Raw genomic sequence first — 57671 nt, forward strand, 5'->3', positions numbered from 1 at the left:
CACGGCCGTTGGTTCCGATCCGGGCCCCGGGGGGGGGGCCGCGCCGCGCGCGGGCGCCGCCCGCGGGGGCGGCCCCCGCGCCCCTGCGCCACGGCCCGTGCCGGCCGCGCGGGGGGGGGGGGTGGGCCACGCGCGGGCGGGGCCCCGCCCCCCCCGGCCGTCGGTCGTACGACGGGGTATCTGTATCGACTCAGGCACGACTCAGGGACCAAGTTGGCCGACAACGGCACACGTCCGTACGGGAGTTCGGGCGTGGCCAACGGCGCCGTTTCGCCGGAGCAGCGGGCGGCCTGGCAGACGAGCGGCAAGCGCTCCGTCGAGTTCGGCGCGGCCTGGCTCATCGGCGGGCTGCTCGTGACCGTCGTCACCCACGGGCAAGTCCACGGCATGGAGGCGTACTTCGTGACCTGGGTGCCGGTGCTCTACGGCATCCACCGGATCGTCGCCGGGCTCCAACTGCTCGCCAAGTGCCGGGATCCCGGACTTGCGGACAGAACCTGACCGCAAGTCCTCATACGGTCGTGCCATGACTCAGACGCAGAAGATTCTTGTCACCGGCGCGACCGGCACCGTCGGCCGCCAGGTCGTCGCCGAACTGCTCGCCCGCGGACACGCCGTCCGTGCCCTCACCCGGGATCCGAAGAAGGCCGCCTTCCCGGCCGGAGTCGAGGTCGTCCAGGGCGACCTGACCGAACCCGACAGCCTGGGCCCGGCCCTGGAGGGCGTCACCGGACTCCACCTGATCACCTTCGGCGGGCCCTACTTCGCCCCGCTGGAGACCGGACCCCGCATCCTGGAGCTGGCCCACGCGGCCGGCGTACGCCGGGTCACCGTGCTGCACGGTGGCGGGCCCAGCCTGCTGGAGGATGCCGTGCGCGCCGACAGCGGTGTGGAGTGGACCGTACTCATGCCGGTGGAGTTCATGGCCAACGCCCTGGAGTGGGGGGACGGAGTCGTGGCGGCGGACGAGGTCCGCGAGCCGTTCATCGCCCGGCTGAGCGCCATGGTGCACGAGGCCGACATCGGGGCCGTCGCCGCGGTGGCCCTCACCGAGGAAGGCCACGGACGGCAGGAGTACGTGATCACCGGCCCCGAGCTGCTGACCGTCGGCGACAAGGTCGCGACGATCGCCGCCGCCCGCGGCCGGAACATCGCCCTCGTCGAGCTGACCGAGGAGCAGGCCGTCGCGCAATGGCGGGCGGCGGGTCAGCCGGAGGACGTGATCGGCTTCCTGCTGGAGGCCTACGGGAACACCCCCGAGGTGGGCCGCACGGTCGTCGACACCGTCGAGAAGGTGACCGGCCGCCCGGCGCGCACCTTCGCCCAGTGGGCCGCGGAGCATGCGGACACCTTCAGGGCGGGGCCCTCCGGGAGTACACCGGATCGGCCGTAGCCCTCCGCGGGACGCCGGCCAGGCCGTAGCCCTCGCGCAGGACGCCGGCCAGGCCGTAGCCCTCGCGCAGGACGCCGGCCAGGCCGTAGCCCTCGCGCAGGTCGCAGGTCGCAGGTCGCAGGTCACACTCGCCGATCCGCGTTCACGCGTGTGGCGTAACCCCTGTGGCGGAGCCCCCGTCCCGACAGGAGTGTCGGAAGAGGACGGTCGGGAGGGGGGAAGCCGGGGGGAAGGTTCGGTGCGAGTCGTCGGCCCGGCCGTCGGGCGGCGCGAGGCCGGGAGGATCACCATGCGGCGCTATCCACCCATCGGGGATCACGGCCTGGTCGGAGACCTCCAGACGGCGGCGCTCGTCTCGTCCGAGGGCGTCGTCGACTGGTTCTGCGCCCCACGGTTCGACTCGCCCAGCCTCTTCGCCGCGCTGCTGGACCACGACCGGGGCGGTCACTTCGTCATCTCGGTCGAGGGGGAGGACGTCACCACACGTCAGCTGTACCTGGCCGACACCGCCGTCCTCATCACCCGCTTCCTCACCCCGGACGGAGTCGGCGAGGTGGTCGACTTCATGCCGGTGGAGCGGCCGGAGACCGCGACCGACCGGCATCGGCTGGTACGGATCATGCGGGTGACCCGGGGGCGGGTCCGGTTCGGCCTCGCCTGCCGTCCCCGCTTCGACTACGGCCGCGCCGGCCACCGCCTCGACCTGCTCCCGGACACCGCGCACTTCGCCGGGCCCGGCACCGACGCGTTCCTGCGGACCGTGGGACCGGTCACGTTGGAACGGGACGGTTCGGACGTCACGGCGGTCATCGAGCTCGGGCACGGTCAGCGGGCGGCCGCCGTGCTGACCGTGTGTGCGGCGGGAGCCGAGGCGCCCGCACCGCCGACACCGGAGAGCCTGCGGTCGGACTTCGACGGGACCCGTGGGTTCTGGTACCGGTGGCTCCGCCGCAGCCGCTACGGGGGCCGTTGGCAGGACGTCGTCAACCGTGCCGCGATCACCCTCAAACTCCTCACCTACGCCCCTACGGGCGCCCCGGTCGCCGCCGCGACGACGGCCCTGCCCGAACAGGTCGGCGGCGAACGCAACTGGGACTACCGCTACACCTGGGTGCGCGACGCCTCCCTGTCGATGCAGGCCCTGCTCGGCCTCGGCTTCGTCGACGAGGCGTACGCCTTCCGCCGGTGGCTCGGCGAACGGCTCAGGAACGGCGGCACGGTCACCGGCGAACCCCTGCAGATCATGTACCGGATCGACGGCGACCCCCATCTCGCCGAGGAGACCCTCGACCACCTGGAGGGCTACCGGGGCTCGGCCCCCGTCCGCATCGGCAACGGGGCCGCCGGCCAACTCCAGCTCGACATCTACGGTGAGGCGGTGCACGCCCTCACCAGCACCGACGACCTCGTCCAGATGGCCGGCCACGACGGCTGGCTGGACATCGCCGGCGTCCTCGACTGGCTGACCCGGCACTGGGACCGCCCCGACGAGGGCATCTGGGAGACCCGCGGCGGCAGACAGGACTTCACCTTCAGCCGCCTGATGTGCTGGGCGGCGTTCGAACGCGGCATCCGCCTCGCCCAGGACTACGCCCGCCCCGCGGACGTGGCGGGCTGGACCACCGCCCGCGACACCGTGCTGAACCAGGTGATGAGCCGCGGCTGGAGCGACCGGCGCAAGGCGTTCGTCCAGCACTACGGCGGCGAGGTCCTGGACGCCTCGCTGCTGCTGATGCCCGCGGTCGGCTTCGTCAGCCCGCGGGATCCGCGCTGGCTGTCCACCCTCGATGCCATGGAGGAGGAACTGGTCGCCGACAGCCTCGTGTACCGCTACGACCCCGCCGCCTCTCCCGATGGCCTGCGCGGCAGCGAGGGCACCTTCTCCCTGTGCAGCTTCCTGTACGTGGACGCCCTCGCCCGCTCCGGGCGCGTCGACCTGGCCCGCTACGCCTTCGACAAGATGCTCACCTACTCCAATCACGTGGGCCTCTTCGCCGAGGAGGTCGGCCCCACCGGCGATCAGCTCGGCAACTTCCCGCAGGCGTTCACCCATCTGGCCCTGATCGGGGCTGCCCTCGCCCTCGACGAGGAGCTGAACCGGGCGGAGCGCTAAGCTGTATACAGCGGTGTGTGCCGTGGGTGCCGCGTATGCGCTGGGTGGACAGGGAGATTCATGGCCCGGGTGACTGGCAAGAGCGAAGCCGTCTACGAGCGGTTGAAGGGTGACATCGAGTCGCTGCGGCTGCGCCCGGGGGCCAAGTTGAGCGAGGTCCAGCTGGGGGAGGAGCTGGGCGCTTCGCGGACGCCGGTGCGCGAGGCCATCCGGCGGCTGGCCCGGGAAGGTCTCGTCGACTTCGTGCCCGGCGAGATCGCCCGGGTGGCCGCGATCTCGCTGGGCGGTGTGCGGGCGCTGTTCGAGTTCCGGATGCTGCTGGAGCCGGAGGCCGCCGCGTCGGTCGCGCGGGCCGGGGCGGCCGACGAGCGGGTGGCGGTGCCGTTCGGTGAACTGCTGGAGCGGCTGGGGGAGTTCGACGCCTCCTTCCGTGCGCTGGACGCCGCCGCCCAGGCGCGGTCGTACCAGGACTTCTACGACATCGCCGAGGGCTTCGACCAGGCCGTCATCGCCGCCTGCGGCAATCCGTATCTCGCCCGTACGATCCGCGACCTGCGCAGCCAGACCGTACGGCTGCGGCACCTCTCGCACAGCGGTCCGCGCCGCATGCTCACCTCGCTGGAGGAGCACCGCGCGATGCTCAGGGCGGTCACCCGGGGGGACGCCCAGGCGGCCGAGGCGGCCTGTCGGCACCATCTGGCACAGACCCTTCAGGCACTCATCGACAGCCTGACCGGCCAGGATCTCGTGGCCGGGGCGGCCGGCCCGGACATTCAGGTGGACATCGTCGTCTGAGATCCCGTTCCCCCGGGCCGTGGCCACTTCACAGCCCGTGCTGTATACAGGTCTGGATACAGATGGTGGGCACATCCAAGTGGATCCATCTCGACGCTTCCGATGTGAGGAGACCCATGCCGCACACCGTCGGCGCCGCCGATCTGCTCGGGTTCGCCGCGGCCACGACCGAGGCGCACGGTGTGCCCGCCGAGGACGCGCGGCTGCTGGCGGACACGCTGGTCACCGCCGAGCTGTGGGGGCACCCGTCGCACGGGATGCTGCGTCTGCCCTGGTACCTCGACCGGCTGGCGAGCGGTGCGACGGCCGCCGTCGCCGCCCCGCGCACCGTCAGCGACAACGGCGCCGTCCTCGTCGTGGACGGCCAGGACGGCCTCGGCCAGGTCCTCACCGCGCCCGCGGTGGCCCAGGGTGTCGAGCGCGCGCACCGGCACGGGATCAGTGCGGTCGCCGTCCGCAACTCGGGCCACTTCGGGACCGCCGCGTACTTCACCCGCGGAGCCGCCGAGCAGGGCTGTGTGGCGCTGCTGGCCACCAACGCCAGTCCGGCGATGGCTCCTTGGGGCGGCCGGGAGAAGCGGATCGGCACCAACCCGTGGTCGATCGCCGCGCCGGGCGGCCGCTACGGCACGGTCGTGCTGGACATCGCCAACACCGCCGTCGCGCGCGGCAAGATTCATCACGCCAAGGAGCGGGGCGAGCCGATCCCCGAGGGCTGGGCGGCCGACGCGGACGGTGTGCCGACCACCGACCCGGCCCGTGCGATCGAGGGCCTGATCCTGCCGATGGCCGGCCACAAGGGCTACGCCATGTCCTTCATGTTCGACGTGCTGGCGGGCGTGCTGACCGGCAGCGCCTTCGGCTCGTCCGTCGTGGGCCCGTACCGGCCCACGGGGCGCAGTGGCGTCGGGCATCTGCTGATCTGCGTCGACATCGCGGCGATGGCCGACCCGGCCGAGTTCGAGGCGCGGATGGAGGCCCTGATCGAGGAGACCAAGTCCACGCCGAGCGCCCCCGGCACGGCGGAGGTCTTCGTCCCCGGCGAGCCCGAGGCCCGTACGGCACAACGCCTGCGCACCGAGGGCATCACGCTCGCCGACGACACCTGGGCCGCCCTCACCCACATCGCCGACGCCACCGCCGTACCCCTGCCCCGTCCCGTCAATTCCCAGGAGCTGCCCGCATGATCGCCCTGACCGTGTCCCTCCAGGTCGTCCCCGGCCGCCGCGACGACTTCCTCGCCGCCATCGAGGAGAACGCCGAGCGCTCCTTCACCGACGAGCCCGGCTGCCGCTCCTTCGACGTCGTGTGCGACCTGGCCGACGACCATCACTTCGTCTTCCACGAGATCTACGACGACGAGGCCGCCGTCGAGGCCCATCGCGCCGCAACCCACTTCAGGGTCTGGCGTGCGGCGGCGGAGAAGTACGTCGTCCCCGGCAGCCAGGTCAACACGCTCTCCCGCCGCCTGTTCCACCACTCCTGAACTCCCGCACCCCTGAACGGAGCCGCCGCCATGTGCTCTCAGCGCCCCGCCGAGCCCAGTCTGCTGATCCACCCCGACGAGGTCGAACGCTTCGACCGCGGCGGGGGAGTGGCGACCATCCCCTACGTCGGCAGGTGGAACTCCGAGAAGGCCGTCATCACCACCGGCCAGACCGTGTTCCAGCCCGGCACCGGACTGCCCCTGCACAGCCACAACGTCGAGGAGTCCGTGCTCGTCCTCGAAGGCGAGGCGACCGCGGAGATCGACGGCGAGTTCTTCGACCTGGAGGCCGGCCAGGCCACCTGGGTCCCGGCCGGCCTCCCGCACCGGTTCCTCAACCGGGGCGAGGGCGTCATGCGGATCTACTGGGTCTACGGCGGCCGGGACGTCACCCGCACCATCACCGCGACCGGCGAGACGTTCGAGCACCTCTCGCCTAGCGACAAGGGAGGCGCGCCCACCTCGTGAGCGCCCCCGCCCTGAGGGCCGCCCCCGCGGCTTCAGCCGTCCGAGGCGGCGAGGCTCCTGACCGTGCCGCGGATGGTCGGGTGGCGGTACAGCTCCCGCAGTCGTGGCGAGGGCAGGCCGCGTGCGCGCAGGGCGGCGCCGATGCGGACGGCGAACAGGGAGTTGCCGCCCAGCTCGAAGAAGTCGTCGTCCAGGCCGACCGGCGTACCGAGGACCTCGCTCCAGATCTCCCGCAGTTGTCCGGTGAGGTCGTCGTCGGCCGGGACGGGCTCGGTGTTCCGGGAGGGTGCGGTGGGTGCCGTGGGGGCGGGGAGCCGGGCCGCGTCGAGCTTGCCGTTGGGCGTCAGCGGGAGTGCGTCCAGGGCGGTGACGGAAGCGGGGAGCATGTAGTCCGGCAGGATGCCGGCGGCCCGTTGGCGCACCGTCGCGGTGTCGCCGCCGGAGAGGACCACATAGGCGTCGATCCTGGCGGTGGCGGCGTCGTCCGGGGCGTCGCGCCGTACCACCACGGCCGCCGCCCGCACCTCCGGGTCCTCCAGCAGCACTGAGCGGATCTCGTCCAGTTCGATCCGGAAGCCGCGGATCTTCACCTGGCTGTCGATGCGCCCGAGGTGTTCGAGACGGCCGTCCGGGCGCAGGCGCCCCAGGTCGCCGCTGCGGTACATGGTGCCGCCGGTGCACGGGTCGGGTACGAAGCGCCGGGCGGTCAGTTCCGCCTGGCCGAGGTAGCCGAGCGCGACGCCGGCACCGCCGACGCAGATCTCGCCCGCCACTCCGGGCGGCAGCAGCCGGCCGGCCGGGTCCGTCACATACAGGTGCCAGCCGGGCAGCGCCCGTCCGACGGAGCGGGTCGCGGCGAGCGCCAGTCGACGGGTCAGGGTCTGCTCGGTGACATGGACCGTCGTCTCGGTGATGCCGAACATGTTCACCATCCGGCAGACCGACTCGGGGTGCCGGTCGAACCAGGGCAGCAGCATGCGCGCGTCGAGCGGTTCGCCGCCGAAGACGACCGTCCGCACCCCGACCTCGGTGTGGTCCACGTCCAGCAGCTGTGCGAAGGCCGACGGGGTCTGGCTGAGCACGGTGACCTTCTCGGACACCAGCAGGTCGCGGAAGCGGTCGGGTTCGCGCGAGACGAAGTACGGCACCACGACCAGCCGCCCGCCGGTCAGCAGGCAGCCCCAGATCTCCCACACCGAGAAGTCGAAGGCGCTGGAGTGGAACCAGGTCCACACGTCGTCGCCGCCGAACCCGTACTCCTCGCGGGTCGCGTCGATCAGGGCGACCACGTTCCGGTGCGGCACCTCGACGCCTTTGGGGCGGCCGGTGGAGCCGGAGGTATAGATGACGTAGGCGGGGGTGTCGGGTGTGGTGTCCGGCGTCGGCGGGACCACGGAGTCGGCCGACTCGGCGGCAGCCTCCAGTAGTTGGTCCGGTGTCATCGGCACGCAGCCGGCCACCTCCGGGAACTCGGACAGACGGGTGACCACCACGCCCAGTCCCGCGTCCCGTGCCGTGTGGGCGATGCGGTCCGCCGGGTAGGCCGGGTCGATGGGCACATAGGTCGCGCCGGCCTTGAGTACGGCGAGCAGGGTGACGACGAGTTCGGCGGTGCGCTCCAGGCAGACGCCCACCCGGTCGCCGGCCGTGACGCCGCGCTCGCGCAGACCGTGGGCCAACAGGGCGGCCCGCTCGTCCAGTTCACGGTAGGTCAGTCCGGCGACGCCGTCGCTCACGGCGATACGGTCCGGCGCCGCCGCCGCGATGCGCGCGAACGCCTCGGACACGGTCACCGGCGTGGTGGCCAGGGGGCGGGGCGGGCGGCCGAGTGCCGCCACGCGGGCGCGTTCGGTCTCGTCGAGCAGGTCGACGTCGTCGACCGCGGTTCCGGGCGAGCTCAGGACCAGCCGGTGCACCCGCACCAGGTGCCGGGCGAACTGGGCGGCGATCGCGGTGGAGACGTGCCCGCCGAGGTGGTCACAGCGCAGCCGCCAGCCGTCGGCGTCCCTGAAGACCGACAGGGTGAGCGGGAAGGGCGGTGCGAGACAGGGCACGTATGCGCCGGGAAGTTCCGTCGCGTCGAAGAGCAGGCCGACGAGGGCGGGGCCGTCGGCGGGGGAGGGCTTCAGCTCACCGAGCGTGGGGGCTTCGGGCACCGTGAAGGAGCCGTCGGGCGTGCCGATGACCGGCGGGGTCTCGGGGTCGTAGCGGCGCAGGGTGACGGCGAGGGCCGCGAGCCAGCTCGCCTCGTCGCCGCCCTCGTCCAGGGAGAAGAGGTGCGGGACGGCGGCGCCCTCGTCCCCCAGGCCCCAGGCAGGGGCCGACGCGATGGCCGGTGCCTCGGGGGCGGGGTGGCCGGTCCCCGGTTCGACGGGCTCGACGGACTCGGCGGCCGCCAGCCGTCCGAGCGCCGCGCGGTCCCACTGGTCCCGGGGTGCCACCAGGATCAGATCGCAGGGGCCGTCGGCGTAGCGCAGCAGGACCCTGCGCAGTCCGTCGGCCGGGCGGGCGAGTTCGGCGGCGCGGCGGCGCTCGGCGAGCGGGTCGGCCGCGGGCACGGGCACGTCCTCGATCCACAGTCCCGGAGGGGCCGTCGGATACGGCGAGCGGTCCGAGCGGATGCGCACCGCGTGGCAGCGGGCCGCGGGGTGGAGGGGGCCTGACACGGTCGTACTCCTTGTCGATCAGGGCAGTTGTTCGGGGGAGGGCGGATGCGGAGCGCGAGCTCAGCGGATGCTGAATCCGCCGTCCACGGTCAGGACCGAGCCGGTGATCTGGCGGGATTCGTCCGAGGCGAGGAAGACCACCGCGGCCGCGACGTCCTCGGGCTCGATCAGCGCGTTCATCGGCTGCGCCTCGACGAAGGTCTTCTCGTGCTCGTGCACCGGCACATCGAGCGCCCTGGCGATCTCGGCGAGCATCCGGCCCTCGGCCTGCGCGTCGTCGCGCACCGACCCGGGGCAGACCGCGTTGACCCGTACCTTCGTCGGCGCGTAGTCGAGGGCCGCGGCCTTGGTCAGTCCGACGACGGCGTGCTTGGCGGCGACGTACCCGGCGAAGTGCCGGTAGCCGACGAGCCCCGCGGTGGACGCCACGTTGACGATGCTGCCGGCCCGCCGGGCGCTCATCGCCTTGCCCACCTCGCGGATCACCCGCCAGGCACCGGAAAGGTCCACGTCGATCATCAGGGACCACTCCTCCTCGCCGATCTCGTGCACCGGCTTGCCCGAAGGCGCCGCGATGCCCGCGTTGTTCACGGCGACGTCGATGCGGCCGAACCGGTCCTCGGCCCGGGTCACCGCCTCCCGTACGGCCCCCAGGTCACGGATGTCGGCCTCGGCGGTGAGGACGGCCGCGCCCGCCTCCCGGCACAGCGCGGCCGTGTGCTCCAACTGCCCCGGGGTGCCCAGCGGGTAGGGCACACCGGGCAGGTCGGCGCAGATGTCCAGCAGGGTGAGATCGGCGCCCTCGGCGGCACAGGCGAGCGCGGTGGCCCTGCCGAGTCCGCGGGCGGCGCCGGTGACGAGGACCGACTTGCCGTGCAGACGCATCGGGAACTCCTTGATGATCGAGGGTGATCGAGTGGGGTGGGGTGTCTACAGGACGGTCGAGACGATCAACCGGACCAGCGCGGGCGCGGCGTCGGTCAGGTACATATGGCCGCCGGGCACCTCCACGTGCTCGAAGTCGCGGCCGGCCACCTTGCTCCAGGACTCGGCGTCGTCGTAACCGACGAGGTCGTCGTCCTCGCCCCGGACGACCGTGAGGGGGGCGTCCAGCGGGAGGTCGGTGGAGGGCGTGTAGCCCTCGTGCATCTCGACGTCCGCGCGCAGGGCGGGCAGGATCATCTCGCGCATCTCCGGGTCGTCCAGCGCGGGATGGTGGTAGCCGGCGAACTCGCCGACCCGCGCGAGGAAGTCGTCGTCGGACAGGCCGGTGGCCCGCTGCTCGCGCCCCCGGGCCGGTTCCGGCGATCCGCTGACGAACAGGTGCACCAGCTCGATGCCGGGCTCGGCGACCAGCCGGTGGGCCAGCTCGTAGGCGAGCACCGCGCCGAGGCTGTGCCCGAACAGAGCCACCCTGCCCCCGTCCTCGCCGAGCCGCTCCCGCAGTTCGGCCACCAGAGCGTCCACGGCCTGGTGCGCGTCCCGGTACGGCTCCTCGTCGATGAGCCGCTCGCGGCCCGGCAGTTGCAGGGGCACGATCTCCAGCGCGTCCCCGGCCAGCGCCGTCCAGGGCCGGTAGAAGGAGGCGCCCGCCCCGGCGTACGGCAGGCAGATCAGCTTGGTCGTGTCATGCGTGGTCATGGGTGAGGGTGTCTCCTTGTGAGTGGGGCGCTTCGTGCGCGCCTTGTGGGCGAGAACCGTCGGCGAGGGCACCGGACCCGAGCAGCCCGGCGAGTTCCGCCGCCTCGATGGCCGTACGCAGCGCCTCGGCTGCCCGGCCCGGGCCGGGCAGACCGGGGCCGACCGGCATGACGTTGAGCGTGGTGGCCCCGGCCTCGGCGAACGCCGTCATCCGCTCGGCGATCCGCTCCCGCGGTCCGAGCAGCGAGGTGGCGTCGAGGAATTCGAGCGGCACGGCGGCCATGGCGCCCGGGTAGTCACCGGCGAGGAACCTCTCCTGGACGGCCCGGGCCTCGGCGCCGAAGCCCATGCGCTCGGCCAGCTGGGTGTAGTGGTTGTCCGCCCGTCCGCCCATGCCGCCGAGGTACAGCGCGGCATACCCCCGCACCCGGCGCGCGCAGGCCCGCCAGTCGGCGCCGGTCACCAGGGGGACGCCGGGGGCGACGTCGAACCCGTCGAGGGTGCGCCCCGACTTCGCGAGGCCGGTCTTGAGCGGCTCCAACTGCTGTGCGGCATGGGCGGGGGAGAAGAACACCGGCAGCCAGCCGTCGGCGATCTCCCCGGCCAGCTCCAGGTTCCTCGGGCCGAGCGCGGCGAGGTAGACCGGGATCCGTTCGCGCGGCGGCCGGATGGTCAGGGCGAGTGCCTTGCCCGGGCCGTCCGGGAGCGGCAGCGTGAAGTGGCGGCCCTCGTACTCCAGGGGCTCCCGGCGCAGCGCACGCCGCACCAGGTCGACGTATTCCCGGGTACGGCCCAGCGGTGAGCCGAATCTGACGCCGTGCCAGCCCTCGGAGACCTGCGGCCCGGACACACCGAGGCCGAGCCTGAGCCGTCCTTCGGACAGGGTGTCGAGGGTGGCGGCGGTCATCGCGGTCATGGCGGGGGAGCGGGCGGGGATCTGCAGGACCGCGCTGCCGACGTCGATCCGGGAGGTGCGGGCGGCGATCCAGGACAGCAGGGTGACGGCGTCGGATCCGTAGGCCTCCGAGACCCACACCGCCGAGTAGCCGAGGTCCTCGGCCAGGGAGGCGAGCGGGAGGTTGGAGGCGTCGTTGCCGCCGACCCAGTAGCCGAGGTTGACGCCTAGACGCAGGGTGGGGACGGTCATGGGGGCTCCTGTGCGAGGGCGGGGGCGGCCCGCCCGGTCAGCGGCTCGTGCGGGCGCGGTAACGCCAGGTCGACAGCGTGGTGAAGACGGCGATGAGCAGCACCGAGCAGGCCACGGTGTACAGCTCGGGGTGCTGGGCGGGCCAGTTGTGCTGCACCCGGAAGCCCGGCGGGGGCGTGTTGCCGAAGAGCCGGCGCAGGGCGTTGGCAATTGAGGTGATCGGGTTCCAGGCGGCCACGGTGGACAGCGGCCCCGGCAGGCTCGCGCCGGAGACGAAGCCGGAGGAGACGAACGTCGCCGGGAACAGCCAGATCAGCCCGAGGCTCCCGGCCACCTGCGTGTTCGGTGCGATGAGGGCGACGAACACGCCGACCCACGACATGGCGAAGGAGAACAGCAGCACCAGCAGGACGGCGGCGGCGAGTTCGAAGGGCCCGGTGTGCGGCCGCCAGCCCATCAGCAGCCCGCAGGTGGTGGTGACGGCGACGCTCGCCACACAGGTGGTGAGGTCGGAGGCGGTCCGGCCGAGCAGCAGGGCCACCCGGGAGACCGGCAGGGCGCGGAAGCGGTCGACCATGCCCTGCTCCAGGTCCCTGGAGAGCCCGACCGTGGTGAAGGTGGTGGTGAAGGCGACCGTCTGGGCGATCAGCCCGCCCATCATGTACGAGCGGTAGGCCGGGCCGCCCAGGCTGTTGCCGAAGACGTACCCGATGAGCAGGGCGTACACGACCGGCTCGCCCAGACAGGAGATCAGCAGTCCCGGGGTGCGCCGCAGATGCAGCAGATTGCGCAGGGCCAGGTCCGCGCTCTCGGCGAGGACGCGGATGACCGGATGGCGCCGGGCGCGGGTCGGGGCGGCGGCCGGAGGGAGGCCGGTTTCCGCCGAGTCCCGGTGCGCGGAGCGGGCCCGTCGGACGTCCGTCGGTGCCGTCATCAGGCCGCCTCCCGCCGGGTGCGGCCGGTCAGTCCGAGGAACACGTCGTCGAGGGTGCAGCGGTTGAGCCCGATCTCCAGTACCTCGACCTGCTCGCCCTCCAGCGCGGTGAGGGCCCGGGCCAGGGCGGCCTGGCCGTCCGTGGCGGCCGCCTCCACGCGCCGGGCACGGCGGTCCACCGTTGGGGTCGCGCCGGTGGCCTGTGCCGTGGCCCGTGCCGCCGCGTCCAGTTGACGGTCCTCGGCGACACATACGACGAGCCGGTTCCCGGCGGCCGCCTTCAGCTCGTCGCTGGTGCCCTCCGCCACCACGCGCCCCCGGTCGATCACGGTGATCCGGTCGGCGAGGCGGTCCGCCTCCTCCAGATACTGGGTCGTCAGCAGGATCGTGGTGCCGCCCGCGACCAGTTCACCGACCGCCTCCCAGGTGTCGAGCCTGCTCTCCGGGTCGAGTCCGGTCGTGGGCTCGTCCAGGACGACCAGCGGCGGGGAGCCGACCAGGGCGGCGGCCAGATCCAGCCGCCGGCGCATACCGCCCGAGTAGGTGCCGGCCGGGCGCCCCGCCACATCGGTGAGCCGGAACCGGGACAGCAGGTCGTCGGCCACCCGGCGGGCCGTACGGCGGCCCACCCCGCGCAGCTTCGCGACCAGGTACAGATTCTCGAAACCGGTCAGCAGCCCGTCGACCGTCGAATACTGTCCCGCCATTCCGATCGTGGAGCGCACCTTCTCCGGTTCGGCCGTCACATTCCAGCCATTCACGAACGCGCGCCCGGAGTCCGGCTTCAGAAGCGTCGTAAGAATCTTTACCAGAGTGGTTTTTCCGGCTCCGTTCGGACCCAGGAGGCCCATGACCTCACCTGGTCCTATCTCCAGTTCAACGCCCTGTAAGGCGTGGTTTCCTTTGAATTTCTTGTGCAGGCCGTCTATGACGACGGCCGACGTGGTGGGGGTATGCACAGATCCGTTCTACGCCTGCCGAAGATCCAAGTCGATCATGGAAGTCCCAAGGATTCTTGTGGGTTCGATGGTGTTGCTTTAAACTTGCTTGAAAGTTTTTCTACCGGATCGAGAACCAAGATCACGTACGGTTCCTGTCGTGCGAGAATTACTCACCACGTTGAGGGAACAGGCAGCGCGCAATCCGCAGCAGCCGGCCGTGACCTTCGTCTCGGACTTCAGTGACATCAGCCGGACAGTGCGCGACCGCGCAGAACTCGATCTGCATGCGCGGCGCATTGCCTCCTGGCTCCAGGAGCGATTCTCCCCGGGGGACCGGGCACTTCTCCTCTATTCCCCGGGTATCGAGTTCACCACCGCCTTCTGCGCCTGTGTCTACGCCGGCGTGATCGCCGTGCCCGCCCCGCTGCCGGGCCGCTACCGGCACGAGCGCCGCAGGCTCGCCGCCATCGCCCGCGACGCCGGGGTGCGCACCGTCCTCACGCAGCGCGGCGACCTGCCGGACGTCGAGAAGTGGGTGGCCGAGGAGGGCATCGTCGGAGCGGTCTGCCACCCCACCGACGCCGGTGACGGAGACCCGGACACCTGGACCACCCCCGAGGTGACGCCCGAGACCCTGGCGCTGCTCCAGTACACCTCGGGCTCGACCGGCGACCCCAAGGGCGTCATGGTCACCCACGGCAACCTGGTCGCCAACGTGGACCGCATGGTCCGCATGTTCGGCAACGACAGCGGCACGGCGTACGGCGGCTGGATACCGCTCTACCACGACATGGGGCTCATCGGCCTGATGCTGCCCGGCCTGCTGTCCGGCAGGGGATACGTCCAGATGGACCCCATGTCCTTCCTGCGCCGCCCCTACCACTGGCTGCGCATGCTGGACGCCTGCGACGTCAACTTCACCGCCGCGCCCGACTTCGGCTACGAGATGTGCGTGCGCCGGGTCACCGACGAGCAGCTCGCCACGCTCGACCTGTCCCGGGTCAAGGCCGCCAACGGCTCCGAGCCGGTCCGCGCCGACGTGGTCACCGCCTTCATCGAGAGGTTCGCCGCCGCGGGACTGCGGCCCGAAGGGCTCATCCCCGTGTACGGGCTGGCCGAGGCGACCCTGATGGCCTCCGGCACGACCGGGCGGCCACCCCTGCGCACCGAGGCCGACGCCGCCGCGCTGGAGAACCGGGAGCTGCGCCCGGCCGACGGCACGGAAGCGTCCCGTGTGCTCGTCGGATGCGGGGCACCGAGCGGATCCGACGTGCTGATCGTCCACCCCGACACCGGGGACGCCCTGCCCGACGGCCACATCGGCGAGATCTGGCTCGACGGCCCGTGTGTCACCGCCGGTTACTGGGAGAACGAGGACGCCACCGACGCCACGTTCCGCGCGTACGCGAGCGACGGACGCGGCCCGTTCCTGCGCACCGGCGACCTCGGCGGCCTGCTCGACGGCGACCTGTACATCACCGGCCGCCGCAAGGACGTCCTCGTCCTGCACGGGCGCAATCTGCACCCCGCCGACATCGAGTACGAACTTCGCTCCCAGCACGAGGAGTTGGAGGGCCTGCACGGGGCCGCCTTCATGGTCGGGCACGACGACGGCGTGGACACCGCCCCCGCGATCGTCGCCGTGCACGAGATCCGCGCCCACTGGGGCGCCGAGCGACTGGGCCAGATCGCCGTCGACATGAAGCAGACCGTGGCCCGCGAGTTCGGCGTGCCGGTCGCGGCCGTCGCCCTCGTCCGGCCCGGCGGCGTACGGCGCACCACGAGCGGAAAGGTACAGCGCTCCGCGATGCGCGCCCTCTACCTCGCCGGCGAACTGGACACCCTGCACCTCGCCGAGGACCCGCTGCTCACCGCCGCCCTGGCCGACCACCGGCGGGGGAGCGCACGATGACCACCACGGCCGACCTGGAAACCCTGCTCGCCACCCACGAGGACGACGCCTTCGCCCCCGGCGCGCTCGCCGAGCTCGACGCCCGGGAGGAGTTCCCCGACGGCGCCGTCCGCCTCCTCGACGACGCCGGGCTCCCCGCCCACTACGTCCTGCCCCCGGACGGCGACTTCAGCCAGACGGTCCGGCTGCTGCGCACGGTCGCCCGGCGCGACCTGACCGTGGCCATCGCGCATGGCAAGACGTTCCTCGGGTCGGCCCCGGTCTGGGTGGCCGGCACCCCGGACCAGGCCGCCCGGCTCGCCGAGCGGGTACGTGCGGGCGAGCCGGTCTGCTGGGGGCTGACCGAGCGCGACCACGGCGCCGACCTGCTGGCGAGCGAGCTCGCGGCGGTGGCCGAGGCCGAGGTCCACGCGGAGGCCGAGCCCGAGTTGGGGGCAGAGGCCGAATCAGGAGCACACGTCGAACCAGAAGCCGAAGCAGAAGGTGACGCGACCGCCGAGGGCCGCTGGCGGCTCACCGGCGAGAAGTGGCTGATCAACAACGCCACCCGCGCCACCCTCGCCTGCGTCCTCGCCCGCACCGACCCCTCCGGCGGCGGACGCGGCTTCAGCCTCTTCCTCGTCGACAAGCACCGGCTGCCCGAGGGCAGTTGGCAGAACCTGCCGAAGGTCCGCACACACGGCATCCGCGGCGCCGACATCAGCGGCTTCGCCCTCGCCGACGCCCCAGTGCCCGCCGACGCCCTCGTCGGCGAGGAGGGCGACGGGATCGCCGTGGTCCTCAAGACACTCCAGCTCACCCGCATCGCCTGCACCGCGCTCTCCCTCGGCGCCGCCGACCACGCCCTGCGGCTGGCCCGCGACTTCGCCACCGGACGCGAGCTGTACGGCCGCCGCCTCGCCGACGTCCCGCACGTACGGCGCATCCTCGGCCGGGCGGCCGCCGCCGCACTGACCGCCGAAGCCGTCAGCGTGCTCTCCGTCCGCTCGGTGCACACCCTGCCCGGAGAGCTGAGCGCGATCTCGGCGCTCACCAAGGCATACGTCCCGACACTCACCCAGGAGACCCTCACCTCCCTCGGCGAACTGCTCGGCGTACGCGGCTTCCTCACCTCACCGCCCGGCAGCGGCTTCGCCAAGCTGGAGCGCGACCACCGCATCTGCGCGATCTTCGACGGCAGCACCGTCGTCAACCGTGCCGCCCTCCTCAACCAGATGCCGCGCCTGGCCCGCCAGTTGAGCCGCCGCCGTACCGACACCGAGGGCCTGCGGGCCGCGGCCGACCTCACCGCCCCCCTGCCCCCGTTCGACCGGGACCGGCTGACCATGCTGTCGGTCACGGGGTGCAGCGCCGTGCAGGCCCTGCCCGACCTGGCAACCCGCGTCCGCGAGCAAGGGCCACCACAGGCGGGCCCGCTCATCGACCGGCTGCTCGCCGAACTCGACCGGCTGGAAACGGAGTCGGCGGACTTCATCCCGGTCGCGGGCGGACTGCCCAGCACCGCCTTCGGCCTGGCCGAGGCCTATGAACGCGCCTACGCCGCAGCCGCCTGTCTGCTGCTGTGGCTGGAGAACCCGCCCCTGCGCACGGGCCGGCTCGGCACGGACGGCCTGTGGCTGCGGGCCTGCCTGACAGTCCTGCTCGGCGAGGACGACACCGACGGCACCGAGGGTCTCGACGGTCAGGGCGACAACGATGCCAACGCCGTCTTCGACGCCCTGGCCGACGTCGTACTCGACACGCCCGCCACGGAGTTCACCCTCTGGGGAGGTGCCGCATGACAACCGCCACCACGGGCCTCGCCCCCAAGCGCGCCGACGAACTGGAGCACCTCCTCGGCAGCCTCTCCGACCCGGCCAACCCCACCGGCGCCGCCGCCGTCCTCGCCGCCGACGAACGCGCGGAGATGCTCGCCGCCGGAGAGACACTGCTGCACTCCTACGGACTGAACGCCGAGTTCGTCCCGCCCGAGCTGGGCGGCCGTCTCGAACGGGCCGACCACCTCACGGAGGTGATGCGCTCTCTCTACCGCCGCGACCCGGCGCTCGGCCTGGGCTACGGCGCCAGCTCGCTCATCGCCGGAGTCACCCTGTGGACGGCCGGAGCCGAACGCCAGAAGGAGCACGCCGCCCGTCTGCTCCTGGACGGCCGCCGTATCGCCATCGCCTTCCACGAGCTCGCGCACGGCAACGACATGGCCGGCATGGAGTTCGAAGCGACCGCCACACCCGACGGTCTGCGCCTGAACGGTCGCAAGGAGGTCGTCACCAACATCGCGCGCGCCGACGCCATGGTCGTCCTCGCCCGCACCGACCCGAACCCGGGCCCGCGCAGCCACTCTCTGGTCCTGGTCGACCGGGCGGGCGCCGACCCCGCTCACCTGACCGACCTGCCGCGCTTCGGCACCGTGGGCATGCGCGGAGTCCAGCTCGGCGGCCTGCGCTTCGAGGATCTGCCGGTGCCCGTGTCTGCCGTCCTCGGCCCGATCGGCTCCGGGCTGGAGACCGCCCTGAAGGCACTCCAGATCACCCGCACCGTCCTGCCCGCGATGGCCACCGGCATCCTGGACACCGGGCTGCGCATCACCGTCGACCACCTGACCCGGCGTCGGCTCTACGGCGGCCCCGCCACCGACCTCCCGCACGTCCGCTCGGTGCTGGCCGGCGTCTTCGCCGACCTGCTGCGCGCGGAGGCGCTCGGCGCGGTCGGCGCCCGTGCGCTGCACCTGGTGCCGGGCGCGGCGAGCGTGTACGCCTCCGCGGTCAAGTTCGAGGTGTCCCGGCTGCTGCTGGAAGCCATGGACCGGCTCGCGGAGCTCCTCGGCGCCCACTTCTATCTGCGCGAGGGCCCGACCGCGCTGTTCCAGAAGCTGCTGCGCGACCTCGCCCCCGTCGGCTTCGGCCACATCGCCCGCGCCGCCTGCCAGATGAGCCTGCTGCCGCAGCTCCCGCTGCTGGCCCGCCGCACCTGGAAGCGGCCCGGCACCGAGGCCCCCGCCGACCTGTACGCCCTCGCGCGGCCGCTGCCGCCGCTGCCGTACGACCGACTGGCCCTGCACGCCGCGGGCCGCGACCCGATCGCCGGTTCGCTGCACGCCCTTCTCGACGCTCCCTGGGCGCCCGAGCACGCCGACCTGCGTGCGGCCATCGCCGCCGACCGTGCGGAACTGGCCCGACTGGCCGCCGTATGCGGGGAGTTGTCGCCGGTGGACCTCGGTGTCGACGCCCGCCCCGAGCACTACGACCTCGTCACCCGGTACGTACGACTGCTGTCCCGGACCGCCTGCGTCCAGGTCTGGCGGCACGCCGAGCCCGGCGGCTTCCTCGTCGACCCCGCCTGGCTGCGCGCGGCCCTGCACCGTTCGGCCCCCGGGCCGCACCGGCCGGGCCCCCTGCCCGCCCAGGTCGAGGACACGCTCCTCACCGATCTCCTGGAACGCCGGGACACCGGACGCTCCTTCGGCCTGACCGGAAGACCACTCGCCGTCTGAGGCCCACCGGCCACCTCACGCCAAGCCCCGACGCGGTCCGGCACCCGCTCGCCCTCACGGGCGCGCCCGGCCGTCCCGCGCCCCGGCCTGCTCCTCACCCCCCGCTCAAGAAAGTGACCCCCCTCATGACCGCTGGCAACCGTGACGTGCACACCTGGCTGACCGAGCGTGTGGCGACCTATCTGCGCCGTTCGCCGCAGGACATCGACACGTCCGTACCGCTGGCCGACTACGGCCTGGACTCCCTGACGGCGCTGGCCATCACCGCCGACATCGAGGACGAGTTCGAGGTCACCGTGGACGATGCCCTGACCTGGGACCACCCCACGGTCGACGCACTGAGCACGGCCCTGGCCGAGCTGCTCGGCGGGCAGTCCGAGGCGGCACGCACGAGCGGGAAGCAGGCCTGACCATGAACACTGCGCTACCGCTCACGGCGGCCCAGCAAGGAGTGTGGGTCGCCCAGCGCCTCGCCCCCGACAGTCCCCTGTACACCTGCGGCATCTACTACGACGTCCCCGGCCCCGTGGACCGCGCCCTGCTGACCCGCGCCGTCGAGCAGGCCGTGGCCGAGACCGAGGCTCTGCGGATCCGTTTCCACGAGGACGGGGAAACGGGCGGGGACACCGGCCGGGAAACGGTTCGGCAGACGGTCGACCCGTCCGTCACGGGTGAGCTGAAGTACCTCGACCTCGGCGGCGAGGCCGATCCGGCCGCCGCCGCCCGCGCCTGGATCGACGCCGACCTGGCCCGCCCCGTCCCGGTCACCGGCGAGCGGCTCTTCCAGCACACCCTGCTGCGGCTCGGCCCCGACCGGCACTGGTTCCACTTCCGCTACCACCACATCCTCCTCGACGGCTACGGACAGGTCCTGCACTGCCGCCGCGTGCTGGAGGTCTACACGGCCCTCGCCGCCGGCGAGGACCCGCCCGCGAGCGGCTTCGGCACCCTGAACGAGGTCCTGGCCGAGGAGAACGCCTACCTCGGCTCCGCCCGCCACGAGCGCGACGGCGCCTACTGGCAGCGGGAGTTCGCCGACCTGCCGGAGTCCACCGAGCTCGGCTCCGGCGCCACGGGACTCGCGCCCAGCCTGCCCGGCGCGCGTCTCAGGCTGCCCGAGCAGACCGCCCTGCGGGTGCGCGGCCTCGCCGGGTCCCGCTGGTCGCTGCCGGTGATCGCCGCGATGGCCGCCCACACCCACCGCGTCACCGGCGCCCACGACGTCGTCGTGCGGGTGTTCATGGCCGCCCGGCTCAGCCCGCACGCCCTGGCGACACCGGCCATGCTGGTCAACGACGTCCCGCTGCGCATCCCCGTCGACGGTGCGACGACCTTCACCGAGCTGCTCGACCGGGTCGCCGCCCGGCTGGCCGAGGTGACCCGCCATCAGCGCTACCCGCACGACGAACTCCGCCGCGACCTCGCCGCCGCGGCCCACCCGGGCACCCTGAGCGGCCCGTCCCTGAACGTCCTCTCCTTCGCCGCCGCCCGCCTGCCGTTCGGCCCCGTCCAGGCCGAGGCACACCAGCTGGCCTCCGGCCCGGTCCGCGACCTCGCCCTGCACGCGTGGGGCGACCCGGAGGCCGCCGACGGCATCGAGCTCACCGTCAACGCCCACCCCGGCCGCTTCACCCCCGACACGGCCGCCGCCCACCGCGACCGGTACGCCCGGCTCCTCACCGCCGCCACCGAGCACCCCGAACTGCCCATCGGCGCCCTCGACCTGCTCGACGAGACGGAACGGGAGCGCTTCCACGCCCGCAACGCCACCGACCGTGCGACCGACCCGCGCTCCCTGGTGGAGCTGTTCGAGGCCCAGGACCCGGCCGCCGAGGCAGTCGTCTTCGAGGGCGAGCGGCTGACGTACGGCGAACTGGGCGCCCGTGCGAACCGGCTCGCGCACGCCCTGCGCGGGCGGGGCGTGGGACCCGAGTCGCGGGTCGCGGTGCGGCTGCCCCGCTCGCTCGACCTGATCGTCGCGCTGTGGGCGGTGCTCAAGACCGGCGCCGCGTACGTGCCCGTGGAGACCGGCTACCCGGCCGACCGGATCGCGTACCTCCTCGCCGACTCCCGTACGTCCTTCGTCATCGACGAGGAGAACGTACGGACCCTCGGCGAGGGCGAGCCCGAGACCAGCCCCGGCGTAGCCCTGCGGGGGGACCACGCCGCGTACGTCATCCACACCTCGGGCACCACCGGCCGCCCCAAGGGCACCGTCGTCACCCACGCCGGTATCGGCAACATGCTCGCCTGGATGCAGGACGAGTACCGGCTCACCCCGGCGGACCGGGTCGTGCACAAGTCGCCCGTCGGGTTCGACGTGTCGGTGTGGGAGGTGTTCTGGACCCTCACCCGCGGCGCGACCCTCGTCGTCGCCCGCCCCGACGGCCACCGCGACCCGGCCTACCTGGCCCGACTGGTCCGCGACGAGCGGGTCACCGTCATCCACTTCGTCCCGGCGATGCTCGGCCCGTTCCTCGACGAGTACCTGCCCGTCGACTCCCTGCGCATGGTCAGCTGCGGCGGCGAGGCCCTGCCCGCCGGACTCGCCGAGCGCTTCCACCGCGAGTGCGGCGCCCGGCTCCACAACTCCTACGGCCCCACCGAGTTCTCGGTGACCGCCACCTCCCACGCCTGCGCCCCCGGCGTGCCCATGACGATCGGCACCCCGACCCACAACTCCCGCGCCTACGTGCTCGACCCGGCGCTGCAGCCGGTGCCGGACGGCGTCACCGGCGAGCTGTACCTGGCGGGCGTCCAGCTGGCCCGCGGCTACTTCGACCGCCCCGGCCCGACCGTCGAGCGGTTCGTCGCCGACCCCCACGGCCCGGCCGGCACCCGGATGTACCGCACCGGTGACCTGGTGCGCCGACGGGCCGACGGAGACCTGGAGTTCGCCGGACGCGCCGACGACCAGATCAAGATCAACGGTCAGCGCGTCGAACCGTCCGAGGTCGAGTCCGTGCTGGCCTCGGTGCCCGGCGTCGAGCAGGCCGCCGTCCTCGTCCACGACTCCGCCGCGGGCGCCCGGCAGCTCGTCGGCTATGTGACCGGCACCCCGCAGACCGACCCCCGCGCCCACCTGGCCACCCTGCTGCCCGCCCACATGGTGCCCGTGAGCGTTCACGTCCTGCCGTCGATCCCGGTCACCCCCAACGGCAAGATCGACCGCCGTGCCCTGCCCGCGCCGGCCCGGCCGGCCGGCCAACGCGCCCCCGGCACCGCCGCCGAGCACACCCTGCACGCCCTCGCCGCCGACCTGCTGGGCCGCCCCGAACTGGGCGTGGACGACGACCTGTTCGCCCTCGGCGCGGACAGCATCCACGCCATCCAGCTCGTCAGCCGCGCCCGCCGCCAGGGCCTCCACCTCACGCCCCAGGACGTCTTCGACCATCCGACCGTCGCCCGTCTCGCCACGGTCGCGGCCACGGCACCGGCGCCCGCGCCCGTCGAGGACGACCCGGTCGGAGAGCTCCCCGAGACGCCGATGGCCCGGCGCCTCGCCGAACGCGGCGGCCCCACCGCCGGGTTCGCCCAGTCCCTCCTCCTCACCGCGGACCCCGACCTGTCGTACGAACGCCTCGGCGCCGCCCTGCAACTCGTCCTCGACCGTCACGACGCGCTGCGCATGCGGGGCCGGCACATCCGGCCCGTGGGCGCCGTGCGGGCCGAGGACTGCCTGATACGCGCCCGGGACGAGGACGTGGCCGGGCACAAGGAGGCCGCCCGTCGCGCGCTGTCCCCCGAGGACGGTGTGATGGTCCGGGCCGTGTGGTTCGACTCCGGCCGACTGCTGCTCGTCCTGCACCACCTGGTCGTCGACGGCGTGTCCTGGCGCATCCTGCTGACCGACCTCGCCGAAGCCCTCGCGGGCGCCGACCTGTCCCCGGCCGGAACCTCGCTGCGCCGCTGGGCCGCGCACCTGCGGGCACCGGCCGATGAACTCCCGCTGTGGACCGACCTGTTGTCCACCCCGGAACCCGTCCTCGGCACCCGCCCCCTCGACCCCGCCCGGGACGTCCACGGCACCGCCCGCTCCATCACCGTCACCGTCCCGGCGGACCTCACCGGCACCCTGCTGACCACGCTGCCCGCCGCCTACCGGGCGACCCCGGACGACATCCTGCTCGCCGCGCTCTCGACCGCCGTACAGCGCCACCGGGGCGAAGGACCGGTCCTGGTCGACCTGGAGGGCCACGGCCGCGACCACCTCCCCGACGGCATGGACCTGGCCACCACCGTCGGCTGGTTCACCCGCATCCACCCGGTCCGCCTCGGCCCCGGCACCGAGACCGGCCCCGCGCTCATCAAGCGCGCCAAGGAGGAACTGCGCGCCGTCCCGCACGGAGGCAGGGGCCACGACCTGCTCCGCAACCGCCTCACCGGCCTGTCCGCACCCCAGATCTCCTTCAACTACCTGGGCCGCCTGGACGCACAGGACCTCGGCGGCTGGCAGCTCGCCGACGACGCGACGGCCGTGGAACTGCTCGCCGACGACGGCCTTGGGCTCACCCACGCCCTCCAGATCGACGCCTACGTCCGGGACGGCGAGCTCACCGCCGAGTGGACCTACCCCTCGGGCGTCCTCACCGAGACCGACGTGCGCGCGATCGCCGAAGCATGGACCGCTGCCCTCGCCGAACTCGCCGTCCACACACGAGGCGGACTCACCGTCTCCGACGTACCCCTTGTCCGGATCACCCAGGAGGAACTGGACCGGTTCCGCGGCGCCACCGACGTGCTGCCGCTCTCCCCGCTCCAGGAGGGCCTGCTCTTCCTTGCGCTGTACGAGCCCGACGACCCGTACGTCGGCCAGCTCGTCCTGGAGATCGACGGCGGCTTCGACGCCGGGCGGATGCGGGCCGCCGCCACCGCCCTGCTGCACCGCCACCCCAACCTGCGCGCCGCCTTCCGCAGCCGCTCGGCGGGCGCCCCCGTGCAGGTCGTCCCCGCCGACGTCAAAGTGCCCTGGGAGGAGCGCGACGAGGACGATGTGGAGGCGTTCCTCGCCCGTGACCGGGCGCGCGGCTTCAGCGTCGTACGCCCGCCCCTGCTGCGGTTCACCGTCCTCGGGAACCGTCTCGTCCTGACCCACCATCACCTGCTGCTGGACGGCTGGTCCCTGCCGGTGCTGGTGCGTGAGCTGTTCGGCCTGTACGGCGGCGCCGACCTGCCTGCGGCCGCCCCGTACCGCGACCACCTGGCCCGGCTGGACGGCCAGGACCAGGAGGCCTGCGCCGAGGCGTGGCGCGAGCACCTCGCCGGTCTGGCCGCGCCCACCCTGCTCGCCCCCGCCGACCGCACCTCCGACGGCCACGGCGGCCAGGACGGCCACGGCGTCCATGAACTGGTCCTGTCCGAGGCGCTGACCGGCGCCCTGTCGGCGACCGCCCGTGCGCACCGGCTCACCCTCAACACTGTCGTGCAGGGCCTGTGGGGCTTGCTGCTGAGCGGCTTCACCGGCCGTGCCGACGTCGTGTTCGGCGCGACCGTCTCCGGGCGCCCGCCCGAGCTGCCCGGCGCGGAGTCGATGGTCGGGCTGTTCGTCAACACCCTGCCGGTCCGGGTGCGGATCGACCGGGACGAGGCGCTGGGCGCGCTGCTGGCCCGGGTGCAGCACGAGCAGCGTTCGCTCGACGCCCACCAGTCCGCCTCACTGGCGGAGCTGACGCGTGCGTCCGGCTTCGACGCGCTGTTCGACACCATCGTCGCCTTCGAGAACTACCCGATGGACGACGGCATCGAGGCCGGCGGACTGCGCCTGGCCCACGCCGAACTCGTCGAGCGCACCCACTATCCGGTCAGTCTGTCCGTCTTCCCCGGCGAGCGGCTGCGGCTGCGGTTCTCCCACCTCACCGCCGCCTTCGACGCGACGGCCGTCGCACGCATCGCCGACCACCTCGCCGGCCTGATCGGCAGTGCGGCGGCCGGACTCGACGTCCCGGCCGGTGAGCTGACCGCGGTGAGCGAGGACGACCGGCTGCTGGTCACGGGGGTCCGGGCGGCCGACGCCCCCGCGAAGGCCGCCGCCGCTGTCACGGGCGGCGAGCCGCGCTCGCCCGAGGAGCGGAAGCTGTGCGCCATCGTCGCCGACGTCCTCGGCGTCGAACGCGTCGGTGTGCACGATGAGTTCTTCGCGCTCGGCGGCACCTCGATCCTGATGATCCGCCTGGTCCACCGGGTGCGCGACGAGTTCGGCGTCGACCTGTCCCTGCGGGACGTCTTCGCCGGACCGACCGTCGCCGGAGTCGCCGAACGGCTGACCCTGCTGGCCCCGCAGGCCAAGCGCATCACGGCGGAGGAGCGGCCCGGCCGCGTCCCGCTGTCGTTCGCCCAGGAACGCATGTGGTTCCTGCAGCGGCTCCAGGGCGCCTCGGGCACGTACAACATCCCCATCCAGGTCCGGCTCGACGGTCCGCTCGACGCGGACGCCCTCGGCGCCGCGCTCGCCGATCTGGTCGCCCGCCACGAGGCGCTGCGCACCCTATATCCGGAGGACGCCGACGGCCCGCACCAGATCGTGCTTCCGCCGGACACCGGCTTCACCATGGAAGTCGTACGCGACGCCGGTCCCGCCCCCGACCTGGCCGCCTCGGCGGGCCGCCCCTTCGACCTGACCCGCGATCTGCCGCTGCGGGCCACCCACTACCCGACCGGACCGGACACCCACGTCCTGCTCCTCGTGGTGCACCACATCGCCACCGACGGAGCCTCGCTGCGCCCGCTCACCGAGGACCTCTCCGCCGCCTACCGGGCCCGGCTCGACGGAGCCGCGCCGCAGTTCCCCGAACTCACCGTCCAGTACCCGGACTTCGCGATCTGGCAGCGCGACACGCTCGCCGCGGACCTGCCGCGCCAGATCGAGTACTGGAAGCAGCACCTCGACGGTCTCCCGCCCGAGGTCACCTTCCCCGGCGACCGGCCCCGCCCGGCCGTGGCCACGCACCGCGGCGACCATGTGGAGTTCCACGTCGGCCCGGAGCTGTACCAGCGGATGCTGGACCTGGCCGGCCGCACCCGCACGACCCCGTTCATGATCCTCCAGGCCGCCGTGTCCCTGCTGCTCACCCGGCTCGGCGCGGGCGACGACATCCCGCTCGGCGGTGTCATCGCGGACCGGCCCGACTCGGTCCTCGACGACGTAGTCGGCGTGTTCATCAACACCCTCGTCTACCGCATGGACACCTCCGGCGACCCGACCTTCGAGGAGCTGCTGGTCCGCGTCCGCGAGACGGGCCTGGCCGCGTACGCCCACCAGGGTGTGCCCTTCGAGCGCCTGGTGGAGGAGCTCAACCCGGAGCGCTCCCGCTCCCGGCACGCCTTCTTCCAGGTCATGCTGGCCTGGCTGGACCTGACCGAGGCCCGCTTCGACCTGCCCGGCGTCAGCGCCGACCCCGGCCCGGTGACCAGCGGCACCGCCAAGTTCGACGTGCACTTCGACTGCCACGTCCATGAGGACGGCGGGCTGCTGTGCCGCCTGGAGTACGCCACCGACCTCTACGACCGCCGTACGGCACAGAGCTTCGCGGCCCGCTTCGTACGCGTCCTGGAGCGCGTCACCGCCGACCCCGCCCAGCGGCTGACCGAAGTGGACGTACTCGGCGCCGACGACCGCGCCCTGGTCCTGCACGGCTGGAACGACACCGGCCTCGCGTGGAACGACCCGCGTTCGATCGTGGAACGCTTCGAGGCGCAGGACCCGGAGGCCGAAGCCGTCTTCTTCGAGGGCGAGCGTGTCACCTACGGCGAGCTCAACGCCCAGGTGAACCGCCTCGCGCACGCCCTGCGCGACCGCGGTGTGGGCCCCGAGTCCCGGGTCGCCGTGATGCTGCCGCGCTCGGTGGACCTGATCGCGGCCCTGTGGGCGGTGACCAAGGCGGGCGCCGCGTACGTCCCCATCGACACCGGCTACCCGGCCGACCGGATCGCCTACATCCTCGCCGACTCCGGCGCGAGCCTGCTCATATCCGACCGGGACGTGGAGGGATTCGACCGGATCAGCCCCGACAGCGGGGAATCCGAGCACAACCCGTGTGTCCCCGTCCACGGCGAAAACGGCGCCTACGTCATCTACACCTCCGGTTCCACCGGCCGCCCCAAGGGCACCGTCAACACATGCGCCGGCATGGCGAACCGCCTGTGGTGGATGCAGAGCGACCACGAACTCAGGCCCGCCGACCGCGTGCTGCAGTCCACCCCGGTGAGCTTCGACGTGTCGGTGTGGGAGGTCTTCTGGACCCTCACCCACGGCGGCACCCTCGTCGTCGCCCGCCCCGACGGCCATCGCGACCCGCTCTACCTGGAGCGGCTGATGCGCGAGGAGCACGTCACGGTCGTCCACCTCAGCTCCTCGATGCTGGGCGCCTACCTCGCCGAGACCCGGCTGCCGGACTCGGTGCGTCTGGTCGTCTCCGGCGACGAGGCACTGCCCGCCGAACTGGTCCGCCGATTCCACGAGGACGCCAACGCCGTGCTCCTCAACGCCTACGGCCCGACCGAGGCCGCCGTCGACGTCACCACCTGGCCGGCCGGCCCGGACACCGAGACCGTGCTGATCGGCGGCCCCGTCCCCAACACCCGCATGTACGTGCTGGACGCCGACCTGGCCCCCGTCGCACCGGGCGTGCCCGGCGAGCTGTACTGCGAGGGCGTCCAGCTCGCCCGCGGCTACCTCGACCGGCCCGCCCTGACCGCCGAACGGTTCGTCGCGAGCCCCTACGGCCCGCCCGGATCCCGTATGTACCGCACCGGCGACGTGGCGCGCTGGACGGCGGACGGCGAGCTGGAGTACCTCGGCCGCGCCGACAACCAGGTCAAGCTGCGCGGCTTCCGGGTCGAACTCGGCGAGATCGAGGACGCGCTCGCCGACCACCCGGCCGTCACCCAGGCCGCCGCGGCCGTCCACGGCCAGTGGCTCGTCGGCTACGTCGTCCCGGCCGACCCGGACACCCCGCTCGACACCGCCGACGACCTCCGCGACCGGCTCGCCGCCCGGCTGCCCGAGTACATGGTCCCGGCCCAGATCGTCACCCTGGCGGAGCTGCCGCTCACCCCGAACGGCAAGCTCGACCGCAAGGCCCTGCCGGTCCCCGACCTCGCCCACGCCGGCGGGCGCGGGCCGCGCACCCCGCAGGAGGAGATCCTGTGCGGGCTGTTCGCCGAGGTGCTCGGCGTGACCGAGGTGTCGATCGACGACGACTTCTTCGCACTCGGCGGCCACTCCCTCCTGGTGACCCGGCTGGCGAGCCGCATCCGCGCCGCCCTCGACGTCGACATCGAGCTGTCGGTGCTGTTCGAGGCGACGACCGTGGCGCGGCTCGCCGCCCGGCTCGACGGGAGCGGACCGCGCCGCGGCGGCGTCACCGCACACCCGCGCGCGGGGCGCCTGCCGCTGTCGTACGCCCAGGAACGGCTGTGGTTCCTGCACCGCTTCGAGGGCCCGTCCCCGACGTACAACCTGCCCGTCGCGCTCCGGCTCACCGGCGACCTCGACGTGGCCGCGCTCACCGCCGCCCTGGACGACCTGACGCACCGGCACGAGGCGCTGCGCACGGTCTTCGCGGAGGACGGACACGGCCCTCACCAGGTCGTGCTGCCGTCGGTGCCGCCGCTCAGTGTCGTGCGCGTCGGCGAGGACGGGCTCGACGCACGGCTGGCCGAGGCCGTGGCCACGACGTTCGACCTCACCGTCCAACCCCCGCTGCGGGCCACCCTGTTCGACCTCGGCGCCGACGAACACGTCCTGCTCCTCGTCCTGCACCACATCGCCGGCGACGGCGCCTCCATGGCCCCGCTCGCCCGCGACCTCGCCACCGCCTACGCGGCCCGGACCCAGGGCGAGGAGCCCGACTGGCCCCAACTTCCCGTCCAGTACGCCGACTTCGCGGTGTGGCAGCGGCGGACGCTGGGCGAGAGCGACGACCCGGACAGCGTCCTGTCCCGGCAGCTCGACCACTGGCGTGCCACGCTCGCCGGACTGCCCGAGCAGATGGAGCTGCCCTTCGACCGGCCCCGGCCCGCCGTGCCCACCCACCGCGGCGACACGGTGCCCTTCACCGTCGCACCCGAGGTCCATCAGGCCCTGGTCCGGCTCGCCCGGGAGCACCACACGACCGTCTTCATGGTCGTGCACGCGGTCCTGGCCACCTTGCTGCACCGGCTCGGCGCGGGCGACGACATCGTCATCGGCTCGCCCGTCGCGGGCCGCACGGACGACGCCCTGGCGCCCCTCGTCGGCTACTTCGCCAACAACCTCGTCCTGCGCACCGACCTCACCGGCGACCCCGACCTCACCGAGGTGCTGCGCCGGGTGCGGGCCGCCGACCTGGCCGCCTACGCCCACCAGGACGTGCCGTTCGAGCGGGTCGTGGAAGCGGTCAACCCGGTGCGCTCCACCGCCCGGCACCCCCTGTTCCAGACCGGCCTGAACTTCAACAACGCCGATCAGCAGGCCGCCCTCGACCTCGCCGTCGACCTGCCCGGACTCTCCGCCCGCGTGCAGCCGGTCGCCTCGCCCGCCGCCAAGTTCGACCTGTCCTTCTTCCTCACCGAGCGGCCCGAGGGCGGGGTGAGCGGACTGCTGGAGTTCGCCACCGACCTGTTCGACCGTGAATCGGCCGCCCGGATCGCGGAGCGCTTCACCCGGCTGCTCGCCGACCTCACCGCCGAACCCGACCGCCCGGTGGGGGAGTTCGACGTCGTGGCCGAGGGCGAACGGCACCTGCTGCTCACCGAGTGGAACACCACCGGCCACGAGGTGCCGACGCAGACCCTCACCGACCTGATCGAAGCCCAGGCGGCCCGCACCCCGGACGACCCCGCCGTCGTCTTCGGCACGACCGAGCTGTCGTACGCCGAACTCGACGCCCGCGCCAACCGGCTGGCCCGGCACCTGACCGGCCTCGGCGCAGCTCCCGAGCGCTACGTCGCCGTGCTGATGCCGGTCTCCGCGGACATCCCGGTGACCTTGCTGGCCGCCCTGAAGACCGGCGCCGGCTATCTGCCGCTGGACCCGGCGCACCCGGCCGACCGGCTTGCCTTCATGCTGGCGGACATCGCGCCGGTCGCGGTCGTCACGACCGCCGAACTCGCGGACGCGGTAAGGCCGTTGACGGATGCCCCGGTCGTCGTCACGGACGACCCGGCGATCGCGGAACAGCCGCTCACCCCGCTCACCGGAGTGGTCCGGCGGCCCGAGCACACCGCGTTCGTCATCTTCACCTCGGGCTCCACCGGGCGCCCCAAGGCGGTCGTCGTCGAGCACCGCTCGCTCGTCGCCTACCTGGCGTGGGCGACGGCCGAGTACGAGAGCCTGCGCCGACGCGTCCTGGTGCACTCGCCGGTCTCCTTCGACCTCACCGCCACCGGCATGTTCGGCCCGCTGATCTCCGGCGGCACCCTGGAACTGGTCCGCTGGACGTCGAGCGGCCCCGACCCGGACGCCCGCGTCACCCGGCCCGACTTCGTCAAGGCCACCCCAAGCCATCTGCACCTGCTCGGCGTGGTGCCCGAGGAGTACTCGCCGCAGGGCCAACTCGTCCTCGGCGGCGAGTCGCTGCTCGGCGACGTGCTGGACGCCTGGCGCGCCCGGCATCCCGGCGTGACCGTCCTCAACGAGTACGGCCCGACCGAGACCACCATCGGCTGCAGCCTGTTCCGCATCGAACCCGGCGACCCGGTCCCGCCCGGCGTCATCACCATCGGCACCCCGGCCTGGAACACCCGGATGTACGTGCTGGACGCACTGCTGCGCCCGGCGCCCGTCGGCACGGCCGGCGAACTGTACGTCGCCGGTGACCTCGTGACCCGCGGCTACCACGGCCGCCCCGGCCTCACCGCCGGACGCTTCGTCGCGAGCCCCTTCGGCCCGCCCGGATCCCGGATGTACCGCACCGGCGACCTGGCCCGCTGGACGGCCGCCGGACTCCTGGAGTTCGTCAGCCGCGTGGACGACCAGGTCAAGATCCGCGGCTTCCGCATCGAACTCGGCGAGGTGGAGGCCGTCCTGACGGCCCAGACCGGCATCGACGCGGCCGCCGTGGTGGTCCGCGAGGACACCCCCGGCGACAAACGCCTCGTCGCCTACGTCGTACCCGAGCCGAACCGCCCGGCGGACCCGGCCGCCCTGCGGGCCGCCGCCGCGCGGGCCCTGCCCGACTACATGGTCCCCGCCGCCTTCGTCGTCCTGGACACCCTGCCGCTGACCGCCAACGGCAAGATCGCCCGCAAGGCGCTGCCCGCCCCGAACCTCGGCGCCGACGGCACTGGGCGACCGCCCGCCGAGGGCACCGAGCGGCGCGTGGCCGACCTCTTTGCCACCGTCCTCGGCGTGCCGGACGTGGGCGCGGACGACGACTTCTTCCGCCTCGGCGGCCACTCCCTGCTCGTCGCACGGCTCGTCAACCGCGTCCGGGCCGACCACGGCGCCGAGCTGTCCATCCGGGAGGTCTTCGAGAACTCGACCGTCGCCGGACTCGCCGAACTGCTGGCGGGGCGGCCGACGAAGGCCGTGCGGCCCCCGCTCGTCCGGCGTGACGGGTCCGACCGGCCCGAGCGGGTGCCGCTGTCGGCGGCCCAGCGGCGGATGTGGTTCCTCGACCGGCTCGACGGCCAGGCGCAGACGTACACCATCCCCGTCGTCCTGCGGATGACCGGCACCCTCGACAGCGACGCCCTGCGGGACGCCTTCGGCGACCTGGTGCGGCGGCACGAGGTGCTGCGCACGGTGATCACCGAGGGTCCGGAGGGGCCCCACCAGGTCGTCGTGGACACCGAACCGCGCTTCGCGGTCCGCTCGCTCGACCCGGCCGATTTCGACGCGGGCGTGGCGGAGGCCGCCCGGACGCGGTTCTCCCTGGACCGCCAACTGCCCATCCGCGCCGTGCTGTTCACCGACGGGGAGCGCGAACACGCCCTGCTGCTGCTCCTGCACCACATCGCGGGCGACGGCGCCTCCATGCGGCCCCTCGCCGAGGACCTCTCCACGGCCTACGCCGCCCGCCTCACAGGCCGCGCCCCCGACTGGGCTGCGCTGCCCGTCCAGTACGCCGACTACGCGCTGTGGGAGCGGGAACTGCCCGCCGACCGGGTCGACTTCTGGACGCGGGAACTGGCCGGGATCCCCGACCAGATCGAGCTGCCCACCGACCGGACCCGGCCCGCCGTCGCCTCCCAGCGCGGTGGCACGGTGCCCTTCACGGTGCCGGCCGCACTGCGCGGCCGTGTCGACGCGCTCGGCCGCGACCGGGGCGCCAGCGCCTTCATGGTGCTGCACGCCACGCTCGCCACCCTGCTGAACCGGCTCGGCGCCGGCGACGACATCGTGATCGGAACGCCCGTCGAGGGCCGCCCGGACAGCGCGCTCGAAGACCTCGTCGGGCTGTTCGCCAACACCCTGGTGCTGCGCACCGACACCTCCGGCGACCCCACCTTCGAGGAACTGCTCGACCGGGTGCGCGCGGCGGACGTGGCGGCGTACGACCACACCGATGTGCCCTTCGAGCGGCTGGTCGAGGTCCTCAACCCGGCGCGCTCACGCTCCCGGCACCCGCTGTTCCAGGTCATGCTGACGGTCAATCAGCAGGCTGTCGCACCCACACTGCCCGGACTTGAGGTGACCGTCGGGGACGTGGACGGCGACCGCGCCAAGTTCGACCTGTCGCTGACGCTCACCGAGACCGGCAAGGGCGGCTGGTCGGGATGGGTCGAGTACGCCTCGGACCTGTTCGACCGGGCCACCGCCGAGAGCGTCGCCACCCGTTATCTGCGCCTGCTCCAGGAGGTGACCGCCGACCCGGCGCGTCCCCTGCACACCCTGCCCCTGCTCACCCCCGCCGAACGCGGGCACGCACTCGTCCATCGCAACGACACCGCCCGGCCGCTGCCGGAGGCATCGCTGCCGGCGCTGTTCGAGGCCCAGGTGGCGCGCACCCCGCACGCCGTGGCCGTCGTCGCGGACGGTACGGAGTCCTCGGACGGTACGGGGGTCTCGGACGGTACGAAGCTGACGTACGACGAGCTGAACCGTCGTGCGAACCGGCTCGCCCGGCACCTGGCCTCCCTCGGGGCCGGACCGGAGACCGTCGTCGCCGTGGTGCTGCCGCGCCGCCCGGAGGTGGTCGTGACGCTGCTCGCGGTCCTGAAGACCGGAGCCGCGTACCTGCCGATCGACCCGGCGAACCCGAGGGCGCGGATCGAGGCCCTGGTCGCCGACGCGGGCGCGGCGATCGTGCTCGACGAGGACGCCCTCGCCGCCGCCCCGGACACCGGCGCCGACGGCGACCTGACCGCCGAGGTCCACCCCCGCCAGGCCGCCTACCTGATCTACACCTCAGGATCGACGGGCCGCCCGAAGGGAGTGGTCGTGGAACACGGTTCGCTCGCCGCCTACCTGAGCGAGGCCGCGACGATGTACCCGGCCGCCACGGGCGAGTCCCTGGTCCACACGTCCCTCGCCTTCGACATGCCGGTGACCACGCTGTTCACACCACTCATCACCGGCGGCCGCGTCCGGTTCGGCGAACTGGACGAGGACACACCCACCCCCGACCTGCTCAAGGTCACCCCGAGCCATCTACGGCTCCTGGAGTCGCTGCCCGACCGCGTCAGCGACGCCCGGAACCTGGTCATCGGCGGCGAGGCCCTCGACGGCACCGCCCTGCAGGCGTGGCGCGAGCGGCACCCCAAGGCCGTGGTGATCAACGAGTACGGCCCCACGGAGGCGACCGTCGGCTGTGTCGTCCACCGCCTCGAACCGGACGACGACCTCGGCGCGGGACCGGTGCCCATCGGCCGCCCCATCGCGGGCGCGCGCGTGTACGTGCTGGACGACCACCTCCAGCCCGTCCCCGACGGCGTCTGGGGCGAGCTGTACCTAGCCGGCGCCGGACTCGCCCGCGGCTACGCCGGCCGCCCCGGCCAGAGCGCCGAACGCTTCGTCGCCGACCCGTACGGCCCACCCGGCACCCGCATGTACCGGGTGGGCGACCGGGCCCGCTGGAACCGCGCCGGAGTGCTGGAGTACGCCGGACGCGTCGACGACCAGGTCAAGATCCGGGGCTACCGGATCGAGCCCGGCGAGATCGAGACCGCGCTGACCGCGCTCGACGGGGTGGCCCGAGCCGCCGTGATCGCCCGCGAGGACCGTCCGGGCGACCAGCGGCTGGTGGCGTACGTCGTCGCCGAAACACCGCTGGCGGCCGATGAGTTGAAGGCCCGGCTCGCCACCGTCCTCCCCGCCCACCTCGTACCGTCCGCGTTCGTCGAGGTCGACGCGATCCCGCTGAACGCCAACGGCAAGCTCGACCGCAGGGCACTGCCCGCCCCGCCGGACACCGTCGCCGGTACCGGCCGGGCGCCGCGGACTGAAACGGAGGCCCTGCTGTGCGGGCTGTTCGCCGAGGTGCTGGGGGTGGCCGAGGTCTCCGCCGACGACGACTTCTTCGCGCTGGGCGGTCACTCCCTGCTCGCCACCCGTCTGGCCGGCCGTATCGGTGAGACGCTGGCGGTCCGCTTCAGCCTGTCGGCGCTGCTCGAAGCACCGACCCCGGCGGGGCTGGCCCGCCACCTCACGGAGGGCGGCCCGCAGGCCGCGTCGTGGGTGCCGGACTCGGAAGCCGAGCTGAGTCCCGCCCTGCGCTTCACGCCCGGCACATCCCCCGCCGGCCCCTCTGAGGTGCCGCATGCCGGTGGTCCCCGGGAGATTCTGCTGACCGGGGCCACGGGGTTCGTCGGAGCCTTCCTCCTGGCCGAGCTGCTGCAGCGGACATCGGCGCGGGTGCACTGCCTCGTCCGCGCGCGGACCGACGCCGAGGCGGTCGAGCGGCTGACCGGAGCCATGCGGCGCTACGGCATCGACCTCGGGCCGACGCCGGACGATCCGCGGCTGCATGTCGTCCGGGGGGACCTGGCGGCAGTGGACCTCGGCCTCGACCCCGCGGACTGGGCGAGGCTGCGCGAGCGGGTCGACACGATCGTGCACGGCGGCGCACACGTCCATCACCTCTCGCCGTACACCCTGCTCAAACCGGCCAACGTGGAGGGCACCCGAACCCTGCTGCGCCTGGCAGCCGAAGGCCGGCCGAAGGCGTTCCACCACCTCTCCACCCTCGGTGTGTTCGGGCTCGGCCAGAACTCCCGGCTGGTCACGGAGGATTCACCGATCGACGGTGAGAAACACCCCTTCGGCAACGGATACGCGGCGAGCAAATGGGTCGCGGACCGGCTCGTGGAACGTGCCTTCGAGCGGGGAGCCACCGGCGGCATCCACCGGCTCGGCCGCATCTGGGCGCACACCTCGACCGGTGCCGTCAGTGCGGACGACATGTTCTCCCGACTGCTCACCAGTTGCGCCGCGCTCGGCTGCCATCCGGTCGGACCGGATCTGGAGGAAGCGCTGCTCCCCGTCGATGTCCTGGCCCGCGCCGTCGTGGGGCTGATCCTGACCGGGACGGGAACCGCCCGTGTGCACCACCTCCACCACCCGCGCAGGGTCGGAGCCGACGTCTTCCTGAGCGGCTACGACCGGATGCGCGGGACGGTCTCCGAACCGGTCCCGCTCACCGAGTGGCTGCACCGCCTGCGGCGCGCGAGCGAACGGGGACTGGACCTGCCGATCCTGCCCTACCAGGCGTATCTCGAAGAGCACGCGAGGAACGCCCCGGACCCACAGCAGCCGACCCTGGAGTTCGAGAACGACAGGACGCTTCAGCGGCTGCGGGATCTGGAGGTCGCGATCCCGGACATCGACCAGGCCGCGATCTCCCACTACTGGGACTTCGTCCAACGGTGAGGCGAGCCGCCTCCACATAGGCCGGACGACCGGCCACACCGCCCGGAACCGTGGCCCAACCCCACCCACTCCGGGAGGCGAAGCGCCTCCCGGCTCCCGAAAGGAACACCGGCCCGTCATGACCAACCCCTTCGAGAACCCCGACGGCACCTACCGGGTCCTGGCCAACGACGAGGGCCAGCACTCGCTGTGGCCCGACTTCACCGCCGTACCCGCCGGCTGGACCACCGTCTTCGGCCCGGACAACCGGACCGCCTGCCTGGAGTACGTCGAACGCGAGTGGACCGACCTGCGCCCCAAGAGCCTTGTCCGGGCCATGGGCGAGTGACGCGGACACAGCGGACGAAAGGGAACACGCACGTGAGCAGCGTCGACATGACGCAGGCACCGCACGCCCCGGCGACCGCCGACGGCACGGTGCGGTACGGCACCCGCACCCTGGCCGCGCTGGGCCAGATCGGCACGGAGCTGCTGGACCAGGCGGGCGACCGGGTCGACGACCCCGCCTGGGTGGCCCGCGCCCGGCACGCCTGGGAGGACGCCCCCGCCGAAGTGCGGCGCACCGTGAGGGAGTTCCGCAGGCACTCGGGGCCCGACGGCGCCCTCGTCCTCAGGCGGCTCCCCATCGGCGTCGGGCAACTGCCGCCGACCCCCATGGTGAAGGGCTCCGTCCAGCACACCCCGTCCCTGGCGGCGGCGACGCTGCTGCTGTTCGCGGCCGGGCTCGGCGACCCGGCCGCGTTCGCGGCGGAGAAGTCCGGGGCCCTCGTCCAGGACGTGGTGCCGGTACCGGGGCAGGAGAAGGTCCAGGGCAACGTCGGCTCGGTCGAACTCACCTTCCACACCGAGAACGCCTTCCACCCCCACCGGCCCGACTACGTGATGCTGCTGTGCCTGCGCGCCGACCACGAGGGCACGGCCGAACTGCGCACCAGCTGCGCCCGCCGCGTCCTGCCGCTGCTGACCCCCGGCACCCGGGAGACGCTCGGCAGGCCCGAGTTCGTGACCGAGGCACCGCCCTCCTTCGGCCCGGCCGGCGACGGCACCGCGCACGCCGTGCTCACCGGCGACCCGGACGACCCCGACTGGTGCTTCGACGAGGCGGCCACCAAGGCGGTGACCCCCGAGGGGCGGGCCGCCCTCGCCGAACTCGCCGAGGTGGCGCACCGGACGTACACCGGGGTGCTGCTGCGGCCCGGCGACCTCGCCGTCGTCGACAACCGGGTCACCCTGCACGGCCGTTCGGCCTTCACCCCGCGCTACGACGGCCGCGACCGCTGGCTCCAGCGGACCTTCGCGTTCAGCGACCTGCGCCGCTCCCGCGACCATCGCCCCGGCGACGGAACGGTGCTGGTCAAGTGACACCTCAAGTAACACCTCAAGTGACGCCGGCCCGCGACGCGTCACGAGAACCGTTGACATGAAAGGTACGTGCTGACATGACCGAGACCGACCGGACGCCCCTCGCGGTGTTCGAACGTCACGAGTCGAACGTACGCAGCTACTGTCGCGACTTCCCGGTGATCTTCGAACGGGCCGCCGGACACCACCTGTGGGACACCACCGGGCGCCGCTACGTCGACCTGCTGTGCGGGGCCGGCTCGCTGAACTACGGCCACAACCCGCCCGCGATCGTCGAACGGGTCACGGCCTACCTCACGGCCGGCGGCCCGGTGCAGTCGCTGGACCTGCACACCACGGCCAAGGCCGACTTCCTGGAGCGGTTCACCAGCCTCGTCCTTCAGCCGCGCGGGCTCGGCGACCATGTCGTCCAGTTCCCCGGACCGGCCGGAACCCTCGCGGTCGAGGCCGCCCTGAAGCTGGCCCGCAAGGTCACCGGCCGCACCGAGGTGATCGCCTTCACCGGCGGCTTCCACGGCGCGTCCCTCGGAGCGCTCGCCGCCACGACCTCCCCGCTGCTGCGCGGCGCGGCGGGCGTCCCCCTGACCGACGTCACGATCCTCCCGTACGGCGACGCGGCCGAGCCCGATCCGTTCGCCGCCCTGGAACACGCCCTCGGCCCGGACGCGGCGACGCCCCCGCCCGCCGCGATCCTGCTGGAGACGGTCCAGGGCGAGGGCGGACTGCACACCGCGCCCCGCCCGTGGCTGGCCCGGATCCGTGAACTCGCCGACGCCACCGGCACGTTGGTCATCGTGGACGACATCCAGGCGGGCTGCGGACGCACCGGCACCTTCTTCAGCTTCGAGGACGCCCCCGAACTCCGCCCCGACCTGGTCTGCCTGTCCAAGTCCCTGAGCGGCATGGGGCTACCGATGGCGGCGCTGTTGATCCGGCGCGAGATCGACCGTTGGGCCCCCGGCGAGCACAACGGCACGTTCCGTGGCCACAACCTCGCCTTCGTGGCGGGCTCCGCCGCCCTGGACCACTGGGCCGACCCGCACTTCACCGACCACGCCGCCGAACTGACCGCCGCGATCCGCACCAGCCTCGCGAGCATCACCGACGCCCTCCCGGCGGGTGCCGCCGAAGTCGTCGGCAAGGGAGCGATGAGCGGACTGAGATTCCCCGCCCCCGGGACGGCCGGGCGGATACGGGACGCGTTGTTCCGCGCCGGCATCGTCGCCGAGACCTCGGGGTCGGGGCATGTGCTGAAACTCCTGCCACCCCTGACGATCTCCCTCACCGAGTGGAAGGAAGTGGCGGACACGTTGGGCGACACCGTCCAGATATTCGCCACGGCGTAGTCGCCTGACGCCCTGGGGACGAGCCGAGCCGAGCGGCCGCGGCCGTCCCCAGGGCCAGGGTGCGTGCAGCCCAGAGCGAGGCCCGCGCACCGATCTCCGGAGAGGCTTGCTGGAGCCCGGGAATCACAAGCCGGTGCGCTGGTGCCGATGTTCGTCCTGGTTCGCGGCGGCGGAGCTCGGACAGTAGCCGTGACAGCCGCCCCGTATGCCGAACGCCGCCCCCGTCCCGACGACGGTGGCGGCGACTGCGAACGAATGCGGCTGCGGCTGCGACCGCTACCAGGCGAAGGCCTCCGGAGACGCTCCCGGTCCCGGGAAGATCTCGTCCAGCCCGGCCAGCAGCTCGTCGCTCAGCTCCAACTCGATGGCGCGCAGGGCGGATTCGAGCTGCTCCGCCGTGCGCGGGCCGACGATCGGGCCGGTCACACCGGGACGGGTGAGCAGCCAGGCCAGGGCGGCCTCGCCGGGCTCCAGACCGTGCTTGTCGAGCAGGTCCTCATACGCCTGGAGCTTCGCGCGTACCTCAGGGCCGGACATGGAGCCCGCAGCGCGCCCCTCGTCGCGCCGGCCGCCCTTGACCTCCTTCTTCAGCACGCCGCCCAGCGCACCGCCGTGCAGCGGCGACCACGGGATCACGCCGAGGCCGTACTCCTGCGCGGCCGGGATGACCTCCATCTCGGCGCGGCGCTCGTAGAGGTTGTAGAGGCACTGCTCGCTGACGAGACCGATGGTGCCGCCGCGCCGGGCGGCGATCTCGTTGGCCTGGGCGATCTTGTATCCGGGGAAGTTGGACGACCCGACGTAGAGGATCTTCCCCTGCTGGACCAGCACGTCGATGGCTTGCCAGATCTCCTCGAACGGGGTGTCCCGGTCGATGTGATGGAACTGGTAGACGTCGATGTAGTCGGTCTGCAGCCGCTTCAGCGACGCGTCCACGGCGCGCCGGATGTTCACCGCCGACAGCTTGTCGTGGTTGGGCCACGCAGCGTCGTCCGCACCCATGTCGCCGTACACCTTGGTGCCGAGGACGACCTTGTCGCGTCGCCCGCCGCCCTTGGTGAACCAGTTGCCGATGATGCTTTCGGTACGGCCCTTGTTCTCGCCCCAGCCGTACACGTTCGCCGTGTCGAAGAAGTTGATCCCCGCGTCCAGCGCCGCGTCCATGATCGCGTGACTGTCCGCTTCGTCTGTCTGCGGACCGAAGTTCATGGTGCCGAGGACGAGTCGGCTGACCTTGAGTCCGGTGCGTCCGAGCTGCGTGTACTTCATGGAGTGCACGCTAGCCGCGTGGAGTGCGCTCTAGGCAAGCGCTTCCCTCCACGTCCCGCACCACAGTGACACACCCCACGCGACCAGCCGCTGATACCGATCACCGGTGATTCGAACCCCCGTCGAACCCGGGGCAGGAAGGTCAGGCACCGAAGACGATCTCCCACTGCTTTCTCGCGGAGGGATCTGCGTCGACCTACGCCAACCCAATCCCGGTCGGGCGGTGTTGTGCGCGAAGGCCGCGACGCTGGGCATCCGGTTCGCGGACGTCGTCGTCGCTCCTGACACAGCCGACCTTGCGCGACTCGTCACGTTGGTCGGCCGCGGACGTTGAGCGCCGCGTACACCATGGCACGTTGCCGCGCAGGAAGATCACCGATGCGCCCGCACAGTCGGCCGCTCGCCGGTACCCGCACCTTCCTGGTGTGCCGAGCTCATCCGGTGGGCCTGCGTTTCCTACGAGGTCAGGCGGGTACCCGGCTGCCTCGGCACACACGCCGAGCCGTTGCGGGCACAGCCGTGCGACGCGGTCCGGGACCGCGGGGAAGGAGCACCGTGTCGGCGGGAAACATCGGCCCAGTGCTGGTGGCCGACGCAGGCTCGTCCAGCCTGAGGCTGACCGTGTTCGGCGACGACGGGCAGGTCCTGGCCGAAGACCACAGCGCCTCCGCACCCGGCGAAGACGTGTCCGGCCCTCTGCGGCAACTGCTGGCCCAAACGCCATCGCCCGCTGCCGTGGGTCACCGCATCGTCCACGGCGGACCCGCACTGCGCAGCCACGTCCTGGTCGACGACGAGGTCCGGGCCGCCCTCGGGAATGCGGCCGACCTGGCACCGCTGCACGTCCCGCAGGCCCTCACTGTCCTGGATACCGCCCGGAAGGTGCTACCCGACGTCCCGCACGCAGCCTGCTTCGACACCGTCTTCCACGCCGGCCTGCCCGCCGCCGCCCGCGAGTACGCGGTGCCCGCCACCTGGCGCGAGGAGTACGGGATGCGCCGCTACGGCTTCCACGGGCTGTCCTACGCCTGGGCACTCGGCCGGACCGCCGAGCTGCTCGGTCAGCGCCCCCAGCAGCTCCACCTGGTGATCGCCCACCTCGGCGGCGGCTGCTCCGCCTGTGCGGTGCGCAACGGGACCAGCGTCGACACCACCATGGGCTTCACACCGCTGGAGGGGTTGGTGATGTGCCACCGCAGCGGAAGCGTGGACCCTGGCGCCCTGGCCTGGCTGCAGACGCGGCACCGTCTGTCCGCCGACGACATCGAGGACGTACTGAATCACCATTCCGGTCTGCTCGGCCTCTCCGGCACCTCCGACGACACTCGCGACCTCGTCCGCAGCCGGGCAGCGGGCGACGAGCGCGCCGCTCTCGCCCTGGACGTCTTCACTCATCACTGTCGCCGTGGCATCGCTGCGATGGCCGCGTCCCTCGACCGGCTCGACGCCCTGGTCTTCACCGGGGAGATCGGCGAAGACCAGCCCGAGGTCCGCGAAGAGGTATGCACCCGGCTCACCGCCCTCGGCCTGACCGGCGGCCTGCGCACGCCCGACGACGCGAGCCGTCCGGCGATCCTCAGCGGGCCGGGGGCGGAAATACCGATCGTGGTCGTACCCACCGGAGAGGCCCAGCAGATCGACCATGAGACCCGAACCCTTCTCCGCAGCCCGTGAGGCGGGTCTCCGCGGTCAGCGCCCCCGCCCGCCCAGGATGATTTTCCAGACGCGCGTTGCCACCTGCAGATTGAGCCGGGTGTCCACATCCGCCAGGTCGCGGTCGGTGATCTCACGGATGCGCTGCAGCCGGTAGCGCAGGGTGCTGCGGTGGACTGTCAGCGCGGCGGCCGCATCGTCGTAGTTGCCTCCGCAGTCGAAGTAGCGCGAGAGCGTCTCCACCAGCTCCGTGTCGTGCTCTGCGTCATAGTCGATCAGCTGGCCGAGCCACTCTCGCACGAAGTCTTCGAGTTCCTGGAGATCGTTGCCGGGCCCCAGGATCCGGTACACCCCGAGGTCGTCGAAGAACGTCGTCCCGCTGCGCTGGCGGGAGTTCTGCCGCACCTCCAGGGCCCGCAGTGCCTCCTGGTAGCAGCGGGGAATGCCGTCCGGGGAGTCACAGCGGGTGCTCACCCCGATCGCGCCGTCGGGTGTCCCCAGCTCATGGGCGAGCGCCGTGTGCACGGCATCGTCGTCGGGTCTTGCTTCGGTCAGCAGGACCACCCGGTCGCCGCGACGGGTGATCAGCGGGCGGGTCGCCGTGGTGGCGGTCGCTTGCTCGACGGCCCGGGTGAAGGAGCTGTCGGCGGCGTTGCCCGGCCAGTGCACCACGACCACGTAGTGGGTACGTTGCAGGTCGTGGCCGACGGCTTCGGCCCGGGCGTAGGCGCTCGTCTCGTCAGTGCCCTCCAACAGGTCGTCGATCAGCTGGCGGCGCAGCCGCAGTTCGACCTCGGTGAGTTCGCGCATGTGTACGAGCTCCTGGGCAAGCGACCGCTGGGCGTGATCCAAGGCGAACATGGTGTGCTCGTTGGCCGTCGCCTCCGGGTCCTCGATGGCGAGTACGCCGAGGACGTCGCCGCGCGGCCGGGCCAGGGCGATCAGCCGGTCCTTGACTCTGACCGGGCCCGCCTCGCGCGCGACCTGGCTCAGCATCTCTTCCTGGGAGGCCGAGGGCCGCACCGGATAGGGGTCGGGCCGGTCGGGACCGGCCCAGGACCTCAGGTTGCCGAACCGGTCCTCGATGAGCGCCGACAGCCCGGTGAGCTCGTACAGCGCCTGGGTGATGGCGTCCTCGCCGCCGCCCCGGGCAGTGACACGGGCGAGGGTCTCGTGCACGGTCATATGCAGGTGCAGCTCGGAGCGCACTGTGTCCAGCTGCCGCAGTGCGGTGTCCCGTTCGGTGCGCAGGCGGCTCAGTTCGCCGGCGTTGTCGTGCTGCCAGGCGCGCGTGGCCGCCAGTGACAGGGCCGCCGATGTGAGACCCACGAGGGTCGAGAGGAGGAAGTGCCCCGGCTCGTCGGGCTCGGAGTGAGAGGAGACCACGAGGTAGCCGAGCAGACCGCCGGCCTCGCGCAGGCCGAACGCCCAGGTCCAGGACCGCTCTGGAACGGATACGGAACCGTCAGCCTCGCCCAGCTCCTTCATCCCCGTGTCGTCGACCGTCGGCGCTCCCACGTCGTGGCCGGGGACGCGGGACAAACCGCCGTCCGTCGCGAGGTATCCGGCCTCGGCGTGGTAGGGACCCAGGGCACTGACGTGCCGCATGGCCAACCGCACGATCTCACTCTGCTCCGCGCAGGTGAACAGGGTGTGGGACAGCACCAGCAGCCCGTGTGGGTCCAGCGCCGCGAGCGGACGGGGGCCGTGCCGTTCGGTGCCCGCGGTGTTGCTCGGGTGGCGGGTCACCGTCTGGTCGGAGACGTGCGGGGAAAGCCTCTGTGACGGATGGGAGGCCATGGGCACTCCGTCCCCCTCCGGTCATCGGAGGCGATCGAGCGAGTCGTGGGATCCACGCCGGTGCGAGCCCCGCGTACCCAGCCTGGGCAAGGCAATCCGACTTGTTCGAATTTGAGCCCTGTTCTCGTGGACCGACCGACCGCGTCGATTTCTGACCTATCGGGTGCAGGCGGAGCGCGCTGCTCTCTTGCGACTCTGTGCCTGTCAGGGATCGCCGGGCGCACCGCTGGCCGTGGCAGGAAGGACTGGCTGATGAACGAGCAGGCCCGCAGGACCATCGCCTCGTACGCGACCTACCAGGAGGCGGAACGCGCCGTCGATCACCTGTCCGATCAGGGTTTTCCCGTCGAGAGGGTGGCCCTCATCGGGCAGGACGTGCGTCTGGTCGAGCAGGTGACCGGCCGCATGGGACACGGCGGGGCCGCCCTCCAGGGCGCGGCGAGCGGTGCCCTGCCCGGTGCACTGATCGGGTGGATCTTCGGGCTGCTGAACTGGCTGGACCCGGTCGTGTCGGGGCTGCTCCTCGCCTTGTACGGGCTGGTTTTCGGAGCACTCGTCGGTGCTCTGCTCGGCCTGCTGGTGCACGCGGCCCAGCGTGGCCGCCGGGATTTCGCCTCGGTGAGCTTCATGCAGCCCAGCCGGTACGACGTCGTCGCCGACGAGGCGGTCGCCGACGAGGCGGTGCAGATGCTGGCCGAGCTGCCCAGCGCGACCGGCGCCGGCACAAGCAGCGGCGCTTGGAAGAGCAGCCGCCCGCGGAGCGGTCCCGCCGTCACCTGAGCGAGTGCGGAAGGCCGGGCGCGACTCCGAGGCAAACGGGGGCCGCCCGTCGCGAAAGGAGTTCCTCATGGCCAAGGCAGTAGGCATCGACCTGGGCACCACGAACTCGGTGATCGCTGTCTGGGAGGGCGGCGAGTCGACGGTCGTTCCCAACAGTGAGGGAAACCGCACGACGCCGTCCGTGGTGGCCTTCACCGACACCGGCGAGCGCTTGGTGGGCCAGCTGGCCCGACGTCAGGCGATCCTCAACCCCAAGGGCACCATCTACTCGGCCAAGCGGTTCATCGGCCGGCACTTCGACGAGATCTCCGAAGAGGCCAAGGCCGTCGCGTACGACGTGGTCGAGGGAGACGGCGGCGCCGCCCGCTTCAAGGTGCGCGACAAGCTCTACGCGCCTGAGGAGATCAGCGCGCAGGTGCTGCGCAAGCTCGCCGACGACGCCTCCAAGCAGCTGGGAGAGCGGGTCACGGAGGCGGTCATCACGGTGCCCGCCTACTTCAACGACGCCCAGCGCACCGCCACCAAGGACGCCGGACGGATCGCCGGTCTGGAAGTGCTGCGGATCATCAACGAGCCGACCGCGGCCGCCCTCGCCTACGGCATGGACAAGAAGCAGCACGAGACGGTGCTCGTCTTCGACCTGGGCGGCGGCACCTTCGACGTCAGCATCCTCGACGTCGGCGACGGCGTGGTGGAGGTACGGTCCACGGCGGGCGACAGCCATCTGGGCGGCGACGACTTCGACCGCCGGCTGGTCGACCAGCTCGCCGACGGCTTCCAGAAGGAGAACGGCATCGACCTGCGCCAGGACCCACAGGCCCTGCAACGCCTCTTCGAGGCCGCCGAGAAGGCCAAGACCGAGCTCAGCTCGGTGACCCAGACGCAGGTCAGTCTGCCGTTCATCACGGCCGACGCCTCCGGGCCCAAGCATCTGACCACGACGATCATGCGGTCCACGTTCGAACAGATCACCGGTGACCTGGTGGAGCGCTGCCTGGGACCGGTGCGGCAGGCCATGGACGATGCCAAGGTCAGCGACAAGGACATCGACGAGGTCATCCTCGTCGGCGGCTCCACCCGCATCCCCGCCGTCCAGGCCCTGGTGCGGAGGCTGACCGGCGGCAAGGACCCCAACATGAGCGTCAACCCCGACGAGGTCGTGGCGATGGGTGCCGCGATCCAGGCCGGGGTCCTCAAGGGCGAGGTCAAGGATGTCCTGCTGCTCGACGTCACCCCGTTGTCGCTGGGCGTGGAAACGCGCGGCGGCGTGATGACGAAAATCATCGAGCGCAACACCACCATCCCGGTGCGCCGCTCCGAGACCTTCTCCACCGCCGAGGACAACCAGCCCGCCGTCGATGTCGTCGTCCTGCAGGGCGAGCGTGAGAGTGCTGCCGACAACCGGGTCCTGGGTCGCTTCCAGCTCACCGACATCCGCCCCGCGCCGCGCGGCGAGCCGCAGATCGAGGTCATCTTCGACATCGACGCCAACGGCATCCTCAACGTCACCGCGCGGGACAAGGACACCGGCAAGGAGCAGGGCATCACCATCAGCGAGAGCTCCAACCTCGATCGCACCGAGGTCGAGCGGATGGTCCAGGAGGCCGAGCGCAACCGTGGCGAGGACCAGGCCCTGCGCGAGGCGGTCGACGCCCGCAACGAACTGGACGCCATCGCCTACCAGGTCGAAAAGCGTCTCGGCGAGCTCGGCGACACCGCGCCCGCACACGAGAAGGCCCGCGCCGAGATGCTGGTGGCCGAGGCCCGCGAGGCCGTCAAGAACGAGGCCGGGGTGGACAAGGTCCGGCCGCTGACGTCCGAACTCCAGCAGGTCTTCGCGGGGCTCGCAGCCCACCAGGCTGGAGCCGCCGCGGGCGGTCCGGCGGGCACCGGCTCACCGGACGGATCCGGTCCCGGCGAGGCCGCGCCGGGCGGCGCCGGGGACGACGACGATGTGATCGACGCCGAGTTCGACAAGGGCTGAGGTGGCCCCCATGCCCGAGCCACACCGGGGCCGAGAGCCCGACCCGCCGCCCAAAGGCGCCGTACAGCCGCCGCGCGGGCACCTTGAGGAGTCCGGACCGCCGACCGAGGAGGCCGAGCCGGGGCCCGACGCCGCAACCAGCGCCGCCGCACCCGAGAACGAATACGAGGCCGCGCTGCGAGAAGCCGAGGACCGCTGGCGCCGCGCCCTGGCCGACCTCGACAACCTGCGCAAACGCCACGCCAGGGAGCTGGCGCGGGAGGCCGCGGCCGAACGCGCCCGTACGGCCGCGGCCTTCCTGCCCGTCATCGACAACCTGGAACTTGCCCTGAGCCACGCGACCGCCGACCCCGACGCGATCGTCGAAGGTGTCCGGGCCGTGCGCGACCAGGCCGTGAACGTCCTGGAGCGGCTGGGCTACCCGCGCCACGCAGAGAGGGGCGTGTCATTCGACCCGGCCCGGCACGAGGTGGTCGGCGTGGTCCAGGATCCCGACGCCGATCCGAACACCGTGGTCCAGGTACTGCGACCCGGTTACGGGGAGGCAGAGCGGCAGCTGCGGCCTGCCGCCGTTACCGTCGCCAAGCGGGAGTGACCCTCCATGGCACGCGACTTCTACGAAGTGCTCGGCGTTGCGCGCACCGCCGACCCGGACGAGATCCAGCGGGCCTACCGCACCCTGGCCCGCAAGTACCACCCCGACGTCAACAAGGACCCCCAGGCGGAGGAGCGGTTCAAGGAGATCAATGAGGCCTTCAGCGTCCTGTCCGATCCGGAGCAGCGAGCCCGCTACGACCGCTTCGGCGAGGACTTCCGGAAGGTCCCGGAGGACTGGGAGGAGCGCGTCGCCGCCGGCGCCGGAGCCGGCAGCGGCTTCTGGGGGACCACCGGCGGCGGTCCCCGGGTGCGGTACTCCACGGCAGGCTTCGGGGGCGAGGGGGTCGACGTCGAGGATCTGTTCGGCTCGCTGTTCGGGGGCGCCGGGCGGATGCGTGTGCCCGGCGCCGACCAGGAGGCGGAGCTGCCGCTCACCGTCGAGGAGGCATATCGGGGCGGCCGCCGTACCGTCACCCTCGCCGGGCCGTCCGGGCAGCGGCGCTACCAGGTCGACGTGCCGCCCGGCGCCACCGACGGGCAGCGCATCCGGCTGGCCGGTGAGGGCGGGCGCGGGAGCGGAGACGACGCTCCCGCCGGGGACCTGTACCTGAGGGTGCGGATCCAGCCGCACCCCGAGTTCCGCCTCGACGGCCGGGACGTCCACGTGAAGCTTCCGGTCACCCCGTGGGAGGCGGCGCTGGGCGCGACCGTACCGGTGCCCACCCCGAGCGGTGCCACGGCGAAGGTGACCGTGCCCGCCGGGTCCTCCAGCGGACGGCGCCTGCGGCTGCGCGGCGAGGGCTTGCCGGGCCCGCGCGGCGCGAACGGAGACCTGTACGCGGAGCTGCGGATCATGGTGCCGCCCCGGCTGAGCGACCGGGAGCGGGAGCTGCTGGAGGAACTTGCCGCTGTCTCCTCGTTCGACCCCAGGAGGACGTGATGAGCGACCGACCGGCCGAGGCCAGAACGTCCCACGCACGCGCGCACGAGGTGGGCGTGCAGTACGCGATCGTGCCCGTGCCCAGGCTCTCCCTGGAGACCGTGGCCCGCCGCTCAGGCGTCCATCCCGACCTGATCCGTCGGTTCGTCGCACTCGGACTGGTGGACGCCGACCGTGACGCCTCCGGACGGCTGGTGTTCGCCCCCACGGCCCCGGCCGCCCTGGCCCGCGTCCAGCGATTGCGCACCGGGCTGTGCCTGAACTATGCATCCGTCGGTCTGGTGCTCGACCTGCTCGATCGCATCAGCTTGCTCGAAGCCGCGCTGCGGCGTGCAGGCATGAGGAGTGATCTACCACCATGGACATGAACCGCCTGACACAGAAGTCCCAGGAAGCCCTGCAGGAGGCCCAGAGCGCCGCAGGCCGCCTGGGCCACACCGAGGTCGACGGCGAGCATCTGCTGCTCGCCCTCCTCGACCAGGAAGAGGGCCTGATCCCGCGGCTGCTGCAGCAGGCGGGCACCGAGCCCGAGGAGTTGCGCGCGGCCGTACGCGAGGAGCTCTCCCGCCGGCCCAAGGTGACCGGCCCCGGCGCGGCACCGGGCCAGGTCTTCGTCACCCAGCGACTGGCCCGGCTGCTGGACGCGGCGGAGCGGGAGGCCAAACGCCTCAAGGACGAGTACGTGTCCGTGGAACACCTGCTGCTGGCCCTGGCCGAGGAGGGCTCGGCGACCGCCGCCGGGCGCCTGCTGAAGGAGCACGGCGTGACCCGGGATTCCTTCCTCGGCGCGCTCACCCAGGTCCGCGGCAACCAGCGCGTGACCTCCGCCAACCCCGAGGTGGCCTACGAGGCCCTGGAGAAGTACGGCCGTGACCTGGTCGCCGAGGCCAGGACCGGGCGCCTCGACCCCGTCATCGGCCGGGATGCCGAGATCCGCCGCGTCACCCAGATCCTCAGCCGCAAGAGCAAGAACAACCCTGTCCTGATCGGCGATCCCGGCGTCGGCAAGACCGCCATAGTGGAGGGGCTCGCCCAGCGCATCGTGCGCGGTGACGTGCCCGAAGGACTGCGCGACAAGACGGTGTTCGCCCTCGACATGGGCTCGCTCGTGGCAGGCGCCAAGTACCGCGGCGAGTTCGAGGAACGCCTCAAGGCCGTGCTGAGCGAGGTAAAGGCCGCCGAGGGGCGGATCCTGCTCTTCGTCGACGAGTTGCACACGGTCGTCGGCGCGGGCGCCGCCGAGGGCGCCATGGACGCCGGCAACATGCTCAAGCCCATGCTGGCACGCGGCGAACTGCACATGATCGGCGCGACCACCCTGGACGAGTACCGCAAGCACATCGAGAAGGACGCCGCCCTCGAACGCCGCTTCCAGCAGGTTCTGGTCGACGAACCCAGCCTGGAGGACACCATCTCCATCCTGCGCGGACTGCGTGAACGCCTGGAGGTCTTCCACGGGGTCAAGATCCAGGACACCGCGCTGGTCGCGGCGGCGACGCTCTCCCACCGCTACATCACCGACCGTTTCCTGCCCGACAAGGCCATCGACCTCGTCGACGAGGCCTGCGCCCGGCTGCGTACGGAGATCGACTCCATGCCCGCCGAACTCGACGAGATCACCCGCCGGGTGACCCGCCTGGAGATCGAGGAAGCCGCCCTGTCCAAGGAGACCGACGCCGCCAGCAAGGCCCGCCTGGAGGAACTGCGCAAGGAACTGGCCGACCTGCGCGGCGAGGCCGACGCCAAACACGCCCAGTGGGAGGCCGAACGGCAGGCGATCCGCCGCGTGCAGGAACTGCGCCAGGAACTGGAGCAGGTCCGCCACGAGGCGGAGGAGGCCGAACGCGCCTACGACCTCAACCGCGCCGCCGAACTCCGCTACGGCCGCCTCCAGGACCTGGAGCGCCGACTCGCCGCGGAGGAGGACCAACTGGCCGCCAAACAAGGGCAGAACCGGCTGCTGCGCGAGGTCGTCACCGAGGAGGAGATCGCCGACATCGTCGCCGCCTGGACCGGCATCCCCGTGGCTCGCCTCCAGGAGGGCGAACGCGAGAAACTGCTGCGCCTCGACGAGATCCTGCGCGAGCGCGTCATCGGCCAGGACGAGGCCGTCAAGCTCGTCGCCGACGCCATCATCCGCGCCCGCTCCGGCATCCGCGACCCGCGCCGCCCCATCGGCTCGTTCATCTTCCTCGGCCCCACCGGCGTCGGGAAGACCGAGCTGGCCAAGACCCTCGCCCGGGCCCTTTTCGACTCCGAGGAGAACATGGTTCGCCTCGACATGAGCGAGTACCAGGAGCGGCACACCGTCAGCCGGCTGATGGGGGCCCCGCCCGGATACGTCGGCTACGAGGAGGGCGGCCAACTCACCGAGGCCGTACGCCGCAAGCCGTACTCGGTCGTGCTGTTCGACGAGATCGAGAAGGCGCACACCGATGTGTTCAACACCCTGCTGCAGATCCTCGATGACGGCCGCATCACCGATGCCCAGGGCCGCACGGTCGACTTCCGCAACACCGTGATCATCATGACGTCCAACATCGGCTCCGAGCACCTCCTCGACGGCGCCACCGCCGAGGGTGAGATCAAGCCGGACGCCCGCGCCCTGGTGATGGGCGAGCTGCGTGAGCACTTCCGCCCGGAGTTCCTCAACCGCGTCGACGACATCGTGCTGTTCAAGCCGCTCGGCGAGTCCCAGATCGAGCGGATCGTGGAGCTGCAGTTCGACGAGCTGCGGCAGCGGCTCGCCGAGCGCCGCATCACCGTCGAACTCACCGACGCCGCCCGGGAGGTGATTGCCCATCAGGGCTACGACCCGGTGTACGGGGCCCGGCCGCTGCGGCGTTACATCTCCCACGAGGTCGAGACCCTGGTCGGGCGCGCCCTGCTGCGCGGCGACGTCCAGGACGGCGCGACGGTCCGCATCGACGCCCAGCACGCAGAGCTGGTGGTCACCTACGACCAGCCCGAGGACGTGAAGGGAGCGAGGGCGGCATGACCACCGTGCAGGCCACCAACGTCACCTGCCCGCACTGCGGGCGCACCAACCGGGTACCCGTGGTGGCCGAGGGCAGCCCCAGGTGCGGCAACTGCAAGCAGCCTCTGCCGTGGATGGCCGACGCGGGCGACGACGACTTCACCGAGGTCGTCGAGCAGGCCACAGTGCCCGTCGTCGTCGACCTGTGGGCCACCTGGTGCGGCCCCTGCCGCATGGTGAGCCCGGCGCTGGAGAAGGTCGCCGCCGATCTCGCGGGAAAGATCAAGCTGGTCAAGGTCGACATCGACAAGAACCCGCGCCTGGCGCAGCGGTTCGAGGTCCAGGCGGTACCGACGCTGCTGGTCCTCGACAAAGGACAGACCATCGCCCGACAGGCGGGTGCCGCACCTGCCCCTGCCCTGCGGCAGTGGGTGGAGCACTCGATCGCGGGCCACGAACCGGCCGGGAAAGGGTGATCGGCCATGGCCGTAGGAACAGACCCGCACCTCGCCCTCGTACGCCGCGTCACTCCGCGCGCCCCAGGGTGCGAGGAATGCCTGGCCACGCGTTCCCCCTGGGTCCACCTCAGGCTCTGCCTGACCTGCGGCCACGTCGGCTGCTGCGATTCCTCGCCGAACCGGCACGCCCGCCGTCACGCCGCCGCCGACGGCCATCCGATCGTGGCGTCGCTGGAGCCCGGCGAGGACTGGCGGTGGTGCTTCGTCCACGAGGCGTTCGTGTGATGCCCGGCGACGAGACGCGGCCGAGCGCAGCGCCCGTGCCGGACGAGACGGAGGAGAGCGTCCCCTTCGAGACCCCCGACATCTACGGCGCCTATCCCCGCCTGTCGGACGACCAGATGGCCCGCCTGGCGCAGCACGGCCAGAGGCGCGCGGTTGACGCCGGTGACGTGCTGATCCGGGAGGGGGAGCGGTGCGAGGCGTTCTATGTCGTCCTCAGTGGCTCGGTCGCCATCGTCGAGGGCTACGGCACACCCGGCGAACGCCTGCTGCGTGTGCACGGCCCTGGCCGCTTCATCGGCGAACTCGGCCTCCTGAACGGACAGGTGGCCTTCTACACCGCCGTGGTCAGGGACCCCGGCGAGATCCTCGCCCTGTCCATGGATCAGCTGCGTGACCTGGTGACCCGGGACTCCATCCTCGGTGATGTGGTGCTGCGCGCCTGCCTGGGCCGCCGTGCTCTGCTCGTCGGGCAGGGCGCCGGTTTCCGTATCATCGGCTCGCGCTATTCGCCCGACACCCGGCGGCTGCGCGAGTTCGCCGCCCGCAACCGGCTGCCGCACCGCTGGATCGATCTGGAGACGGACGAGGAGGCCGAGGCGCTGCTGCGCCGCTTCGCGGTCGGTCCGGAGCAGACGCCGCTGGTGATCTGGCGGGACACGACCCTGCTGCGCAACCCGAGCAACGCCGAACTGGCCCGGTTGATCGGTCTGTCGCCCCTGCCGTCGGGCAACGGCCGCGGCGATCTCCTGATCGTCGGCTCCGGTCCGGCCGGTCTCGCCGCCGCGGTGAACGCCGCCTCGGAGGGCCTCGGCACGACCGTGGTCGAGGCGATGGCCACCGGCGGCCAGGCCGGGACGTCGTCCCGCATCGACAACTGCTTCGGCTTCCCCTCCGGCATATCCGGCGCCGAACTCACCGAGCGGGCTGTGCTCCAGGCGAGCAAGTTCGGCGCCCGGATCAGCGTCCCGGCGGAGGCAGCCCGGCTCGAACGGCGGGACGGCCACTACGCCGTCGGGTTCGCCGACGGCAGCGAGATCACCGCCCGTACCGTCGTCCTGGCCACCGGCGCCCACTACCGCCGCCTCCATGTGCCCGGCATCGAGCCGTTGGAGGGCGCGAGCGTCCACTACTCGGCGACCGTCTACGAGGCCCAGCAGTGCCGTGCCGACCCGGTGGCGGTCGTCGGCGGCGGCAACTCCGCGGGGCAGGCCGTGCTCTTCCTGGCCGGGTACGCACCGCAGGTGTATCTGCTCGTCCGTGGGCCGAGTCTTGAGGCGCACATGTCCCGTTACCTGATCGACCAGGTCGAGCGGCACCCGCGGGTGCGCGTGCTGCTGCACACCGAGGTGACCGAGGCACTCGGCGACAAGGCGCTGGAGGCGGTCACCGTGGTCGACCACCGTACGGGCGAGCACCGCCACCTCGCGGTGCGGGCCCTGTTCGTCTTCACCGGCGCCGACCCCCACACCGAGTGGCTGTCCGGCGCGCTCGCGCTCGACGCGCGCGGCTTCGTGCTCACCGGCGCGGAGGCGCAGGCCTGCTCCGTTCCCGGTCTGTGGCAGAGCCAGGGACGCGACTGCCTGACGTTGGAGACCAGCCTGCCTGGCGTCTTCGCCGCCGGTGACGTCCGCAGCGGCTCGGTGAAACGCGTGGCCTCCGCGGTCGGCGAAGGCGCGATGAGCATCCACTTCGTGCACCGCTACCTGGACCACACGGCCGCGCCCGGCGGCACCGACAGCTCCTCACGCACCCGTCCGAAGGAGTCCGCTTGGCTCGCATGACACCCAGCGGGCGACGAAATCACGAGAAGGAGAAGGAGGCGATGGGAATGACCACGCCCGTCCGGCGTCACCGCGGTGGCGCAATGCAGGGCAGCCCCGTCGGCTGGGCACGCAACCCGCTGACGGAGTTCGACCAACTGCTCAGCGAGATGAGCGGACTGATCGAATCCACACTGGAAGGCACTGCGCCCGCAGTCGCATGGACACCCCTGGCGGATGTCACGGAGTCCGACGACGCCTTCCACGTCGAGATCGAACTCCCCGGCGTCAAGAGCAAGGACATCAACGTCGAAGCGAACGGCCAGGAGTTGGTGGTCACCGGAGAGATCAAGGAGAAGGAACGCAAGGGCATCCTGCGCCGGAGCACCCGCCGCACCGGATCCTTCGAGTACCGGCTGCGGCTGCCCGGAGAGGTCGACACCGAAAAGATCAATGCGCAGATGTCGGATGGGGTGCTCACCGTCTCCGTCCCCAAGGCCGAGGTCGCAAAGCCCCGGCACATCGAGATCAGCGAGACGGGTGAAAACACCGAGAACAAGGGCTGAGAGGCGAACGCCGCGGTTCCGGAAACCCCTCCGGCATCGCGGCCGGGCCGACGAGGCTCGACACCCGGGGTGACATATGAACGACGTCCCGTATGACAACCCCTCATGGCGGCGGAGACTCGGCATGCGGCTCCCCACCGGCTTCCTTTCGGCGCCGCAGACGCCAGGCGCGCAGCAGCCGAAGGGGGAGCAGGCCCAGCGGTGCTCGCCGGCCCAGGTCCGCCTGGTCTTCGCGGTCGAATGCCCGTGCGTAACGCTCGGCGTCCTGGGCCGTGGGATATCGCTTGCTTCCCTCCGCTCCGCACCCACGCACGCAGTGCCAGAGCATCGTGTCGCCCTCATGGAGAAAGCGGAAACGGTGTCCCAGGAGTTGGCAGCGCAGCACAGAAGACCACCCTATGCGGACCAGTCCATTCCGGCCTGCTCTGTCCCTCTGCAGGCAACAGCCCGTGGCCCTGAACGAGGAGGCACGGCATGACCACCACCGCCGAGCTCGGTGTCGTCACGACCAAGGTCCCCGCCCGGCTTGACCGGCTGCCGTGGTCCCGATTCCATTGGCGGATCGTCATCGGTCTGGGAACCGTCTGGATTCTTGACGGACTCGAAGTGACGATCGTCGGGGCGGTTGCCGCCCGTATGACCGAGCCGGGCAGTGGCATCAACCTGACCAGCGCCGACATAGGCACTGCCGCCGCCATCTACGTGGCAGGCGCGTGTGCGGGCGCTCTGTTGTTCGGGAGGCTCACGGACCGCTACGGGCGCAAGAAGCTGTTCATGCTCACGCTCGGCATCTATATCCTCGCCACCGTCGCGACCGCGTTCGCCCACGACGCCTGGTACCTCTACCTCGCCCGCTTCATCACCGGTATGGGCATCGGCGGCGAGTATGCCGCGATCAACTCGGCCATCGACGAGCTGATTCCAGCCCGTAACCGCGGGCAGGTGGATCTGGCCATCAACGGCAGCTACTGGGTCGGTGCGGCGCTCGGCAGCCTGGTCGCCGTGCTGCTTCTCAACGAGGGTCTGCTGGCAGCCGACCTCGGCTGGCGACTGGCCTTCGGCCTGGGCGGCATCCTGGGCCTGGGCATCATGCTGGTACGCCGCCACGTGCCGGAGAGTCCACGCTGGCTGTTCATCCACGGGCATCAAGCCGAGGCTGAACGCATCGTCGACCAGATCGAGGCCGAGGTGCACCAAGAGACCGGCCGTGAGCTGCCGGAACCGGGCGAGGCGGTCACCGTACGCCAGCGCGACGTCATCCCGTTCAGGGAGATCGCCAACGCGGCTCTGCGGCGGTACCCGCGTCGCGCCGTTCTCGGTCTGGCGCTCTTCATCGGACAGGCGTTCCTGTACAACGCGATCGTCTTCGACCTGGGCACCATCCTGAACGGCTTCTTCGACATCGGCTCCGGCTCGATCCCCTACTTCCTCGCCCTCTTCGCCATCGCCAACTTCCTCGGACCACTCCTTCTCGGCCGACTGTTCGACACCGTCGGCAGAAAGCCGATGATCGCGGGCACCTACTTCGGCTCAGCAGTCGTGGCGGCCGTCCTCGCCGTCCTGCTGATCAACGGCTCCCTGACGACATGGTCGTTCTTCCTGCTGGTCTCGCTGACCTTCTTCGTGGCATCCGCGGGAGCGAGCTCGGCCTACCTGACGGTGAGCGAGGTCTTCCCCATGGAGACCCGAGCCCTGTCCATCTCGCTGTTCTTCGCGATCGGCACGGCCGTGGGCGGAATCACCGGCCCGCTGCTGTTCGGCCACTTGATTCACAGTGGCGATGCCGACCTGGTGGCCATCGGCTTCCTCGTCGGAGCGGCAGCCATGGCGCTGGGCGGGCTGGCCGAGGTCTTCTTCGGCGTCCGGGCCGAACAACAGTCCCTGGAGAACATCGCCCGTCCGCTCACCGCTGAGGAAGCCGAGGCAGCCTGGCGCAACGAGCCCGCACCACAGGACGCACGAGACCGCCGCCGGCCCGAGCACATCCGGCAGGCCGAGCACGAGCGGGAACAGCGGATCGCCGACCGCACCGCCCGCCGCCGGGAGCGGGAGCGCACCGGAGCCCGCCGCTACCGCCCGGGCACCGGACCGGGCAGCACCATGTACTCGCCGGGGATGGCCGGCACCGCGGGCACGGCAAGCCGTACGTCCGCCATGGCCGAACAACGCCTCGACGACGAGATCGAACAGATCACCCACGCGCTCCAAGAAACCGGCCCGACGAGCCGCGACCGACTCGAACAGGCCGTGGGCGGCCGTTCCTGGGGCCCCGGACGCTTCCGCCGTGCCCTGCGTGAGTCCGAGCGGGAGTCCAGGGCAAGGAGCCTTGCCAACGGCAGCTACGCGCCGACGGACGGACCCGGACGGCTCGACACCGCACCGGACGACCCCCATGACCAGAGTGACCGGGGCAGAAGGAGGCAGCGATGAAGTACGACGGATTCCTCGCCCGTGTACGCGAGCGAGGCGAATACAACGACCAGGACGAAGCCGCGGACGCCACCAACGCCGTGCTGGAAGTGCTGGCCCAACGGATCAGCCCGGGAGAGGTCAAGGACCTCGCATCCCAGCTGCCCGGCCCGCTGGGACAAGTTCTGGAACATGCCACACCGCAGCAGGCGCAGAGCTTCGGGATCGAAGAGTTCTACCGCCGGGTCGCCGAGCGCACCCATGCCCGGCCGCGGACGGCGCAGTGGGACGCCAGCGCGGTCCTGACCACTGTTGCCGACGCTGTCACCGGCGGAGAACTGAATCAGGTCATCAGCCAACTCCCCTCCAGTTACGCGGTCCTGTTCGGCAAGGCCGACCTCGCGGACTGAGCCCGTGAGGCGCCCAGAACGAAAGGCCCACGCACATGGTCGATACAGGTTTCTCCTCGTTCGACACCATGGTGGACAAGGCCAATCGGCTCCTCAAAGACGTCGAGGAGGCCTTCGAATGGCCGAAAGACCGGCGCAAGCAGTCGTACGCGGCACTGCGGGCCGTGCTGCACCCGCTCCGGGATCGTCTCCCGGTCGAGACGGCCGTACAGTTCGGAGCCCAGCTCCCGACCATCGTCAGAGGCGTCTACTACGACGGCTGGAAACCGGCCGAGACACCCGTGAAGATGAGCAACGAGGAGTTCCTCGCACGGGTCCGGAGTGAATTCCCCTATGCGGTCGAGGGCGGCAGCGAGAAGCTGGTGCGCACCGTACTGAAATCTCTGGAGCGCCATGTGAGCGCCGGCGAATGGCAGCACCTCAAATCCCGGGTGCCGAACTCGTTTGCCGCGCTCCTGCCGTGATCCGGGCGGAGGAGATCGCGAGCACGGCCCAGCGCGCCGAGCAGGCCTGCGACGCCCGGACCGTCCCAACCCCTAAGGGCTCTCCCGTAATCCCCGGTGGATCAGCGCGCGGCGTCAGATGCGATGCATCGCAAGGCGGAGGATCGTCCTCATACTGGGCATGTTCGGGTGATCCGACAACGCGGCGAGGTGCTGTAGCTGTCGTCGCGCGCCCTCCGGCGATGTCCCCTCCCCGCGGGGCCGCCGTCGCCCCGGTCCCCTCCGCCGCCCGGCCCTGCTCGCCGCGCCGGTTCGTGACCGCCGCCCTACGCTCGGGGCATGCAACGCCGCCTGATGCACATGTCTGCCGAGGCCCAGGACGCTCTGCGCACCGCGCTGGAGGAACTCCGCGCGGAGCTGAAGGTCCCCCTGAGCTTCCCCAAGCGCGTACTCAAAGCGGCCCACAAGGCCGCGGGTGAGGCGCGCTTGCCCGACAAGGACGCCACCCACCTGCCGTTCTTCACGATCGATCCGCCGACCTCGAAGGACCTCGACCAGGCCATGCACCTGGAACGGCGGCCCGGTGGCGGCTACCGCGTGTACTACGCCATCGCGGACGTGGCGACCTTCGTCAGGGCGGGCAGCCCTCTGGACATCGAGGCGCACGACAGGATCGAAACGCTGTACTTCCCCGACCTCAAGGTGCCCCTGCACCCGCCCGTCCTCTCCGAAGGCGCGGCCAGCCTGCTGCCGAACCAGGACCGTCCCGCCCTGTTGTGGCAGCACGACCTAGACGCCCACGGCAATCTGACCGACTCGTCCGTGAGCCGGGCCATGATCCGAAGTCGGACCCAGCT

General features: G+C 72.0%; 38 protein-coding genes (1 of these 38 only partly in view). 30 read left to right on the forward strand and 8 right to left on the reverse strand.

Annotated features, from left to right (window positions below; translation table 11 throughout):
- Positions 1–252: 252 nt before the first annotated feature.
- The 7 genes from ACFWYS_RS27620 to ACFWYS_RS27650 all read left to right on the forward strand — a co-directional run bounded on the left by ACFWYS_RS27620 (position 253) and on the right by ACFWYS_RS27650 (position 6255).
- Complete coding sequence (locus ACFWYS_RS27620; RefSeq protein WP_384774350.1) at positions 253–501, forward strand: hypothetical protein; 249 nt, start codon at positions 253–255, stop codon at positions 499–501.
- 25 nt (positions 502–526) lie between these two features.
- A complete protein-coding gene (locus ACFWYS_RS27625) occupies positions 527–1393 on the forward strand; it encodes an NAD(P)H-binding protein (RefSeq protein ID WP_384774353.1) in 867 nt (288 codons plus the stop codon).
- Positions 1394–1682: 289 nt separating this feature from the next.
- The gene (locus tag ACFWYS_RS27630) at positions 1683–3506 is read left to right on the forward strand and encodes a glycoside hydrolase family 15 protein (RefSeq protein WP_384774454.1); all 1824 of its coding nucleotides are present in this window, start codon (positions 1683–1685) and stop codon (positions 3504–3506) included.
- Positions 3507–3566: 60 nt separating this feature from the next.
- Entirely contained in the window at positions 3567–4301 is a 735-nt protein-coding gene (locus ACFWYS_RS27635; protein ID WP_384774356.1) for a GntR family transcriptional regulator, read from the forward strand.
- Between the two features lie 116 nt (positions 4302–4417).
- Positions 4418–5488, forward strand: a complete 1071-nt coding sequence (locus ACFWYS_RS27640) for an Ldh family oxidoreductase (protein ID WP_384774359.1) — start codon at positions 4418–4420, stop codon at positions 5486–5488.
- The gene (locus tag ACFWYS_RS27645; protein ID WP_384774362.1) at positions 5485–5787 is read left to right on the forward strand and encodes a putative quinol monooxygenase; all 303 of its coding nucleotides are present in this window, start codon (positions 5485–5487) and stop codon (positions 5785–5787) included. The genes ACFWYS_RS27640 and ACFWYS_RS27645 overlap by 4 nt, the downstream gene beginning before the upstream one ends.
- A gap of 30 nt (positions 5788–5817) precedes the next feature.
- A complete protein-coding gene (locus ACFWYS_RS27650; RefSeq protein WP_384774365.1) occupies positions 5818–6255 on the forward strand; it encodes a cupin domain-containing protein in 438 nt (145 codons plus the stop codon).
- A 32-nt stretch (positions 6256–6287) separates the two neighbouring features.
- On the opposite strand, the gene ACFWYS_RS27655 is transcribed toward ACFWYS_RS27650, so the two are convergent.
- From ACFWYS_RS27655 to ACFWYS_RS27680, 6 genes are read right to left on the reverse strand one after another with little or no spacing between them, the layout of a single operon-like run.
- Complete coding sequence (locus ACFWYS_RS27655; RefSeq protein WP_384774368.1) at positions 6288–8921, reverse strand: non-ribosomal peptide synthetase; 2634 nt, start codon at positions 8919–8921, stop codon at positions 6288–6290.
- A 60-nt stretch (positions 8922–8981) separates the two neighbouring features.
- The gene (locus tag ACFWYS_RS27660; protein ID WP_384774371.1) at positions 8982–9806 is read right to left on the reverse strand and encodes an SDR family oxidoreductase; all 825 of its coding nucleotides are present in this window, start codon (positions 9804–9806) and stop codon (positions 8982–8984) included.
- A gap of 45 nt (positions 9807–9851) precedes the next feature.
- Entirely contained in the window at positions 9852–10562 is a 711-nt protein-coding gene (locus tag ACFWYS_RS27665) for a thioesterase II family protein (RefSeq protein ID WP_384774374.1), read from the reverse strand.
- A complete protein-coding gene (locus ACFWYS_RS27670) occupies positions 10549–11709 on the reverse strand; it encodes an LLM class F420-dependent oxidoreductase (RefSeq protein ID WP_384774376.1) in 1161 nt (386 codons plus the stop codon). Before ACFWYS_RS27670 ends, ACFWYS_RS27665 begins: the two co-directional genes overlap by 14 nt.
- Before the next feature lie 37 nt (positions 11710–11746).
- Positions 11747–12646 carry an ABC transporter permease gene (locus tag ACFWYS_RS27675; RefSeq protein ID WP_384774458.1) on the reverse strand — a complete coding sequence of 300 codons (900 nt, stop codon included), beginning with the start codon at positions 12644–12646 and terminating at the stop codon, positions 11747–11749.
- On the reverse strand, positions 12643–13602 hold the full coding sequence (locus ACFWYS_RS27680) for an ABC transporter ATP-binding protein (RefSeq protein WP_384774379.1): 960 nt from the start codon (positions 13600–13602) through the stop codon (positions 12643–12645). Before ACFWYS_RS27680 ends, ACFWYS_RS27675 begins: the two co-directional genes overlap by 4 nt.
- A 139-nt stretch (positions 13603–13741) precedes the next feature.
- Between ACFWYS_RS27680 and ACFWYS_RS27685 the strand changes: the two genes are divergently transcribed.
- The 8 genes from ACFWYS_RS27685 to ACFWYS_RS27720 all read left to right on the forward strand — a co-directional run bounded on the left by ACFWYS_RS27685 (position 13742) and on the right by ACFWYS_RS27720 (position 38483).
- Positions 13742–15496, forward strand: a complete 1755-nt coding sequence (locus ACFWYS_RS27685) for a fatty acyl-AMP ligase (RefSeq protein WP_384774381.1) — start codon at positions 13742–13744, stop codon at positions 15494–15496.
- On the forward strand, positions 15493–17277 hold the full coding sequence (locus ACFWYS_RS27690) for an acyl-CoA dehydrogenase family protein (protein WP_384774383.1): 1785 nt from the start codon (positions 15493–15495) through the stop codon (positions 17275–17277). Before ACFWYS_RS27685 ends, ACFWYS_RS27690 begins: the two co-directional genes overlap by 4 nt.
- Positions 17274–18986 (forward strand): acyl-CoA dehydrogenase family protein, encoded by a 1713-nt coding sequence (locus ACFWYS_RS27695; protein WP_384774386.1) that lies wholly within the window; start codon positions 17274–17276, stop codon positions 18984–18986. Before ACFWYS_RS27690 ends, ACFWYS_RS27695 begins: the two co-directional genes overlap by 4 nt.
- 125 nt (positions 18987–19111) lie before the next feature.
- Positions 19112–19396: an acyl carrier protein gene (locus ACFWYS_RS27700; protein WP_384774389.1), complete on the forward strand. Its 285-nt coding sequence runs from the start codon at positions 19112–19114 to the stop codon at positions 19394–19396.
- A 2-nt stretch (positions 19397–19398) separates the two neighbouring features.
- Entirely contained in the window at positions 19399–35775 is a 16377-nt protein-coding gene (locus ACFWYS_RS27705) for an amino acid adenylation domain-containing protein (RefSeq protein ID WP_384774392.1), read from the forward strand.
- 118 nt (positions 35776–35893) lie between these two features.
- Entirely contained in the window at positions 35894–36103 is a 210-nt protein-coding gene (locus ACFWYS_RS27710; protein WP_334587484.1) for an MbtH family protein, read from the forward strand.
- 32 nt (positions 36104–36135) lie between these two features.
- Positions 36136–37137, forward strand: coding sequence for a TauD/TfdA family dioxygenase (locus ACFWYS_RS27715; protein WP_384774394.1), 1002 nt, complete (start codon positions 36136–36138; stop codon positions 37135–37137).
- A 77-nt stretch (positions 37138–37214) separates the two neighbouring features.
- A complete protein-coding gene (locus tag ACFWYS_RS27720) occupies positions 37215–38483 on the forward strand; it encodes a diaminobutyrate--2-oxoglutarate transaminase (RefSeq protein ID WP_384774397.1) in 1269 nt (422 codons plus the stop codon).
- A gap of 276 nt (positions 38484–38759) precedes the next feature.
- On the opposite strand, the gene ACFWYS_RS27725 is transcribed toward ACFWYS_RS27720, so the two are convergent.
- Positions 38760–39752, reverse strand: a complete 993-nt coding sequence (locus ACFWYS_RS27725) for an aldo/keto reductase (RefSeq protein WP_384774400.1) — start codon at positions 39750–39752, stop codon at positions 38760–38762.
- A 555-nt stretch (positions 39753–40307) separates the two neighbouring features.
- Between ACFWYS_RS27725 and ACFWYS_RS27730 the strand changes: the two genes are divergently transcribed.
- Positions 40308–41426, forward strand: a complete 1119-nt coding sequence (locus ACFWYS_RS27730; RefSeq protein ID WP_384774403.1) for an acetate/propionate family kinase — start codon at positions 40308–40310, stop codon at positions 41424–41426.
- Positions 41427–41441: 15 nt separating this feature from the next.
- On the opposite strand, the gene ACFWYS_RS27735 is transcribed toward ACFWYS_RS27730, so the two are convergent.
- Positions 41442–43205 (reverse strand): PucR family transcriptional regulator, encoded by a 1764-nt coding sequence (locus ACFWYS_RS27735; protein WP_384774406.1) that lies wholly within the window; start codon positions 43203–43205, stop codon positions 41442–41444.
- A 252-nt stretch (positions 43206–43457) separates the two neighbouring features.
- Here ACFWYS_RS27735 and ACFWYS_RS27740 point away from each other — a divergent pair, with 252 nt between their 5' ends.
- From ACFWYS_RS27740 to ACFWYS_RS27805, 14 genes are all read left to right on the forward strand, one after another.
- Complete coding sequence (locus ACFWYS_RS27740) at positions 43458–43985, forward strand: general stress protein (protein WP_384774409.1); 528 nt, start codon at positions 43458–43460, stop codon at positions 43983–43985.
- 67 nt (positions 43986–44052) lie between these two features.
- Complete coding sequence (dnaK, locus tag ACFWYS_RS27745) at positions 44053–45969, forward strand: molecular chaperone DnaK (RefSeq protein WP_384774412.1); 1917 nt, start codon at positions 44053–44055, stop codon at positions 45967–45969.
- A gap of 10 nt (positions 45970–45979) precedes the next feature.
- A complete protein-coding gene (gene grpE / locus ACFWYS_RS27750) occupies positions 45980–46564 on the forward strand; it encodes a nucleotide exchange factor GrpE (protein WP_384774415.1) in 585 nt (194 codons plus the stop codon).
- A 6-nt stretch (positions 46565–46570) separates the two neighbouring features.
- Positions 46571–47506 (forward strand): DnaJ C-terminal domain-containing protein, encoded by a 936-nt coding sequence (locus ACFWYS_RS27755; protein WP_384774417.1) that lies wholly within the window; start codon positions 46571–46573, stop codon positions 47504–47506.
- Positions 47506–47874: a chaperone modulator CbpM gene (locus ACFWYS_RS27760; protein ID WP_384774420.1), complete on the forward strand. Its 369-nt coding sequence runs from the start codon at positions 47506–47508 to the stop codon at positions 47872–47874. The genes ACFWYS_RS27755 and ACFWYS_RS27760 overlap by 1 nt, the downstream gene beginning before the upstream one ends.
- The gene (gene clpB / locus ACFWYS_RS27765) at positions 47865–50504 is read left to right on the forward strand and encodes an ATP-dependent chaperone ClpB (protein ID WP_384774423.1); all 2640 of its coding nucleotides are present in this window, start codon (positions 47865–47867) and stop codon (positions 50502–50504) included. The genes ACFWYS_RS27760 and clpB overlap by 10 nt, the downstream gene beginning before the upstream one ends.
- On the forward strand, positions 50501–50959 hold the full coding sequence (gene trxA / locus ACFWYS_RS27770) for a thioredoxin (RefSeq protein WP_384774426.1): 459 nt from the start codon (positions 50501–50503) through the stop codon (positions 50957–50959). Before clpB ends, trxA begins: the two co-directional genes overlap by 4 nt.
- Before the next feature lie 6 nt (positions 50960–50965).
- Complete coding sequence (locus tag ACFWYS_RS27775; RefSeq protein ID WP_384774429.1) at positions 50966–51226, forward strand: UBP-type zinc finger domain-containing protein; 261 nt, start codon at positions 50966–50968, stop codon at positions 51224–51226.
- The gene (locus tag ACFWYS_RS27780; protein ID WP_384774432.1) at positions 51226–53007 is read left to right on the forward strand and encodes an FAD-dependent oxidoreductase; all 1782 of its coding nucleotides are present in this window, start codon (positions 51226–51228) and stop codon (positions 53005–53007) included. Before ACFWYS_RS27775 ends, ACFWYS_RS27780 begins: the two co-directional genes overlap by 1 nt.
- Before the next feature lie 47 nt (positions 53008–53054).
- Complete coding sequence (locus ACFWYS_RS27785; RefSeq protein ID WP_384774434.1) at positions 53055–53552, forward strand: Hsp20/alpha crystallin family protein; 498 nt, start codon at positions 53055–53057, stop codon at positions 53550–53552.
- A gap of 474 nt (positions 53553–54026) precedes the next feature.
- Positions 54027–55982: an MFS transporter gene (locus tag ACFWYS_RS27790; protein WP_384774436.1), complete on the forward strand. Its 1956-nt coding sequence runs from the start codon at positions 54027–54029 to the stop codon at positions 55980–55982.
- Positions 55979–56371, forward strand: a complete 393-nt coding sequence (locus tag ACFWYS_RS27795; protein ID WP_384774439.1) for a DUF2267 domain-containing protein — start codon at positions 55979–55981, stop codon at positions 56369–56371. Before ACFWYS_RS27790 ends, ACFWYS_RS27795 begins: the two co-directional genes overlap by 4 nt.
- 35 nt (positions 56372–56406) lie before the next feature.
- Positions 56407–56835: a DUF2267 domain-containing protein gene (locus ACFWYS_RS27800; protein WP_384774442.1), complete on the forward strand. Its 429-nt coding sequence runs from the start codon at positions 56407–56409 to the stop codon at positions 56833–56835.
- A 318-nt stretch (positions 56836–57153) separates the two neighbouring features.
- On the forward strand, positions 57154–57671 hold the 5' portion of the coding sequence (locus ACFWYS_RS27805) for an RNB domain-containing ribonuclease (protein ID WP_384774445.1). It continues 937 nt past the right edge of the window; only the first 518 of its 1455 coding nucleotides appear in the window; the start codon lies at positions 57154–57156; its stop codon lies beyond the right edge, outside the window.

Origin of the sequence: Streptomyces sp. NPDC059010, from assembly GCF_042740355.1 — a bacterium.
Lineage (GTDB): Bacteria > Actinomycetota > Actinomycetes > Streptomycetales > Streptomycetaceae > Streptomyces.

Bases quoted from the DNA above. Each gene is read 5' to 3' on its own strand.
- ACFWYS_RS27640 (WP_384774359.1), top strand. From the start codon at position 4,418: ATGCCGCACACCGTCGGCGCCGCCGATCTGCTCGGGTTCGCCGCGGCC.
- trxA (WP_384774426.1), top strand. From the start codon at position 50,501: ATGACCACCGTGCAGGCCACCAACGTCACCTGCCCGCACTGCGGGCGC.
- ACFWYS_RS27740 (WP_384774409.1), top strand. From the start codon at position 43,458: ATGAACGAGCAGGCCCGCAGGACCATCGCCTCGTACGCGACCTACCAG.
- ACFWYS_RS27670 (WP_384774376.1), bottom strand. From the start codon at position 11,709: ATGACCGTCCCCACCCTGCGTCTAGGCGTCAACCTCGGCTACTGGGTC.
- ACFWYS_RS27710 (WP_334587484.1), top strand. From the start codon at position 35,894: ATGACCAACCCCTTCGAGAACCCCGACGGCACCTACCGGGTCCTGGCC.
- ACFWYS_RS27695 (WP_384774386.1), top strand. From the start codon at position 17,274: ATGACAACCGCCACCACGGGCCTCGCCCCCAAGCGCGCCGACGAACTG.
- ACFWYS_RS27795 (WP_384774439.1), top strand. From the start codon at position 55,979: ATGAAGTACGACGGATTCCTCGCCCGTGTACGCGAGCGAGGCGAATAC.
- ACFWYS_RS27775 (WP_384774429.1), top strand. From the start codon at position 50,966: ATGGCCGTAGGAACAGACCCGCACCTCGCCCTCGTACGCCGCGTCACT.
- clpB (WP_384774423.1), top strand. From the start codon at position 47,865: ATGGACATGAACCGCCTGACACAGAAGTCCCAGGAAGCCCTGCAGGAG.
- ACFWYS_RS27790 (WP_384774436.1), top strand. From the start codon at position 54,027: ATGACCACCACCGCCGAGCTCGGTGTCGTCACGACCAAGGTCCCCGCC.
- ACFWYS_RS27705 (WP_384774392.1), top strand. From the start codon at position 19,399: ATGAACACTGCGCTACCGCTCACGGCGGCCCAGCAAGGAGTGTGGGTC.
- grpE (WP_384774415.1), top strand. From the start codon at position 45,980: ATGCCCGAGCCACACCGGGGCCGAGAGCCCGACCCGCCGCCCAAAGGC.
- dnaK (WP_384774412.1), top strand. From the start codon at position 44,053: ATGGCCAAGGCAGTAGGCATCGACCTGGGCACCACGAACTCGGTGATC.
- ACFWYS_RS27725 (WP_384774400.1), bottom strand. From the start codon at position 39,752: ATGAAGTACACGCAGCTCGGACGCACCGGACTCAAGGTCAGCCGACTC.
- ACFWYS_RS27645 (WP_384774362.1), top strand. From the start codon at position 5,485: ATGATCGCCCTGACCGTGTCCCTCCAGGTCGTCCCCGGCCGCCGCGAC.
- ACFWYS_RS27755 (WP_384774417.1), top strand. From the start codon at position 46,571: ATGGCACGCGACTTCTACGAAGTGCTCGGCGTTGCGCGCACCGCCGAC.
- ACFWYS_RS27650 (WP_384774365.1), top strand. From the start codon at position 5,818: ATGTGCTCTCAGCGCCCCGCCGAGCCCAGTCTGCTGATCCACCCCGAC.
- ACFWYS_RS27800 (WP_384774442.1), top strand. From the start codon at position 56,407: ATGGTCGATACAGGTTTCTCCTCGTTCGACACCATGGTGGACAAGGCC.
- ACFWYS_RS27660 (WP_384774371.1), bottom strand. From the start codon at position 9,806: ATGCGTCTGCACGGCAAGTCGGTCCTCGTCACCGGCGCCGCCCGCGGA.
- ACFWYS_RS27630 (WP_384774454.1), top strand. From the start codon at position 1,683: ATGCGGCGCTATCCACCCATCGGGGATCACGGCCTGGTCGGAGACCTC.
- ACFWYS_RS27760 (WP_384774420.1), top strand. From the start codon at position 47,506: ATGAGCGACCGACCGGCCGAGGCCAGAACGTCCCACGCACGCGCGCAC.
- ACFWYS_RS27785 (WP_384774434.1), top strand. From the start codon at position 53,055: ATGACCACGCCCGTCCGGCGTCACCGCGGTGGCGCAATGCAGGGCAGC.
- ACFWYS_RS27635 (WP_384774356.1), top strand. From the start codon at position 3,567: ATGGCCCGGGTGACTGGCAAGAGCGAAGCCGTCTACGAGCGGTTGAAG.
- ACFWYS_RS27665 (WP_384774374.1), bottom strand. From the start codon at position 10,562: ATGACCACGCATGACACGACCAAGCTGATCTGCCTGCCGTACGCCGGG.
- ACFWYS_RS27690 (WP_384774383.1), top strand. From the start codon at position 15,493: ATGACCACCACGGCCGACCTGGAAACCCTGCTCGCCACCCACGAGGAC.
- ACFWYS_RS27735 (WP_384774406.1), bottom strand. From the start codon at position 43,205: ATGGCCTCCCATCCGTCACAGAGGCTTTCCCCGCACGTCTCCGACCAG.
- ACFWYS_RS27780 (WP_384774432.1), top strand. From the start codon at position 51,226: ATGCCCGGCGACGAGACGCGGCCGAGCGCAGCGCCCGTGCCGGACGAG.
- ACFWYS_RS27720 (WP_384774397.1), top strand. From the start codon at position 37,215: ATGACCGAGACCGACCGGACGCCCCTCGCGGTGTTCGAACGTCACGAG.
- ACFWYS_RS27700 (WP_384774389.1), top strand. From the start codon at position 19,112: ATGACCGCTGGCAACCGTGACGTGCACACCTGGCTGACCGAGCGTGTG.
- ACFWYS_RS27625 (WP_384774353.1), top strand. From the start codon at position 527: ATGACTCAGACGCAGAAGATTCTTGTCACCGGCGCGACCGGCACCGTC.